Genomic DNA, 57,671 nt, shown 5'->3' on the forward strand with positions numbered 1-57,671 from the left:
AGGACGATTGGCTTGAAGCGGATCGTCCCCGCCTCCAGCAGAACATCGCGCAAGGATTTATCAGGCGAGGCTGTGTGCCGGATAAAGTCGACCAGCAGGATCGAGTTGCGCACAATGATCCCGGCGAGCGCGATAAAGCCGATCATAGACGTCGCGGTGAACGGCGCACGGAAAAGCATGTGGCCGATGACGATACCAACGAGGGTCAGCGGCACCGGCGTCAAAATGACCAGCGGCAGGAGGAAGCTCCTGAACTGCGCGACGACGAGTATGTAGATTCCCAGCAACGCGACTATGAATGCCCCGCCCATGTCCCGGAACGTGACCCAGGTGATCTCCCATTCGCCGTCCCAGAGCATGGATGCCACGCTTTCGTCCTCGGGCTGGCCATTTAGGCGAATTTCCGGCTTCACGAGTCCCTTGGCGGCCCAATCATAGTCTTCCACGGCGCGATTGACGGCCAACATGCCATAGATCGGCGCTTCATAGGCTCCGGCAAGTTCGGCTGTCACCATGTCGGCATAGCGGCCATCGCGGCGGAAAACCGAGGGGCTTCCCGTCTCGGTACGGGCATCAACGACGGCGCCCAGATCAATGAGCTGGCCGTCCGGCGTCTGTGCGACGGGCGTGCTTGACAGGGCCTGCGTCCAGCTGCGGTCCTTCTGCTCAAGCGCGATGGTGATCGGGAGCGGTGTGCGCCCTTGCCCACGCGGCGCATAGCCCACGGTCTGGCTGCCCATGAGCATACCTATACTGTCGGAAATCTGGCGCTGCGAGAGACCATAATAATCAATGCGGTCGCGCTGGATGTCGAGGCGCAGCTTGGGACGCGGCGTGCCGAAACTATTGTCCACGTCAACGATATAGGGAACCGACTTGAAGATCTTCTCAAGCTCGGTTGCCGTTTTCTGACGCGTCGCGGCGTCGGGTCCATAGACCTCGGCGAGTAACGTCGCGAGGACCGGCGGCCCCGGCGGTGTCTCCACCACCTTGATAGACGCGCTATCGGGCAGCTTGAGTGCCTTCAATCTTTCCCGCAGGTCGAGCGCGATCTGGTGGCTCGACCGGCTGCGGTCGCCCTTGGGGAGCAGCGTTACCATGACATCGCCCTGTTCCGGCAGCGAGCGCAGGAAATAGTGGCGGACAAGTCCGTTGAAGTTGAACGGCGCCGATGTGCCGACATAGGCTTCCATCGATGTCGCCTCGGGCAGGTCACGTACGATGCCGGCGACATCTTCCAGCACACGGCCCGTATTTTCGAGCGCGGTGCCTTCGGGCATATCGACCACGACCTGTACCTCTGACTTGTTGTCGAAGGGCAGCAGCTTCACCGTGACGGCCTTGAAATAGAACATCGAGCAGGCAACGAGCGTTGCCACGCCCACCCAGATCAGGAAATTGCGCGCAGACTTGCGCGAATCTATCACGCGATGCGCGACTTTGGCATAGAGCTGCCCCAGCTTTCCGCCGCTTTCATCATGGCCGTGACCTCCGTTCAACGTCTTCCGGGCGAAACGGATCATCAACCACGGCGCGATCACGACAGCGACAAAGAAGGAAAAGATCATCGCGGCTGAAGCGTTGACCGGGATCGGCGCCATATATGGCCCCATCAATCCCGAAACGAACAGCATCGGGAGCAGCGCCGCAACCACGGTCAATGTTGCGACCACAGTCGGGTTGCCGACTTCGGCCACAGCCTCGATCGCGGCCTGAGTGCGGTTTCTATCATCGTCCATCGCCCAATGGCGGGCGATATTCTCGATCATCACAATGGCATCATCCACAAGGATACCGATTGAGAAAATTAGCGCGAACAGGCTGACGCGATTGATCGTGTAGCCCATGAGGTTCGACGCAAACATGGTGAGCAGGATCGTCGTCGGGATGACCACAGCGGTCACACCCGCCTCGCGCCAGCCGATTGCAAAACCAATCAATATCACGATGGAAATGGTCGCCAGCGCCAGGTGGAACAATAGTTCATTGGCCTTCTCGTTCGCCGTCTCGCCATAGTTACGGGTGACGGCGACATCAACTTCATCGGGGATCAGCTTACCCTGGAGGCCTTCGACACGCTCAAGAATGGCGTCGGAAACGACGACAGCGTTGGCCCCCGCACGCTTGGCGAACGCGATACTTACGGCAGGCGCCGAATTCCATTTGCCGTTATCTTCCTTCGCCCAGCGCCATGCCCGTGACTGATCTTCGCGCGGGCCCTGCGTAACACTGGCAACATCGCGCAAATAGACGGGAGAGCCGCTCGCCGAACGCACGGTCAGCATGCCCACTTCCTGCGCCGATGACAGCGTGCGGCCCGCCGTCACGGCGACCGCCTTGCCGTCCTCGCGGATATTACCGAGCGGGAAGCTGCGATTGGCCTGACTCGCCGCTTCGATAACATTGCCCAGAGGCACGCCATATTGGCTTAGCTTGGCGGGATCGGGCGCGATGCGGATTTCTTCAGGTTGTCCGCCGACAAGGAAGGTAAGGCCGACATTGTCGACCTTGGCAATTTCTGTGCGCAGCTTAGAGGCAAGCTCGTAAAGGCTGGCATCATTCCACTGGCCCACCGCTCCGGGTTTGGGAGAGACCGTCAGCACGACAGCGGGCACATCATTGATGCCGCGCACCGTCACCTTGGGATCGGGAATACCGACGGGCTTTTTATCCCAATTGGCGCGCAGCTTTTCCTCGATGCGGATCGCTGCATCCTCGGAATTGGACCCAACGAGGAAGCGCGCCGTCACCATCACGCTGTCGTCCTGCGCCTGGGTATAGACATGCTCTACGCCGTCGACGCTCTTGACGATCGTTTCGAGGGGGATACCAACCAGTTCGGTCGCGTCTGCTGCGGAAAGACCGGGGGCCATGACCTGTATATCCACCATCGGTACACTGATCTGCGGTTCCTCTTCCCTAGGAATTGAAAAAAGGGCCAGTAAACCAACGGCAATCGCTGTCAGGAGAAACAGCGGTGTCAGGGGCGAATTAATGGTGGCCTTGGTCAGGCGGCCAGAGATACCGAGATTCATTAGCCGCGAGCCTTGTCAGGCTTACCGGGGGCGAACAGAGTGTCGCCAGCAGAAACGCCGCTCAATATCTCGACCATGTCGGGATCGGCCGTAGGTGCGATCTGGACCGGAACCATGCTGAGGCGCTTGCTTTCGGTGACGACCTGTACCTGATCTACCCCGTAGCGCGTGGTGACGAACTGACGCGGCACGACCAGCGCCTTGCGCGTGCCGATCTCGACCGATGCGCTGACGCGGCGTCCGATGAATTGCGTAGAGAGACCAGGCAGTGTCGCATCGACGCGAACCTGACCACCGGTAATCGCTGGATAGACCTGCGTTACGCTGCCTTCGTGCGTCACACTTGGCGCCCCTGAATCGCTAATCTCTGCATCACTGACGATCACGCGGGCACCGGGGCGGACCTGTCCCGCGACCGATTCAGGCAGCATCAGGCGCAAGACCGGCGGACCGGCGGTGACGGTTGCAATCGACATGCCCGGCGCGACCGCTGAGCCTGCCGGGATGTCAGCGCGCAAAACGCGGCCGCTTGCCGGCGCAATCACTGCGCCCTGCCCTGCCACGCTGGCGCTCGCACCCTGTTGCGCACGAGCGGCGGCAACCTGTGCATTGGCTGCCCTTGCAGCAGCCACGGCCTGATCCAGTCGTGCCTTGGCATAGACACCGTTGTTATAAAGATCGCGGATGCGGGCGAGGTCGGCATTGGCGCGTGCGGCTTCGGCCTGGGCGGCAGCGGCCTGCGCGCCATAGGCACTGGCCTCGTAGCCAAGCCGCGAGTCGACGATCATGCCGATTCGCTGTCCCTTTTTCACCGTGTCGCCAGCGCGCACGGCAAGCGAAGTAAGAATACCCGGAATACGGGCAAGCACTTCGGCCTGGTCGCGCGTGGCGATCTCCGCGCCCACCGCTTTCATATCGGCGATCTCCTTGGGAACGAGTCGCACCGTATTCCCGGCAGGCAGCGTAGCCGCCGCCTCTTCACGTTCCGGCTGACTGCCGCACGCCGATAGCGCCAGCGAGGCGCTTACTAACCAGAGCCATTTTCCCATGCCCTTCATACCCCTTTTCCGGCCCTTTCCAAGGCGCTTAGCTGCCAACTACCGGCAATCCAGCATTTTTCCATGCGCCGATCCCGCCGGCGAGATGCGTGTCAATATTGCTCTGGGCCTTCGCGCACTGGTCAAGTGCCTGTCCGGAACGCCGTCCGCCCGCGCATTGAAGCACAACCGTCTTACCTTCTGGATCAGGGATATTACGGATAGAAAAGGCCGACAGTGGCATGTTTACTGCCCCCTCAATGTGGCCAGTAGCAAATTCGCTGGCCTCACGCACGTCAATGACCAGCGCTTTGCCGTCCTTCAGCATAGCGTTTAGTTCGATAGGACCGATCTCGCGGTGAGCAGCACGTTTCTTAAATCCGAACATGGGAGCCTCTTTTCAATTTGTGGATTGCATATAACGTGTAATGATTATATTAGTCAATCTTGTTGAAACAGGAAGGATCTTTGATGGGTAAACCGTTGATCGTAATATTAGGCGCTGGCCTGGGAGGCACGATTGCCTCCTACGAGATTAAGGCGGCCGTTAAAGACCGGGCCGATGTGATGACGGTATCCGATTCGGATACCTATAGCTTTATCCCCTCTAACCCTTGGGTTGCCGTGCGCTGGCGCGAACCGGAAGCCATTCAGGTCCATCTGCCTCCGGTCTTCGAGAAGAAGGATATTGGGTTTACGTCAGTCGGCGCGAAGCGACTCCACGCCAGCGAAAAGCGACTCGAGCTGAATGACGGGACATCTATCAATTACGATTATCTTGTAATTTCAACTGGTCCTGAACTGGCTTTTGACGAGATCGAAGGCTTGGGCCCCCAAGGTCATACTGTATCGGTATGCCAAACGGATCATGCCTCGGCGGCAGCCGAGGCGTTCGATGCCTTCGTGGAGAATCCCGGCCCGATTATCGTTGGCGCGGTTCAGGGAGCGTCCTGCTATGGCCCGGCTTACGAATTTGCGATGATCCTCGACACCGAGCTGCGCCGCCGCAAGATCCGCGACAAGGTTCCGATAACTTATGTTACGCCAGAGCCCTATATCGGCCATCTCGGCCTTGATGGCGTCGGCGATACCAAGTCGTTGCTCGAAAGCGAGATGCGCGACCGTCACATCAAATGGATAACCAATGCGCGCGTGACTGGCATCGAGCCGGGCATGATGCACGTCGAGGAAGTTGCCGAAGACGGCGCGGTCAAGAATACGCACGATCTGCCATTCAACTACTCGATGATGCTTCCCGCTTTCCGGGGCGTGTCGGCCATTCGCGATATCGAAGGGCTGACCAATCCGCGCGGGTTCGTCATCGTCGACAAGCACCAGCGCAATCCCGCCTTTCCCGAAATCTTTGCGCTTGGCGTGTGCGTCGCCATTCCACCCACGGGTCCGACCCCGGTACCGGTCGGCGTGCCAAAAACTGGTTTCATGATCGAATCCATGGGGACGGCAATCACGGCAAACCTCGCGTCGATCCTCGATGGCAAGGAGCCGACAGCCGAAGCGACGTGGAACGCCGTCTGCCTTGCCGATTTCGGCGACAACGGCGTGGCTTTTGTCGCTCAGCCGCAGCTACCGCCTCGCAATGTTAATTGGTCCTCCAGCGGGAAATGGGTCCATGTGGCCAAGATCGGCTTCGAGAAATATTTCCTGCACAAGGTCCGCAAGGGCGAGAGCGAGCCATTCTATGAGAAGCTGGCGCTCCACGTCATGGGTATTCACAAGCTGCGTTTCTGATCTTCCCTTAACGAAGGAGTGCTAAAATGACTCTCGATCGTGCCGTAATGGCGTTTGCCGGATTTGTCGTACTGCTGGGCGTTGTCCTGTCTTTAACTGTGCATCCTTGGTGGCTCGCGTTAACGGCTTTCGCCGGCTTTAACATGATCCAGTCGAGCTTCACAGGCTTCTGCCCCGCTGCAAAATTATTCAGTGCGCTCGGCGTCCGTCCGGGGGCTGCCTTCAAATGATACTCAAGCGGTCGGTTCCCCTCCCGCTACTGGCCTGCCTGTTCGCCAGCGTCGCCATGCCCGCACAGGCGACGACGCTGGAAGAGGCTATTTCGGCTGCCATGAATCACGCGCCCGAGATCGACGCGGCGAGTGCCGATGCCGATGCCGCCGATGCCCGGATAAAGGAAGCCAGAGGGCATGGCCTTCCCAGCGTAACGCTGAGCGGGACGATCGGCTATGGCCGCCTCGATCCGCAGGGCTATTTCGGGCTTCCGGCATCCAACGTCACGCCGCGCGCCGCGCAGCTCACCATCGAACAGCCGCTTTTTACAGGTGGCCGGGTCAGCGCCGGGGTCGCACAGGCCAAAGCCGGAAGCGAAGCGGCACGCGCGGGTGAAACCATGACGCGCAGCCAGATCGTCGTTGCGACGGTTCAGGCTTATGGCAACGTGCTGACCACGCGTCGCATGGTTACGCTCTACGAACAGATGACCCGGCAGATGGAGCAAATCCATCGCGCAGCCCGTCTCCGCTTCGAGGCTGGCGAAAGTCCCAGCACTGATGTCTCGCAAGCCGCAGCCCGCTTAGCAGAAGCGCAGGCCGCGCTGGAAGCAGGGCGCGGTCTTGCCGTCTCGGCCGATGCCCGGTTCACCAACCTGACCGGACTCTCGCCGCAGGACCTTCAGCCAGTACCGGAAAATCCCGCGATCCCTCAGTCGCTCGATGAAGCACTCAATATCGCCCGGGCAAACAACCCTGCCCTTGCTCAGGCCGAAGCGGCATTGGATGCCGCGCGCGCTGGTGCAAGAGGCGCACGGGCTGAACGCCTGCCCACGGTCGGGGCGTTTGCAGAAGGCTCTACTATACGCGATCAATTCTTCCCCGATTACCGCGCCGATGGTGCCACGGTCGGCGTGCGGGCGCGGTGGCAGCTATTTTCTGGCGGACGTGTCGCGGCAAAGATCACCGAGTCTGACAGCGCAGTCAGAGCCGCCGATGCCCGCGCCCGCGCCGCACGATCCGCCGTCGATGAACAGACGATCAGCGCCTTTCAAGGCGTGCGATCCGCCGTTCTGGTCGAAGCCGCCGCCGCTAGCCAGGCCGCCGCCGCCGCACAGGCCCGCGACAGCGTTCGCCACGAAGTACGCGTTGGCATGAAACCCCAGCTAGACCTGCTAGACGCAGAACGCGAAGCGACCGCCGCTGCAGTGAACGAAGTCAGCGCGCAAAGCGACCGCATCGTTGCCGCCTATCGGCTGCTCGCGTTGCTGGGGCGCTGAGAGGCATTTTAACGCCTAGAAACAGGTCTCTCTCATCCATTTTCGTTACTTTAACAGTTTCCTCGGAGAGCGCAGAAACGTTCTAGGACATATCGCAAACGTTGAGATGTATTCGATGAGCCGGCCCCGGTGCGAATGAGAATGTGAACTCGTTTGTTATGTCAGACTCAGCCCTTAATTGGAGCCGGAGCCGCGGGACCGAGCTCGCCTATAAAACGACTAGGCAAGAGGTTGGCCATCTGCCCGGACTGCGTTTGGAACGCCACGTTGGCGCCGTATGCGTCGGCAATCGTCATCTGCTTTGCGTAACTGATGAACAGGCTCCCCGGTCGATCATTCGCCGGATCCGCCTTCACCCGCGTAATCCCGACATAGAACAGCCGCCGCGCCTCCTCGAGGGCCGCGTCCTTCACCGCCTTGGGCCAGTCGTTGTCTGGCGCCGGGGGAAGGATGCCCTCCACGCAACCGGCGATAAACACATAGGGCGAGCTGAGGCCCTTGCTCTTGTGAAGACTCATGAGTCGGACCTCCTCGACCGTGGGCGGAATGTCCGGCTGGGTAATCTCCTGCATCATGGCGGAGAGAAGGTCCTCGGGGGTCTCGGCCGCCTCCTTTTGGGCCAGCGCCAGTTCGCGTAATTCAGACACGCTTGGGTCTGCGTCCGGGAACAGGGCGTCAATGAATGTCCCGAGATCGGCCTTCACCGCCTCGAGCGCCTCTAGATCGTCCTTGATAGTGTTGAACTGTGTGACCAGCGGACCGGTGTAGGCAATGGTTAGCGTTCCCTCGGCCAGCTTGTTCATGGCGGCCCAAGGGCTATCGCCGCTGACCTCGCAGTGCTGACGGACCCGCGCGTAGGCATTGGCTCGGAGGTCGTTATGGCCGGAGCCGAGCAGATACCGCAGCGCCACCCGGTCCTCGTTGTCAAAGAAGAGCTTGAAAAGGGCGAATCTCGTCTGTGCCACCTCTGAATCGAGCTGGCTCTCCTCATAGTAGGATTTGGCCGGGATGCCCTTGCCCTTTAGGGCGTTGAGGATTGGCTTCCCTGCCACGGCGCGCTGGACGAGGATGATTATTTCGCTCGGATGGACGCCATTGCCGATGAGCTCTTGAACCTTGGCAGTGATCCACGCCGCTTCGTTGTGAATGTAGGGAACCTGCACGATGACGACCTCGCCCGCGCCCTTATCGGGCAGGGGCGTCAAGGCGCGCGGCGCCCGGTTAGTGTTCACGTTTATGAGTGCATTCGCCATCTCGACCACCGTGGTTGGGCAGCGGTAGCAGTCAGCCATCTCGAGATCGGCACAAGTCGGATGAAGATCCTTCCATTCTCGAATGCCGTCCGGGTGGGCGCATTTGAAGCTGTAGATAGACTGGTCATCGTCTCCCACGATACAGATTTCAGCAGTGTTTCCAAGGTAGGCAATCGCCGTCTGCTCGGCCTTGTTGAGGTCCTGATACTCATCAACGAGGAGGTGCTTGAATTCGGAGCGCTCGGCCGCCGCCGGATTGTTTTTAAGGTAATGAACGAGGTACGGAATCAGCTCACCAATGAGCATCCCATGGTGAAACTCGAGCCATGCCAAGAGGGCCGCCTGAAATGCAATCTCCTCGTTTGTCTTTGCGAACCCCGGCTCGTCTCCTTGGCTCTGTGCCCAAGCGGCCGTGTAACCCTGAATCATCTTCTTCGCCTGGCGCTTCCCGCCACTGGCTCCGGCGATGTCGCAAATGAGAGCCTTGGTCTCGAAGGAGTTTAGCGACCTTGGGGAACGGCCAACAACCTCGAGGACGTGCTTACGCGAGAGGATGCGCATGGCGAGGCTGTGTAATGTCTGGCCGTCGAGCTCCTCGCATCCCGGGACCCCCAACTTTTGTAACTCCCGATGAAGGTCTTCGGCTGCTACGCGCGTGAAGGTAACAGCTAGGAGCTCCTTTGGTGAGATGCCTGTTTCGAGCAGTCGAGCGACCCGACGTTTCATAGCGAATGACTTGCCTGTGCCGGGCCCGGCAATGACCCGAATGCGCGGCTCTGGTGCACCTGCGATCTTATAAGCTACGCTGTCAGTAGAAAGTCCAGTATCCCAAGCCATTTATTCCCCCCGTGTTTCTTTTCGAATTCATAACGGAAAGGGCGTTCAAAATCACCGCCTTTCGTTACCTTGCCGGTTACCTATGGCCCGGTACCTGAAGGTAAAATTCGCAGAAATGTTGAAAAATCTGGAGCGGGCGAAGGGATTCGAACCCTCGACCCCAACCTTGGCAAGGGTGATTTGACGGTTTTCTAGGCTATCCGAATCTACGCTATTGTGCGATAAGTAACTGTTGTTAATGCTATTTATATACGCTATGATATTCTGCGATATCCCGCAATAGGTATCTTCTGTGGACACCATGTGGGAACCAATTATTTGGTGGCAATATGGCGCAAACAGACAATACCCCTCTTACCAAACGAATGATCGACCAGTCAGAAGCTAGCGACAAGCGATATCATCTCTGGGACGGATTGCTTGGTGGATTTGGCGTTCGCATCGAGACTAGCGGACGAAAGAGCTTCATACTTCGCTATCGAGCTGAAGGTGGCGGACGATCAGCTCCACGTCGCTTCATGACTATCGGGCGCTACGGGACGCTGACGCTGGATGAAGCCCGAAAAAAGGCTCGGTTGCTTCTGAGCGCGGTCGCGCTAGGCAACGATCCAGCGGGCGAGCGGCAAACCAAACGGAAGGAATTGCGGATATCCGATTTGATTGATCTTTATGAAAATGAAGGCTGTTTCGTTCAGCGCGGAAAACGTCAAGGCGAGCCAATGAAACCAAGAACTAAGGATTATACCTTAGCGCGACTCCGCAATCATGTTGTGCCTTTGCTTGGCAGCAAACGAATTAGCGAAATTGGCGCCGGAGATATCGAAACGTTTGTCAGAGACGTAACCAACGGAAAAACAGCCAAGGATGAAAAAATTGCTCCACGCAAACGTATCATTGTTCGCGGCGGACCGGGCGCTGCTCGCAAGGTCGTTCGGGATCTTTCAGCCGTCTATAGCTTTGCGATACGCCGCGAGATAGTTGAACGAAACCCGGTTGAGCGTGCCGCCGTTCGCAAAACTGATAATCAAAGAAAGCGTTATTTGAGTTTGGAAGAGGTAAGCCAGTTGGGCAAAGCCTTCGAAAAAGTCCTTGTAGACGGTGCAAATCGCAAAGCTATCGAGATCGCGCGTCTGTGGGCACTTACCGGGTGCAGACGAAACGAGATTGCCGCTCTCGAGTGGGAAGAAGTTGATTTGGATCGAGGACTTCTTGTTTTGGGCGACACCAAAGCAGGTCGGTCTATCCGTCCACTGAGTTTGGCAGCTATGGCTATTTTAAGAGAGATCACACGCAGCGGTTCGTCTAAATATGTATTTCCCGCAACCAGTGGAGACGGCTTTTATCAGGGTACAAAAGGTATCTGGCCGAAAGTAAAAAGGGAGGCCAAACTTATGGATATCACGCCGCACACGTTGCGACATACGATGGGTTCAACATCTGCATCATCCGGAGAAGCCCTTGCACTGACGGGCGCTATCCTCGGCCATGCGAACCCACGTTCGACCGCTATATATGCCCATATCCAGCACCAGCCTATGCAGAATGCGGCTGAAAGGACATCAAAAAAAATCGCAGCTGCACTGGGCATTGCCGCCGAGTAGAGCTGAGATGTTACGGTCAGAAATTAGCGAATGCACTTCCCGGAGAACGAAAAAACTACATACGAGAAATCCATTTTTCGAATTTACAGCGACTTCCTCAAAGTAGTATTTTGATTATATACACTTATCATAATCGAGCTAATTCCTACTCAAGAATGTTGGATCGAGTTAGCGCAAAATTTTGAAGGATATCCAGATCGACGCGCAGAATTTCGGGATGAACCAGGTTGGAACACTTCCCTGTTTCGAGGGGGCAATGAGTCAGGGCTGCCGACGGATCAACCAGCGGGGGCATCACGCCAGCGCAAGCCATTACGGATGACAAAGACAATCCCGCTTAGCACCCGCCGGTCATCAACCTTAGGAACCCCGTGCGATAATGGAAAATAGGGCTCTATCCGGCGCATCTGCGCCTTGCTCAACATAATCAGTTTTATGCAAAGGTACACATAACAGGAAAAACTGGCTCTTTGCTGGATCAAAAGCAGGCGGGACACGCGCGGCTGCCATTTATTCAGTCATCGAGACCTGCAAACTTAACGGCATCGAGCCGCAGGCCTATATCGCCGATGTCATCGAAAAGATCGCCGACGACTGGCCTGCATCCCAGTGGGACGGACTTATACTATGGAACTGGAAGCCGGAGCAGAAAACCACCAGTCAAGTCGCATAATCGGCGACCTCTAGAACACGCTTACGCTCTGGCAACCAGAACTGTCCGGTAAATGCAAACCGGCCCAGATTGGTAGCGGCAGGAATGCCCCATTCGTCATAGCTGTTAATGTTGATGATCGTGCCAGAGCTGTTGGTAATCGCGGTAATCGAACCGCGCTCATCAGCGATCAGATAGCGTTTGTCGGTGAGACCAGCGCCATCATACCAGACAAGCGGATCATCAACTCCGGCTCCGTGGACATAGCGGCGCAGAACGGTGCTGCCATTGCTGGCATATTCCGCGACCAGCTCATCGCCGTCATAAAGGAACTTGGTAATGCCTGCCGCGCCTCCAGAGGTCTGTAGCAAGCGGCCCAAGGGGGTAACAAGGGCCGTGCTGCCATTCTCCCGGATTGCCAGTAACCTGACCGGCAGGCGAATAATCATAGGTCAGATAAAAGGAGCCCGGATGGGTTAACCGCCTCCGGCGCCCCTGTGCTCGGTCAGTGCGTCGATGATCCGTGCGTGGCTCCGCCTGTCGATCCGGTAGAGCAGCATGAGCGCGATACCGACGATCGCAAATAGCCCGGCTCCAGGCCCATGTGCGAGCGCCAGCCACGCCAATGTTCGCTCGGGGATTTCCACCGCTGCGCCTTGCTCGGGCTGCGCGGAAAAGTTGATGATTTGCAGCACCAGACCCGCAAACAATATGCCCGCTCCCGTCGCCGACTGCTTGGCGAACGACCATCCTGCGAAGAAGAGGCCCTGGCGCTGCGAGCCGAACAGATGCTCATGCTCATCCGCCGCGTCGGGGATGATCGACAGAAACGCAATGATCGACAAGGCCATCATCACGCCTCCGACGAACGCCACGACGGCGAGGAAGCCGATCAGCGCGTCCCCGGTCAATTGCAGTAACCCGAGCAGTTTGAACGATGCGGGCAATGCGTTGCAGCCCACCATGGCTAATATGCTGACGACCAGCATCGCGCGCTTTTCCATATGCTTGTAAAGCGGTCCGGCCAGCGGGGCGCCGAGCATCAGCCCGGTCACCGAGGCTATCCCGAGCCACTGTATCTGCGTCGAGCTCAACTGCCAGAAGAAAGTTGCGACGTGCAGCCCGAGCGCCAGGTGCACTCCGGCTCCGATGTTGAACAACAGGGCTGCGGCGAACAGGATGCGGAAGGTCCGGTTGCGGAACATCTCGCCGATTTCGCCAAGCAGCCGGAGATGGATCGCCCGGGTCGGCGCCTCGACCTTGCGCTGCGATTTCGGCGCCGTGAGTCCTTGCCGGATCGCAATAAGCCCGCCGGCAAACAGCAGGGCGCTCAGCGACAGCGTCAACGGCAGGTAAGCGTCGCGTTGCGCCGCGCCGCCAGGCCCGGCGAAGAACACTCCATAGCTCAGCACGATCACCGCCACCGTGCCCAGGATGCCGATGCCCCAGCGCCACGCTGCCACCGACGAACGCTCGTTATAATCGTCGGTGAGTTCGGCGCCGAGCGCCTGATAGGGCACGGTGAACATCGACGACGAGATGCGCAAAGACACCGACAACAGCATCAGCCAAAGGAACAGAGCCGTTTGTTCGAGCCCCGAGGGAAGCGAGAAAATCAGATTGAATGTCAGGATGATCGGCGCCAGCGCCATGGCCATGAAAGGAACTCGGCTGCCGAACCGTGAACGCCATCCGTCCGACAGCGATCCGATCAAGGGGTTCATAATCGCGTCGACCACGATTCCTGCGCCGATCGCAAGCCCGGCCAATCCGCCCGGCAGTCCGCAGACCACGGTGGCATAGAAGAGCATAAAGACGTTCAGCATGCTCTCGACGGTCAACTCGACGAGTTGCCCCGCCCCATAGCCGATCTTGCGGCCAAGCGGCAGCCGGGCGGCGCGCAGGGAGCGCTCGTCAGGGTCGGGGCCTGGTCCAGCCATCGTCGCGGCCGACGCAAGCCCTTCTTCATTTCCACTCAATCGCATGCAGTTGTCTCGCTCTCGCTGTTTGCCTTATGGTCCTAGAGCAAGCCGCGCGATATGTGAATCACTTGGCTTGCTCTAAGCTTTTGTTGTCGCATCGCTTTTTACGGAAAACCGGTTCCCACTTTTCCGCGCGATGCTCTAGAACGAATAGCCGAGCGACACGCCGAAAGTCCTTGGCTTCGCAAACGCAACCATCTCCAGCGAAAATGCGCTTTGAGCAGCGCCGATCTGATGTTTGCTGTCCGTCAAATTGCGCCCGAAGATCGAGACTTCCATCTTCTCGTCCACCGTCAACGTCACCGTTCCGTCGAGCGTGAAATAGGGTTTCTGACTCAGGCTGTTATCGAAGGTGTAATAGACGCGGCTGCTGTAATAGGGCGACAGCACGATCTCCAACTCGCTGTTGCCGCCGATCGGGGTATGGTAAGCGATCGACCCGCTGGCCGTAAATTCCGGCGCCCGCACCATGTGGTTGCCACTCGCGTCCAGACTGATATTTGAAAAGAGAAGCCCCCCCAATGTTGCGGGGTCGGCCGGATCGAGGACATATCCGGGGGCGGAAGGGAAATCGAGATAGCGCGCATGGGTGTAAGCCGCGGCAGCCCGCAAATCGAAATTGTCGTTCAGGCGCAGCGAGACATCCGCTTCCCCGCCATAAATGCGAGACCGAGGCACGTTGAACAACTGGGTAACGATAGCGCCGCCCGGCGTCGTAATAGTCGCGTTTACCTGCGTGTCGTCATAGTCGTAATAATAAGCTGCGGCGTTGAAGGAGATGTCGCCCGACGCATATTTGAAGCCGACCTCGAAGGCGTCCACCTTCTCTGCATCAACGCCCGGTCCGGTCGGAGAACTTCGGTCAAACCGGCCGCTCTTGAAGCCTTTGGTGTAGGTGGCATAGAGATTGGACTGATCGCCAAGCGCATAGCGCAGGCCGAGGCGCGGCGTCCATTGCGAATCGCTGTCCCGCTGAAAGCGCGTCACTGTCCCTGTGGCCTGGGTCGTTCCAAAACCGCTATCCGCCGCTATTTTTTCATATGTGTATCGGATGCCCGCGATCAGCGACAAGTCACCAAATGTGTATGTGCCATCGGCATAGCCCGAAACTGACCAGTCATCATACAGGTTGAAGAACAGGGGCGCGTCGTTCTGGGATATGAACGGCAACCCGCCCTTATTTTTGAAATAATATACACCCGCCACATATGTGAGCGGACGATTTTGCCGCGACGCAAAATTCACTTCCTGGGAAAAGGTGTTCGTATAGGTCGAGAGCGCAACGTTAAAGGGCAGATAGGAGCCGGTCAGGTCACTCACCGCATACAGATCGTTGCGCAGCCATGCGGTAAATGACGATATGGTTCCCGCATCGAGTTCAAGCCGCGCCCGGACACTATAATCGTCCATTTCTGTCTTGAGCAACTGGTCCGTGGCGGATGATGAATCGTACCGATCGGTCGCGATCGGGCCGCCCGACAGCGCTACTAGGAGAAGCGCCGGTTGCAGATTCCGAGTGTCCGTTCCGGTCGGATCGCTCAATTCAGTATGCGCCGCCGTGAGGACGACCGACAAATTATCCGTGGGCTCCATCAGCAACTTTCCGCGTGCGGCAAAGCTTTCTGCCTGGTTGGTTTTTCCGTTCGTCCGCAAGTCGCGCACATAGCCATCCGAATAGCGGTATGCGAGCGAGCCATTGACTGCGATCTTGTCGGTCAGCGGCACGTTGACATAGGCGCTCGACCGTATCTGATTGAAACGCTCGTACGACAGGTTGAAGCGGCCCGAAACATCGAAACCGGGATCAAGGGTGCGAACCAATATGGCGCCGCCCGTCGCGTTGCGACCGAATAACGTCCCCTGCGGACCCTTCAGTATCTGCACGCTCTCGACACTGGCCAGATCAAAGACGTTCCCCGTCGGTGTCGGATAATAGATTTCGTCGACGTAGAGTCCGACGTTCTGCTCGCCGCTCGATGTCGAGAGCGTCGAGCCGATGCCGCGGATCGTCGGCGACAGGCCATATGACGAACGCTGTAGATACACGCCCGGCGTCACCTTGGTAAGATTCTCGAGCGATTCCGGTCCGGCGCGTTCGAGGTCGTCGGCAGATGCTACCGAAACCGAGATGGGCACATCGACCAGTCGCTCGGACCGCCGTTGCGCAGTCACAATGATTTCCTTCGAGCCAACAGTGTCCTGGGCAGCCTCGTCCGCCGCAGATGGGGCGTCTTGCGCGTATGCCGCGCCGGCCCATGTAATCGCCATTACCGACGTAAATGTCTTTAGTACGCTCGCCTTCATCGGAACTCCCCTCCAAGATTTTTTTATGCCTGTTCGTCCTGCAATGGGGGTGTGAAGTCAAATGCCGAATTAGAGCGAGTCATAACCGCCAGGAATGGCCCCAATCGCTTCACCACGCATACCCTCTCGCAGCCGGATTCTCGTCGTACGCGTTGAAACGCCACGCCCGGAAGCGCGGCGGCATGTCCTCGTGGCAACCCCCGGGGTCTGGTCAGGATGGAAGCGGCATCGCGGCGAGCGGGGCGGCGAGACTTGCCAGTCCTGAGCCCGTCTTCCCGAGTTCCTCGCCTTCGCGGACGAGGTCTCAAGGTTGGAAGCATCCGGGTGTTGGTCGCTTGGCGCCACCATCGCGTTTCGGTCACCTTCGACCTCCCCAGAGCGCGACAGCGTCCGCTCCGGCAGGGAAGCGGAGCTGATCCTTGGTATCGTGAACGGCCTGCCAGATTGCTTCTGCGACATCACTTTCGATGGTGGTCCAGGGCGGGCTTCGCGAACGCCTCTAGGAACGGCTGTGCGAAATCTGCATATCCGCCGGGAAGGAGCTTTGCGACAGGAATGATGGCATTCGCCCCGAACCGGTTGGTTGGCGCATAACCCGGCTCGACGAGCTTGACGCGGACCCCGAAGTGGCCGAGCTCATGGGCGAGGGAAGCGGAGAAGCCCTCAACGGCCTGTTTGCTGCCGGTATAGGCTGCCGCGAACGGAAATTCTCCCAAAGTGACGCTTGACGTGACGTTGATGATGGCTCCGGACCGGCGCTCGCGCATCTGCGGGATTATAGCTTGGCACATCGCCATAACGCAGATCGTGTTGGTCTCGAAAAGCTGCCGGATGAACGACATCGGCATCGCCTCGAAGGCCCCGACACCGCCAAGCCCCGCGTTATTGACTAGCACATCAATTGAACCGACTGATTCGATCAGCTGCGCGATGCTCTTGGGGCAAGTGACATCAAGTGGCAGCACGCGCAGCCGGTCGGCTTTGTCAAACAGCGAGAGATCCGGGCGCCGCATCGTTGCCACCACATTCCACCCGCGAGAAAGGAAATGTTCCGCTGTAGCTTTGCCGTAGCCCGATGATGTCCCGGTAATGATGATGGTCTTGGTCATGTTAGTCTCCTTGGTTTCGATAAGAAGCAATAGACAGACAGTGAGATACGATCTATAATTTCATGTCCGCAAAACATTACAGATCGTCCAATATCATGGATCCTCTCAGTGATATCATTGCCCTCTTGCGGCCGAGCACCGCAGTAGCGAAGCCAATCGCCGGGCGTGGCCAATGGGGTGTTCACTACCAAGCGTATGACGCACCCGGTTTCACGGTCGTCTTGACCGGAGAGGCTTGGGTCACTTTCGATGACAGGGAGCCGCTCCAGATCGCTGAAGGTGATTTCCTCCTTTTGCCGACTACGCCGGCCTTTTCGCTGTGCAGCAGGCCCGGCGTCACCTGCGTTCCCGCAGAACCTCTGGCTGAAGCCGTCCGCCACGGCGAGCAAGCGGGCGATCCTGATTTCTTGGCGCTGGGCGGAAGTTTCTCAATCGAGAGTGTCAATGCACCGCTACTACTCGCGCTACTGCCCGCTTTTATCCATATTTCCGCCTCGGCGGGACGCGCAAAGCGATTTGGCCGCCTGATGGAACTGTTATCTGAGGAGTGCGTTGCCAACGATCCGGGCAAAGAACTGATTATCCAGCGACTGCTTGAGACGCTGTTGGTAGAGGCGCTGCGCTGGGACATTCTTGACGACAACGCAGCCTCGGCAGGCTTGTTGAACGGGCTTCGCGATCCCGCACTTGCCCGTGTTCTGCGTGCTATTCACGCCGATGTGCGAGCGAAGTGGACGGTAGCCGGTCTTGCAGAAATAGCCTATATGGCGCGATCGGCCTTTGCTGCGCGGTTCAAGGAGATTCTTGGTTGTGCGCCAATCGAATATCTGACGCGCTGGCGCATCGCTATTGCCAAGGATGCACTCTTGAGCGGCGTCAAGTCGCTCGACCAGATCGCGGAGGATATCGGTTATGAATCCGCAAGCGCCTTCAGCACTGCGTTTCGCAAAAGGATCGGCTGCTCCCCCGGCAGGTTTGCCAGAGGACATGTCACCGGCATCGATCCAGACCTGCTTGTCGTCTCATGACTCTATCTGCCGCTGGCCGGTATGAACGAAAGGCAGATATCAGGCGGCGCACCCGGTTCCGTGAACGACCGGAATTATGACCAGATTTGCCGCTGTCGTGTGGGCGCTTCCATGTAAAACTTGGACCATAATGCATCCTTCCATTCCTGCATGGATAATGCACCATCAAACTCCAGGACCAAACAGCTAAGGCTGGTCTTTTCTCTCAAAGTCCATGCGGCATCGCTGCAAGCAATGCTTTCGTGCGGGCCTCGATCCGACTGAGCACCGCGAGATCTGTGTGTATATAAGTTTGATTTGAGCGGATAGCGTCCCGTACCAGATTGCCCACCAGATCGGGTGCCATGCCATTGGAGAGATACGTTTTCATCGCTTCAGTCTTAGCAATCTGTTCATCGGTCATTGGCACAGAAATCTCTGCCCGCGAAGCGATCGCCCGATCGATAATGTCAGTTGCCACCGCCCCCGGGCATAAAACGGTAACACCGATGCCCTGTGGTTCGAGGTCCACGCCAAGCGCCTCACTCATCCCTACGACAGCGTATTTGGCGGTAGTGTAAAGAGTGCTGCCTTCCCGTACAGGCGGCACCAGTCCCGCGCCGGAGGCGGTGTTGACAATATGACCACCAGCCTTCCGTTCGGAGATGCGCGGTAAGAAAGTCTGGATACCGTTAATGACTCCACCCAGATTAATCCCAATACCCCAGTCCCACAATTCATATGTCAGTTTAGCGGCAAGAGCGCCTCCTGACACTCCAGCATTATTCACCAGAATAGACACCGGACCAACTTGTGCCTCAGCTTCGTCCGCAATGCGCGCGTAAGCTGCCCGGTCTCTTACATCAAGCACGGCAGTAAAAACCTCCGTCACCGCAATGAGCTCTTCCTTAACCCGGCTGAGCGCGTCGGCATCAAGATCAACAAGTGCAAGCCTGGCCCCGGCACCCGCCAAGGATCGCGCGATGCCCAATCCGATCCCGTTAGCTCCGCCTGTGATAAAAGCTGTTCGACCCGCGATTTCAGTCACGATAATCTCCACAACGCAATTCTGGATATCGCAGGCAACAGGCTGCCGTAAAACACAGCAAGTTCATGCGTCTGCCGCCTTACGTGCAGCGATCATCTTGTCGACATTCGCCCGAATGACGGGCGGCAAGCTGTCAATATCGATCGGAAAACCGTTGGTCAGCATCGCCTGCATGTGCCCCATCTGATGGAGGTGGAACGCGAAGTCCATAGACGCTTTGCGGCCCATCTGGTCCTGAGCGAAATTCATGGCCTGCTTTACCAGCTTCATTGTGAACGGGTTTCGAGAAGCAATGGACTCGGCAAGCGCAAGGGTGCGCGCGGACAGTTCAGCGATTGGCACGACAAGATTGACCATGCCACGCTGCTCGGCTTCCTGCGCGGTCATCCAGCCGCCTGTCATCAACCATTGCTTTGCCTGCCGCACGCTCATCTCGTAGGGATGCTGGAAGAACTCTACGCCTGGAATCCCCATCTCCACTGCTGTCGCGTCACGAAATTTGGCATCTTCTGAACATACGATCAGGTCGCACATCCAGGCCAGCATCAAACCTCCTGAAATCACAGAGCCTTGGATCTCTGCGATTACTGGCTTTGGCGCATTGCGCCAACGTTCGGTAATCTCGAGATAGATTTCCCTTTCCCGGCAATAGGGGCCGTCCCAACCCTTGCCTTCAAAGCAGCCGCAAAGCCCGACAATCTGATCTGGCGAGGGGTTGGCGGGACCTTCGCCGCTGACATCATGGCCTGAGTTCCAGTGATCTCCCGCAGCAGCGAGGATGATTACATTGATTTGATCGTCATGACAGGCGCGCTTGAAAGCGTTGTCGAGATCATAAGTCATGGTAATGCCTTGCGCATTGCGCCGATCAGCTCGATTCATCACGATCCGCGCCACCTTGGGTGCCGGCGTTTCGTAAATTACCTGTTCATATTCGATATCTTTGGTGGTCATTTTTACCGCTCCTTCTCACGTTAACCGAGCGCTGGACGAAGATTCGCCTGTACCGATTGATACCAGACCTTTCCGCAGCCGGATCGCAGCGTCAAATTCCAATGCAGAAGCAGGTATGAGCGCAGGGAATAAACAAAACTGCATACAGCACTTATGGCTGTCATTTCTCACGATGGCCTAATTTCAAATTCGCGTCCGGATTCAAGCCAGGCCTGCCGTTCCATCTTAAGCGCTGATCGGCGAACCTTTCCAGCGTCGTCTCGCAGCGGCGCTTTGCTCAACTCATATGACGCCGGCCATTTATATTTTGCGAGCACCTCTGCTACATGCGTAACGATAGCGGCCAAGTCGAGAGCTTCGCCTTCACGCAGATGAACAATTGCATGGACACGCTGGCCCAAATCATCGTCCGGAAGTCCAATTACAGCAGAAGTAGACACCTGCGGATGCTCTTCCAGCACAGCTTCCACTTCGGCGGGATATATGTTGGCGCCCCCCCTTATAATCAGATCGGTTCGTCGATCTGCAAGGAACAGGTAGCCGTCCTCATCAACATGTCCAAGATCGCCAATCCAATATCCCCCGGATGCATCGGTATTTTTCTCTGCTCCGATATATTTGAACTTTGCAGCGCCAGCCGGAGGGAAGTGAACTTCGCCAATCTCTCCGATATCCGCCGGGGTTCCGTCCTCGCGTAATATCCGCAGCGTGCCTGGCGCCACCTTGCCAACCGATCCCGGTTTAGCGAGCCACTCCACGCCAGTAATCGCGGTACCACCTCCTCCTTCGGTTCCACCATAAGCTTCAAATATCTTTTCCGGCCCCAGCCATTCTATCCACGCGCGCTTGACCCATTGCGGACAAGGTGCCGCCATGTGCCAGACGCGTTGCAATGAAGAAATGTCGTAAGATGTACGGATGTCTTCGGGCAGCGCCCAAATCCGCTGCATCATCGTGGGAACGAGCGGAAGAAAGTTGATCTTGTGGCATTCGACTAGCCGAAGGAGCTCCTCTGCATCGAAGCGTTCCATACCAACGACTTGGGATCCACCCATCAACGCCATGCTTGTGAAGAGAAATGGGAAATTATGATAAAGTGGCCCTGGATTGAGCATCGTCACATCGTCTGACAATCCGAGCGCCGTATAGGGCGCGGCATCGGTATTTATAAATGCGGGCATGGTATCGACAATAATTTTTGGGCGCCCGCTGGATCCACCGCTGGCAACTGCCTTCCAACTGACGGCTCCAGCATCCTTGACCGGCTCATCGCTAAATTGGTCCAAAGCAGCGGCGCGCGGGATAGTCGGTCCGTCAAAAGGGAAAGAAGCTTCACCGATCAGTGCGGCAGGCGCTGCCAGCGTGAAGATATCTGTTGCCTCACGGCCTGGTAGTTTTGCAGGAAGAATGCAGGGTGTCGCACCGGCTTTCCAAATCCCCAATACCGCTTCGTGAAATTCGGTACCGTTAGGTAGCATGACGGCGACCAGATCGTCCTGGCCCACCCCCATAGAGGCGAGCATACGTGCACGCTGGTTCGATTTCCGGTCAAGTTCGCCCCAAGTCATGGTTCCATCGGGATAGGTTATTGCAGGCGCGGAGTCGCTCCGTTTTGAGTGACCGGAAATGATCGACGCGATTGATTTTAGCGGCATGACTGTGTTTCCGTTTCGATGCGGGTCGCGCCCATCGCCCGGTGGCGTTTGGAATACGACCCTAGTTTGGCATAGCGTTCAGAAGAGCGACGGTGCGGGCTTTAATCAGCTCCTCGGCCGCACGGTCAGTGTGAATGTAAAGGACGTTATCCTGCACGGCCTTCAGAACCATCTCACCCACATCATCGATGCTGACGCCTTGTTTCAGATATTCGATTGCCTCGGCAATGCGCTGTGCGCTGTGCGTGTTCGATTCCCCTACCAGCGGCGCCAGTGTCTTCGGCGTTGCAACGCCGGACCGTTGGATGATATCGGTCGCCACAGGGCCGGGACAAAGCACGCTAACGCCGATGCCCGCTGGAGCCAATTCTGGCCGGATCGATTCTGTCAGCCCCACTACGCCGAATTTCGCTGTCGTATACAGCACTCCGGAACCTGTTGCGACCAGTCCAGCGCCTGAAGAGGTATTGACAATATGACCACCTTCGCCGCGCTCAATCATCTTAGAGACAAAGGTCTGAATGCCGTTGATTACGCCGCCCAGATTGATGCCAATATTCCAATCCCAAAGGTCGTATGTGAGATCGGCAGCAGAAGCACCGCCGACGATACCTGCATTATTGAATAAGAGCGATACAGGCCCCAAATCCCGTTCAACCGCCGCAGCCGTAGTAGCAAATTCCTCGCGATCCCGAACGTCCAATTGGTAGGTCTCTACCGGCGTAATATTCTGCAATTCCGCTTTGGCACGGGGAAGCGCAGCACCATCCACATCTACAAGCGCCAGCTTGGCACCGGCACGCGCAAAACTGCGCGCAATTCCCAGTCCAATGCCATTAGCCCCTCCGGTAATGAACGCAGTCCGTCCATGCACGTCTGTCATCTCGATCTCCCTGTTTTCAAATGCCTGGACGCGCACTTCGTCCGAAGGTCGCCATTATATAGCTGATTCATGTGTAAGCGCTTTCGGCGCGCCTGCGCTCATTCAGTTCGGCAATGATCTGGTCATGGCTGCGCCGGTTAATGCGATAGAGCAGGATAAGCATTATACCTGTCGCGTAGAATAGCATGAATATGTTGAGCATGTTTTCGACGATTAACTCGACGAGTTGCCCGGCCCCGTAACCAGCCTTCCGGCTGAACGGAAGGCGTGCATGATGCCGGGCATGTTCGTGCGGCACAGCCGCGCATTCTAGCATGTCCGACGCAAGCTCCTCATCGGTCCGCCTCAGGTGCATGTGGATACCTCAATGTTTATGTCGGGAAAGGTCAATACGGGCTCCAGGAACTCACGCAGCAGGCGGCATGGCGTCTAGAAGAGCAGCCATACGATCCTTAATCTGCTCGAGAGCTCTCCGGTCTGTATGTACGTAGAGACGTATTTCGCGGATAGCCTCACAGACCATGTCACCAACCGCATCCGGCGGCGTCCCGTTTTCCAAATATTTCTTTGCTTCCTCGTTTCTCGCAAAAGCATTGCTCCGCTGTTCAGCAGACATTGATCTTGTGACCTTGGGCTGAACAGCGCGGGTCCTTGCGATGATATCCGTCGCGCAGGGTCCGGGACATAGCAGCGTCACGCCGATCCCTTGAGGCTCAAGTTCCAGACTCAACGCCTCGCTCATCCCCACCACGGCAAATTTAGCGGTGCAATATAATGAATTCCCCGCGCCAGCGACCAACCCGGCTGCCGACGCGGTGTTTATCACATGGCCGCCATTGCCACGTTCGATGATTCGCGGCACAAAAGTCTGTATGCCATTGATTACACCGTCGAGATTGATGCCCATGCCCCAATCCCACAATTCATAGGTCAACTTGTTTGCCGGCGCACCGCCGGCGACCCCGGCATTGTTGGCCAGAATTGACACCGGGCCGAGCTTTGCTTCGGCGTCGTCTGCAACTTGAGCATAGGCGATGCGATCTCGCACATCGAGCACGGCTGTATAGACCTCGGTCTTTTCACTAAGTTCGGCCGCCGCTCGCTCAAGCGCATCCGCGTCGAGATCAACAAGGACAAGCCGCGCGCCAGCCCGTGCCAGCGATCGCGCAATACCGAGTCCTATACCGTTAGCGCCGCCAGTAATGAAAGCAGTGCGATTACTGATATCAGTCATATAATTTCCAATCAGAGACATTGTACCGGGTAAGCCATACGCCCGCACCGGCCTGGGAGATGCTACCGAGCAGCTAGTGTGTCGCTCGCTGCGATTGCCTTTTCGATGGTGGCACGCATCGCGGGCGGCATACTCTCAATGTCGATCGGGATGCCCGAGTTCATCATTGCCTGCATGTGCCCGATCTGATGAAGGTGAAATCCGAAATCAACCGATGCCTTGCGACCCATCTGGTCCTGCGCGAAGTTCATCGCTTGTTTGACGAGCTTCATCGTAAAAGGATTACCGCCGGCAATATCCTCTGCCAGTTCGAGTGTCCGGGCGACCAGTTGATCGCGCGGAACAACCTGATTGACCATTCCCCGTCGTTCGGCTTCCTGCGCAGTCATCCAACCACCTGTCATCAGCCATTCTTTTGCCTGACGAACGCTCATCTCATAGGGATGCTGCCAGAACTCGACGCCTGCTATGCCCATTTCTACCGCAGTTGCATCGCGAAAGCGCGCGTCATCAGAGCAGACAATGAGATCACACATCCAAGCCAATATCATACCGCCCGAGATGACGGAGCCCTGAATTTCACCGATCACCGGCTTGGGTGCGTTCCGCCAGCGCTCGGTGATCTCAAGATAGATTTCCCGTTCGCGGCCGTAAGCACCTTCCCATCCCTTCCCGCCATAATCGCTCCAAAGTCCGGTGACATGATCCGGCGGGGGATTGCGTGGGCCCTCCCCGCTGACATCATGGCCCGAGTTCCAATGATCTCCCGATGCAGCGAGAATGATGACATTGATCTTGCTATCGTGACAGGCGCGCTTGAACGCGTCGTCCAATTCATATGTCATCGTAATGCCTTGCGCATTACGCCTGCCAGGGCGATTCATGACGATCCGGGCCACGTTCGAGGCCGGCGTTTCGTAAATCACCTGCTCATATTCATTAACTTTGACGTCCATGCTTGCCTCTCCTGTTTGCACGCACAACAGCGTTGATCGAGGCCAACGGCCCTCTTGCTTGACATCAATCCTTTCAACACCCCCGCCGTGGCGTCAAATTCCATCACTCAACCATGTATGACTTGAAGGAATGCCAGAGATACTGGAGCGCTATGCATCGGACTGCATAGCGCAGAACATCGGGTTAGATTGGGTGAACGCGGCGGTCCGCAATGATTGACCAATGAGCGTCAAGTCTTCCGGCTAGAGCAAGCCGCGTGATATGTGAATCACTTGGCTTACTCTAATCTTTTGTTGTCGCATTGCTTTATGCGGAAAACCGGTTCCCACTTTTCCGCGCGATGCTCTAGAATGAATAGCCGAGCGATACGCCGTAGGTTCTGGGCTCCGCATACCGCCCCGCTTCGAGAGACAATGCATTCTGGCTCTTGTTAATGAAGTATTTGCCGTCGGTCAGGTTGCGGCCAAAAACCGAAATCTTCATATTCTCATCAAGGGTCAGTGTTGCGGCCGCGTCCAGCGTGACATAGGCCTTCTGGCTCAAGCTATTGTCAAATGTGAAATAAACGCGGCTGCTATAGTAAGGCGATACCGTCAGTTCCAGTTCATTGTTCCCGCCGACCGAAGTATGATAGCTCAGCGTCGAGCTTGCAGTAAACTCTGGCGAACGAACCATGTTATTGCCGCTTGCATTCACTACAACATTTGCGAACAGAAGCCCTGGGATGGGGACGAGGCTGCCGCCCGGCCCGATGGGAAGACTGACTATAGAGGTCGGATTCGTCGGATCGTTCACATAGCCCGGCGCGTTCTGGAAATCGACGTAACGCGCATGGGTGTAGGCAGCGGCCATGCGCAAATCGAAATTGTCGTTTATGCGCCAGGAAAGATCTGCGTCAATGCCATAGATACGTGACTTTGGAACATTGAATAGCTGGTTAAAAACCGCGCCGTTTGCGCCGGAGACAGTCGCATTCACCTGCGTATTAAGGTAATCATAATAGAATGCCGCAATGTTGAACGAGATGTCACGCGAGGCGGTTTTGAAGCCCAGTTCAAAGGCATCGACCGTTTCCGGCTTCACTCCCGGGCCATCCGCTGTAGTCGCATCAAACACACCGCTCTTGAAACCCTTGCTGTAAGTCGCGTAAATGTTCGTCTGCGGTGCCAGTTCGTATTTCAGGCCGACACGCGGAGTCCATTGACTGTCGGTTGCCCGTTGGAACCGGGTGAAGGGCGATGGGGCTGATACACCAAATGCGCTATCAGTTGCACGTTTCTCGTGACTATAACGGATACCAGCGATCAAAGAGAGATCCCCGAACTTGTACGTGCCATCAAGATAGCCGGCGATCGCATCCATACGCCCCTCGGAATTGGACAGCGCGGCACCGTTCGACGTGAGAAACGGTACCTTGGCCCGATTGCGGAAGTAATAAGCGCCGGTGACGAAGCTCAGCGGCTTATCCGAATCCGAAGCAAAATTGACTTCTTGCGAGAAGGTTTTGGTTTCAACCCTGAGCGTTAAGGACTGGTTGGCGTATCCGAGGTCAAGTTCGTTCACAGCCTGCAGATCGTTTCTCAACAGGGAAGTGAACGACGAAAAGGTGCCCATATCGGTTTCAAGCCTGGCGCGCGCACTATATTCGTTTGTCGATGTGCGGATGGACTGCATCGTATTATTCGAGCCATGGTAACGATCCGTGGCGAACGGCCCACCAGCCAGCACCGCAGTAAGGATCGGTGCTGGCTGGAAGTTTCGCGTATCAGCCCCGCTAGGGTCGTCGAAATCGGCGTGCGCGGCCGTAAGGATGAGCGAGAAATTGTCAGTCGGTTGCAGCAGGATTTTGCCGCGGGCAGTGAAGTTGTTGCCCTGGTTCAATATTCTGTTCGTCCTGAGGTCGCGAACATAGCCTTGCGAATAGCGATAGGCGACCGAACCGTTAATCGCGATCTTGTCGCTGACTGGCAGGTTAAGATATGCACTCGCGCGCACCTGATTAAAGCGCTCCCACGACACGTTGAACCGCCCTGATGTATCGAAGCTCGGATCGAGCGTACGCACCAGAATCGCACCGCCGGTTGCATTGCGCCCGAACAGCGTTCCCTGCGGTCCTTTCAGGATTTCCACACCAGCGACACTGGCTAGGTCGAACACGTTTCCGGTTGGCGTCGGATAGTAGATTTCGTCGATGTAAAGCGCCACATTCTGTTCGCCGCCCGACGCAGAAAGCGTCGATCCGATGCCGCGAATTGTCGGCGACAGTCCATAGACGGCCCGCTGCAGGTAGACACCTGGCGTCACTTTGGTGAGATTTTCGAGAGAAGTCGGACCCGCTTGCAGAATTTGGTCAGCAGAAATAGCCGTTACGGAAACCGGAACATCGACCAATCTCTCAGAACGGCGTTGCGCGGTGACGATGATTTCGCTGCCGTCGATTTCGTTGTCGTCGCCTGCTGCAGCCTGTTCGGCTGCCGGAGCCGGCGTCGTAATTTGGGCGTACGCCGCGCTTGTCCAAGCGATCACAAACATTGATGTAAGCGCAGTGAGTGTTTTTGGTTTCATGAGATATCCCCTCCTCGATTTTCTTGTTTATTGCGCCTCTGGTCCTCGGAACGGCGTTTTTAATCAAATGCGGAATCGGGCCAAGTGATGCCCGTCAGGAATGTCGAAAGGACGCCTGCTACCTAATAGGCACCAAAAAATACGAACACCGCCGTATTCCTTCAATGATCGTAAGTACATCGAAGGACCATGATGCCCTCACGATGAACATCTGCGACGGTCCCTGACGATGTGACTCAATATCAAACTATCGCGCGCAAGGATTCCTGCATCACGGGCAATTTACGAGCCAGGCTCCTGCTTTGCCGCCTGTCATGTTGCCGATCTACCGCTCATGGCGTCGAAATATGCTCGGTGTTCAGGCGACGCCGCGATGCTCTAACAGAAAGCATGCACCACCCACGCCAGACTTGAATGCCCTGGCCGAATGTGTCGGCCCAACCCTGCTCGGTATGCCTTTTTATCATGACCTCGCTAGACTAGGAATTTGACTTCATCGGGCACTTAAGGCCTCAGTCTCGTAATTATGGGTAGTGATCCGGTGCCGGTGACGTGGAGCATTCAATCGACGCGGCGCCTTCATGTTCATTCGTTAGGAACTGCAATAACGCGTGCAAACTCGGCTGGCTAAGACATGGCTGAGTTATAAGAGAGGATACGGAATTCATGAATTTCAACGACGGCTATGTGATGACCATCGACGGCGCCGCTGTGGCGGGCAAAGCGACGATCGAGGTGGTCAATCCCGCAACTGGCGAGCCCTTCGCATCGGCGCCGGACTGCTCAAAGGCGCAGTTGGATACGGCGGTAGCTGCTGCGGGCAAAGCCTTCAAAAGCTGGCGGAACACGCCAATAGCCGAACGTCAGGCTATGGTTGCAAAAGCGGGCGAAATACTGATCGCTAACGCTGAAGAAATGTCCCGCCTTTTTACCCGCGAGCAGGGTCGTAATGTGGAAATGGCAAAACAGGAAATCATTGGCGCAGGGATGTGGATGAAAGCTGTGGCAGCCATGACGCCTCCTGTACACGTATCCGAGGATAGTGACACACAGTTTATCGAAACCCGCTACGTACCCCTGGGCGTAATCTGCGCGATCGCGCCATGGAATTTTCCGGTCAACCTCGCTATGTGGAAGGTCGCGCCAGCATTGGTGGCCGGCAATACAATGGTGCTCAAGCCTAGCCCCTTCACGCCATTATGTACGCTAAAAATCGGACAGATGTTTGCCGACGTGTTTCCCCCCGGCGTGTTCAACGTAGTGAGCGGCGGCGATGATCTTGGCCCTATGATGACAGGCCATCCCGGCTTTGCCAAAATCAGCTTCACCGGCTCCACCGCTACAGGCAAACGGGTAATGGAAAGCGCCGCCAAGGACCTTAAGCGTGTCACTCTGGAGCTGGGCGGGAACGACGCTGCCATCGTGCTTCCCGATGTGGATATTGATGCTGTTGCACAAAGTATTTTTCTCGGTGCGTTCCTCAATACCGCGCAGATTTGTGTCGCCACGAAACGTCTTTATGTGCATGAAGATGTCTACGACGCGCTGCGTGACCGGCTGGCCGCGATCGCGAGCGCCACAAAGGTTGGCGACGGCGCCGAACAGGGTACAGTCCTTGGACCAATCCAGAACAAGCGGCAATATGAGCGCGTGATGGAGCTTCTGGAAGACGCCAAAACGAACAACCTGACGCTGATCCAGGACGCAGCGATCCCTGAAGGCGGTGGTTATTTCGTACCTGTAACCATAGTCGATAACCCACCCGAGAACTCTCGCGTCGTACAGGAAGAAGCCTTTGGTCCAATATTACCGATGCTGAAATTCTCCGATATCGACGATGTCATCGAACGCGCCAACGCGAGTGACTACGGATTGGGTGGCCAAGTCTGGTCGAAAGACACCAAAAAAGCTGTTGAAATTGCACGGCGCCTGGAAACAGGCACCGTGTGGATCAATCAAATGCTCAACCTGCGGCCAGATACGCCCTTTGGCGGGCACAAGCAAAGCGGCTTTGGTGTCGAGAACGGCATGGAGGGCCTACTCGAATATATGGTGCCGCAGGCAGTCTATCTTGCCCGGTAAATTCTCATCATAACTATCGTCGCAAGGGCGGAGGTAGTTTTATTTCAGGAACGCAGCGTCGTTCCTTGTGGAGCCGATTAATATGAGCGAATATAGTCTGCGTGGAAAAGTCGCGGCGGTCGGAGTGGGAGAAACCACATACTACCGCCACAGTCAGGCGCCCGAGCCGGAGTTTGTCCTGTGCCTGAAAGCAATCCTCGCTGCTTGCACAGATGCAGGAATTGATCCGCGTCATATTGACGGTTTCGCCTCATATAGTGATGATCGCAATACGCCTATGGCCCTCTCCGCAGCGCTCGGCGTAGACGAGTTACGTTTTTCAAACATGCAGTGGGGCGGCGGCGGCGGCGGCGTGGCCGGCGCGCTGGCCAATGCATCCGCAGCGATCGTTGGAGGCCTTGCTGACTGCGTCGTCGTTTATCGTGCGCTCGCACAAGGACAGTTCGGACGTTTTGGTCAAGGGGCACAAATCCCCGCCGTGCCTGGAGAATATTCCCTTGCGCTGCCTTATGGCCAGATGGCGCCTGCCCAGTTTTTTGCTCCCAAAGCAATGCGGTTCATGCACGAACATCAAATCGATCAGGATGCACTACGGGCGATTGCTATGGCTTCTTATCATCATGCCCAGGCCAATCCACGCGCCATCATGCATGGACGGCCGCTCACCGAAGAGAAATATGATGAGTCTCGCTGGATAGCAGAGCCATTTCATCTCTATGACTGTTGTATGGAAAATGACGGAGCCGCTGCGGTTCTGCTCGTATCGGCTGACCGGGCCCGCGACCTCAAGCAAATGCCAGCATTCGTGCTGGGCGCGGCAATGGGGGCGGCCCAGCGCGCACCTGGCACGCCCGCAGCAATCTTTGCAACGCCTGACTATCCCAGCTCCTACTTCAAGCCAGTGGCCAAACGGCTTTATGCGATGGCGCGGATGGGGCCACAGGATGTCGATGTAGTTCAATGCTACGAGAATTTTACAGGCGGCGTGCTGATGTCGCTTGTTGAGCATGGTTTTTTCGAACCGGAAGAAGCGATGGAATTCCTTAAACTTGAAAATCTGATTGCGCCAACAGGGCGGTTGCCACTGAATACCAGCGGCGGCAATCTGGCTGAATGCTACATGCATGGCCTGGGTCTCCAGATTGAAGCAATCCGGCAGATCCGAGGCAAATCGACGAGCCAGGTTCCCGATGTAAATGTTTCACTTGCTGTCGGCGGACCGATGTCCCCGCCGGTCAGCACCATCCTATACGGTTCGGAGGCCACGCTCTGATGTCAAACTATTCTCCAAAAGCAGAAACACCGGCACCAAACGCCGAGCAAACTGGCGGCCGCACTCCGGGCTCTAACTATTATCTTCCCGAAGGATTGCCAGTCCCTGTCATCAATCCAGACGACCTCTACGGGCCCTTTTGGCAAGGCGCCAGGGACGAAAAGCTACAGGTCCAACAAAATCCCGCAACAGGTAGCTATCAATGGCCCCCGCAATGGATTGCTCATGACACCCAGAGCTTTGATCTAGAGTGGGTCGATGTGGAACCTCGGGGAGTGATCTATAGCTGGACGCGCGTCTGGCACCCGGTCCATCCCGTATTGAAGGATGCAGGGCCCTATATCATCGTTATCGTTGAACTACCCCATGCTGGCGGCATTCGCATGCTAGGCAATCTGCTTGGTGACCCTCACCAAGTGGTGCAGATCGGCAGCGCTGTTGAGGCTGTCTTCGAGCATCACAATGATGCAGCGGCACCGTTCACTTTGATCCAGTGGCGTCCGGTCACTGCCTCCGAATTGTAAGCCGCCGAATTGTAACAGGTAAAGGATCCGAAGGCTCCGTTATTGGCGCAGCTTCGGATCCCCGTTTCCACCGGCGGATCGATGCCCCCAACTTATACGATCCACCGGCAGAATCTGTTAGAGCATCGCGCGGGAAAGTGGGAACCGGTTTTCCGCATAAAGCGATGCGACAACAAAAGCTTAGAGCAAGCCAAGTGATTCACATATCGCGCGGCTTGCTCTAGAATTCCAGTTATTCGGCGAGTGTTTCGGCCGTTCGGCCATCGCCAAATGTCGAGTCCCTGCTTGTTAATGCAGCAGTTAGTCCCTTACCCTGTACCTGTGCAATGAAGGCCTTGGTAGTTTCGGTCGCCATTGCCAGTGCTTGCATTTCTGTCCCCGCCCGGATTCCTTGACGCATCCCCATGGCTTCCATCTGCCGGTGCACCGCGCGCTTGTTGATCTGCTGAAGATCTGACGGAATTTTTGCAACGCGGGCTGCGATTTCGAGTACTCCGGCTTCAAGCATATCCAACGGAAAGGATTTGTTCGCGAAGCCGTAGTTTGCAGCTTCCGATCCTGACATCGCATCACCTGTAAGCATAAGTTCCATCGCTCGGCGCATACCCATGACCCAGGGATAGAACTGGTTATCGGGTGGACTAATGGATCGTACCGCAGGATAGCCGATCTTGGCATCATCTGCTACATAGACAAGATCGCAAGAAGCAGCGAGTTCGGAACCGCCCGCCAGGCAATGGCCATGTACCTGGGCGATGACCGGCTTGGCCAGATCCCAAATCAGGAACCCGCCTTCAACAACATGGCGCGGCCAGTTACCAAGGCCGGGAGCTGTATAGAAAGGCTGGTTCTGGCGGGTATCGGAGGCAAGATCATAACCGGCAGAAAAGCAAGGGCCAGCGCCGCGAATAATCGTCACAGAAATCTTATCGTCCCTATCCGCAGATTGCAGGGCAGCAAACAGCTCGCTGCGCAGGGCGTTGCTAAGCGCATTGCGTTTGTCTGGCCGGTTGAGAGTGATGCGCCGGACGTTGTCAATAGGATCATCAACAAAGATAAATTGATAGTCGGTCATGCCGTATTTTCTCCGTGGTTTTTCGCAATCTGGTTAGATATGTTGACAGGGGGAGTGGGCGCTAGGGTAAATGCGTTACCCGTTCTTCGCGCAACTGCGATCTGCGTGCCTTGCCTGCATCGTCCCGCAAATTCTTGCTGGTGAATTCAAATGTCCGGGGTATCTTATACCGCGCGAGCTTGTCCGAGAGAAATTCACGCAAGTCATCCGCACCTTTCTCTGCATTGGCACCGGCGATTTGCACAATGGCATGCGCCCGTTGTCCCAGATCACCGTCAGGAAGGCCGATCACGATCGACGACTGAACATCCGGATGCTCATCAAGAGCGGCCTCAACCTCTGCCGGGAATATATTGGCGCCGCCCGACACGATCATGTCCGTCCGCCGGTCGGCGATATAGAGATAACCTTCCGCGTCAACATGGCCAAGATCGCCATAAGTTTGCCAGCCGTCGACCGCCTTTGCCTGTGCGCCGATATATTCATAGCTCGAATTAGGGCCGGCTGCGGGAAGGAAGTAAATCTCGCCCACTTCACCGGGCGCGCACTCTTTACCCTGCTCATCCAGTATCCGCATCTGGTATCCGGGCGGAGGACGACCCACCGAACCTTTGTGCGTTAGCCATTCGCCTCCGGTAATGAACGTAAAGCCCATGAGCTCCGTTCCGCCATAGACTTCGAATATCCGGTCGGGACCGAACCAATCAATCCACGCTTGCTTGAGCCATACAGGACATACCGAAGCCATGTGCCACACGCTTTCAACGCTCGATACGTCGAACGACTCTCGCTGCTCGGCTGGTAGCCGCCAGATCCGGCTCATCATCGTTGGTACGAGGCTCATCCAATTCACCTTATGCCGCTCAATTAGCTCAAGTGCGCGCAGCGGATCAAATCTCCCCATTTCAACAACATGACCTCCCGCGAAGAGGCAGTGGGTCGATGTCAGGAACGGTGTATTGTGATATAATGGGCCGGGATTGAGCATCGTGTCGCCGGGTTTCTGGTTCATCGGAGGCTTGTGCGGGTCGAAAAAGCAATTGTGACGATCTACAATCAGCTTCGGTCGGCCAGTGGAACCGCCGCTCGTCCCGATCTTCCAATGGGGAGCTGTCTTTGTGGGCAATGCACCGCCCGGCACCTCTGTCAGCGGCGGGGTGCCAGTGGCTAGAAAATTCCAACCTTCTACGCGAGCACTTTCATCGGCGATGACGAGGCAGGGTTTTGCGAGTTTAACAATCGCTTGTAACTCGGATGAAGGCAATTTTGAAGATACGAGATTGGGTACCGCGCCCAATTTCCAGACCGCAAAGACGGTCTCATAGAATTCCAATCCATTGGGTACTGACAGCGTCACCACTTGGCCCTCGCCAACCCCTGCCGCCGCGAGCTGGCGCGCCTTACGGTTGGAGCTGATGTCGAGCTCTGAATAGCTTGTAGTCACGCCTTCAAAGGTAACCGCAGGCAGTGCGGCATCCTTTCCGGCATGATAGGCTAACAATTCCCCGATTGGCATCGCAGTACTTACTGCACTCATGGAATTCAGAATGTCATCCGCCAACTCAACGCTCCTCGCCTAAATGAAGTCAACGATCATACAGCTCCGGCCGTTTCGTCCCGTTACTTCTGTGGCTGCACTCTACACAGGACCAGAAAGGATGGGATTGGATATATAGGTGCCAGCCATTCCTGCCGGTAATGGCTGGCACTATTCGCACGATCTCGCGCGAACTGGAGCAAGCCGCGCGATATGTGAATCACTTGGCTTGCCCTAATCTTTTGTTGTCGCATCGCGCGGAAAACCGGTTCCCACTTTTCCGCGCGATGCTCTGGATGAATCTGGCATTGTCACCGGGTTGGATCAATCAGATATTTCTCCCCTGTCGCCCGACGACAATAGGATTTCAGCGTATCAGGATCGAGCGCCTCGCGCAGGCTGATCGTCGCCGAATAATGGCTGGCAAAAGTGGTGGTAATCTCCTGAAGCGCGCGCTGGCGCATCGCTGCATAAACTTCGCTTCCGGCTTTCTTGATAAACGGGCCTAGCAGGAACCCATTGACACTCCACTCAAAGCCAATGGCCATTCGGTTAGTCACGATCGGCCCCAGATCGAGAGCTCCGTAAATATAAAGCTGTTTGAACAGGCTTGAGCCGTAGCGGCTGAACTCTGTTGTGGTGCGGTTTGCTGCATGCTCCATGGCCTCCAATATTTGACTACCCAATGTCCCGCCGCCGATCGCGTCGAACGCAAGCGTTGCGCCGGTCTGTGCAACCATGTCTTCCAGCTTGCCGGTAAAATCCGGGTCAGTGCTGTCCGCCACATACGCAGCTCCGATATCGCGAAGAATTTGCGCCTGCTCCGCACTGCGTACAATATTCACCAGTGGTATACCGTCGTGCAGGCAAATCTTCTGCAGCATCTGCCCGAGATTGGAAGCGGCAGCCGTGTGGACAATTGCCTTGTGGCCCTCCATCTTCATCGTCTCGACAAAAGCCAGCGCGGTGAGCGGATTGACGAACATCGCCGCACCGGCTACAGAACTCACATTTTCGGGCAGTTCGACAGCATCATTTTGCTTGAGTTTGCGGTACTGGGAATACATCCCTCCGCCCGCCATCGCTACCCTCTTGCCGATCAGTGCCTTTGCATCACGGCCTGCATCAACTACAATGCCCGCTCCTTCATTGCCCACAGCCATTGATACCCCGATCCGGGTCTGTAGCGCCTCCATGCGTCCTTGCGGCACAGAAAAAGTTGCAACCGGACGATCGGCGCTACCGGAAAGTCTGACCGATCTAATGTCAGCTGAGCTCAACAATAGTCCGATGTCCGACGGGTTGATGGGTGCCGCTTCAACACGTACAATAATTTCATCGCTCGCAGGGGAAGAGAGCACCACTTCTTCAAGACTAAGCGTCAAAGTGCAGTCGGCGTTCACAATTGATCGCAGTTCCAAACCTGTTACGTCATTCATTTGGTTTCTCCATGATTTGATAGCGCAGTTCGGCGGTGATGCGGGACTGAATTTGCCGATTGCCAGGTTTGCGTATCGAGCTTGCAGGCACCCCGCAACATAGAGAAGAGTGGCAACATATCCGTTTGGCTCGACATGTCTTTTGCTGGCTATCGGCTCTAAATGATTGAGAATAATCAATAAACATTACTATTTGTGACAGGATATGCCATGTTTTGCCATTCATTGCAGGAATGGCGCCGCATACGAATGCACTCGACCGCTCGTCCGAACTTCCGAACAATTGAGGTGCTCCACGATTCGTGTGCGAGCGGGGGCATAGTTGAGGAGCGGAATGGTGCGAACAGTCGGATATGTAGATGCCGTGCGAACGGCGGTTGCACACCAACTGGACATGCCTGCTACGTCGTTTGAATCGCGAAATCGAAGTTGGGGCGAAATCCTTGATCGCGCCGCGCGCATCGCCGGCGGTCTGAAAGCGCTTGGCGTTTTGCCGGGCGACCGAGTCGTGTTGCTTTCTACCAACAGCGAAGATTATCTAACGCTTTATCTCGCCATTCCTTGGGCGGGTGGAGTGATGGCACCGCTTAACAATCGTTGGACATCAATTGAAAACGCTTTCGCGATTGATGATTGCGAACCGCGCATATTGTTTATCGCCAGCGACATATTGCAGACTAATGCGGCGATGCTGGCCGAGCGATCTGACAAAGTTAAGCTGGTCGCACTGGGTGAGCCCATTGAAGGCGTCATTTCGCTGGGCGAGCTTCTGGTGCATGAGCCGGTGGAGAACGCAGGACGTGGTGGCGATGATCTACTGGCGATATTTTTTACCGGCGGAACGACCGGCCAGTCCAAGGGTGTGATGCTCAGCCATGCCGGTTTTCTTGCCAATTGCATGGCAATGCGTGAGGCTGGACTGTTCCCCGACGCCTGCCGCGGACTGATCGTCGCACCGCTGTTCCATCTGGCGGCCGCTGCTGCGCTGACCATGACCTACTCGCGGGCGGCACGGCAGTGATCGGCAGGGCCTTTGATCCCACAGCTACGCTTGATCTGATTGCTGACGAACATGCCAATACCGCACTGCTCGTGCCGACAATGATTCAAATGATCCTGGATGCACCTGACTTCGATCCTGCCAAGCTCGCGGGGGTCCACTCCATCATGTACGGCGCATCGCCAATGCTCGAAGCGACGCTTGACCGCATCATGGCCGCCGCGCCGCATATCGATTTCTTCCAGGCCTATGGCATGACCGAACTGTCCTGCACAGCAACCTTGCTTGAACCCGACTATCACAGAGGAGCACACCGCGCGGCCGGTCATCATCGCGGTGCTGGCAAGCCGCTGCCTATTGCAGAAATTGCGATTACGGATGAAGCGGGCCAGTTTCTCCCGGTCGGCCAAGTCGGAGAAATTCTGGTGCGCGGTGCTGGCGTGATGCTCGGCTATTGGAACCCACCCGAACTCACTGCCGAGTTGTTACGCGATGGCTGGATGCACACCGGCGATGGCGGGCGACTTGACGATCACGGCGTGCTTTATGTTGTCGACCGGATCAAGGACATGATCGTTACAAGCGGTGAGAATTTCTTTTCGGGCGAGGTAGAAAGCGTCCTCGCATTGCACCCAAGCGTCGCGCAAGTTGCGGTGATCGGCGTACCCGACAGTCGCTGGGGCGAGCGTGTGCATGCGGTCGTCCTGCCACGTCCAGGAGCCGAGGTCAGCGAGTCCGGACTCGTCGCGCACTGCCGCGAACGGATAGCGGGGTATAAATGCCCGCGCTCAATCGAATTCTGGACAACGCCGCTGCCGCTCTCGGCGGCAGGCAAGATCGTCAAAGCCGAACTGCGCGCTAAATATTGGGATGGGCACAGCAAGAATGTCTCCTGAGCGTTCGCCTTGGATTGATGACGAACTGGTGATGTTGCAGCGCCATGTCGCGCGGTTCCTTGCGCGCGAATTCGCGCCGCATGTCGAACACCGGGAACCCTGTGTCGAGATGCGCATGGTGATGGTGGTGCGCAATGGGTGCCTATCTCTTTTGCATCCCGGAAAGCGACTATGTGAGTGGCGAAGTGCTGATCGTCGGTGGCGGCGTCAACTTGTGATTTCTGACGCCGCAATGGGACTGAGGAGCGACCAAGGATGAATTTTGATTATACCGACGATCAGAAATTTCTGAAGCAGGAGGCTCGCAAATTCCTCCAGGCACATTGCCCGATCACGACTACCCGCAAAGTTCTTGACGACAACAGCAAAGCCTTTGATCGCGAGCTGTGGCAGGCGGTGATAGACATGGGATGGACAGGCGCCGCGATACCCGAAAAATGGAGTGGTAGTGGCCTTGGGCACATTGAGCTTTGCGCTATCGCCGAGGAGCTTGGTCGCGTCATTGCACCTATTCCGTTCGCCTCGACAGTCTATGTCTTTGCCGAGGGTATCATGGCGCTTGGAAGCGATGCCCAATGTGAAGCCATTCTACCCGGAGTGGCACGCGGAGACGTGATTGGCTGTCTGGCCACTAGCGAGCGTGAGGGATTGACCGCCTTCACGGCAATAGATGCGCGTGTAGCGGGCGGCAGGCTCAATGGTACCAAACTGCCCGTGACCGACGGTGATATCGCCACACACGCAATCGTCGCAGCGCTTGATGAAGCGGGCCCCGGCCTGTTTGTCGTGCAGTTGACAGGCGACGGGATCATACGTGAAACAGTCCCGACGCTCGATCCCACCCGCAGCGCAGCGCGTGTAGAATTCCGGGGCGCACCATGTGAACGGCTGGGCCCTGTAGGTGATGGTGCGGCGTCGCTGGCCACAATTCTTGACCGCGCGGCGGTATTGCTCGCTTTTGAGCAGGTAGGAGGAGCTGATCGCTGTCTGGAAGTCGCCAGGGACTACGCCATGGAGCGCTATGCTTTTGGGCGCGTGATAGGCAGCTATCAGGCAATAAAGCACAAGCTGGCAGACATTTATGTCAAGAACGAGATCGCCCGATCAAGTGCATATTATGGTGCATGGGCGCTCGACGCGGGCGCGATTGAGCTTCCCGCCGGGGCGGCGGCGGCACGTGTTGCCGGCATTCAGGCCTATGATTTCGCCGCGCGAGAAAGCCTCCATACGCATGGCGGAATGGGCTTTACCTGGGAGGCAGATTGCCACCTTCACCTTCGCCGCTCGCGCCAGTTAGCTCTCGCGCTTGGCGGATTGCCTGTCTGGCGGGAACGGCTCGTTCTTAACCTCGAAGCCCGAAACGCTGTGTGATCCGGAGATAGCCATGGATTTCAACGATAGTCCTGAAGAAGCCGAATATCGCGCAAAAGTACGCCGCTGGCTGGAAAAGAATGCGCCCGTCTCGCGAATCAAGGTGGCGCACGGGCACGAAAACCCCGAGTTTATTGCCGATGAAAAAGCGTGGCAGGCCAAGAAGGCTGACGCCGGTTACGCAGGTATTACCTGGCCAAAGGAATGGGGCGGCGCGGGAGGCACACCCAACGAAAATATCATATTTCATGAGGAAGAAGCAAGGCTGGGGGTCGGCACAATCATCTTCGGGCTAGGCCTTGGAATGTGTGTGCCTACCATCATGACAGCCGGCAGCGACGCGGACAAAGAGCGATTTGTCAAACCTGCCATGCGCGGCGAGGATATCTGGTGCCAGCTCTTTTCCGAGCCTGGGGCGGGGTCAGATGTGGCGGCAAGCCGCACGCGCGCTTTACAGGCTGAGGATGGTTCGGGCGACTGGATCATCAATGGCCAAAAGGTCTGGACGTCAGGCGCCCATATGGCCGATTATGGCCTGCTGCTTGCACGAACCGATCCCGATGTGCCAAAGCATAAAGGTCTCACGATGTTCTGGGCCGACATGAAAAGTCCAGGTATCGACATCAGGCCACTTCACCAGGCTGACGGTGGAAGCGGTTTCAACGAAGTATATTTCACCGATGCGCGCTTAAAAGACAGCCAGCGCGTCGGAGAGATTGGCAGAGGATGGAATGTTGCGCTTGTCACGTTAATGAACGAGCGGCTGTCCGTCGGTGGCGGAACTGGCCCTGGCTGGGCCGCGCTCATGGCGCTGGCCAAAGTTTTACCGGGGGTGGAAGGAAAAGGCACGGTGCTGAGCGATGGCGGGTTTCGCGAAAAACTCGCCGATTGGTATGTGGCAGCCGAAGGTCTCAAGCTGACGCGTCTGCGTAGCCAGACGGCGCTGAGCCGCGGCGAAACACCGGGGCCTGAAGCCTCAATTGGCAAAATAATCGCTGCCCGCCAGATGCAGGATCTGGCCGTGGAGGCGCTCGACAGGCTCGACCAGTTTGGTATTATGTTGACCCCGACCCAATTGCCGTATGTCGAGGGCTTCCAGCGCAATTTCTTTTGGGGATCAGCAATGCGCATAGCGGGTGGAACCGACGAGATCCTGAAAAACATTATTGCTGAACGTGTCCTCGGCTTACCGCTCGACATTCGTGTGGATCGCGATCCGGCTTTCAAGGACATTGCTGGTGGCAGATGAACGGGGGAGCCATTTGGCGGAAAATTCAATTCTTTTGGATCGGAAGGGCGCGGTCGCCTATCTGACGCTCAATCGCCCCGATGCCGGAAATGCGATCAATGCACCGTTTGCGCGCCAATTGCTGAAGGCGGCCAAAACGGTCGAAGCCGATAGCGCAATCTGTTGTCTGGTTGTTCGTGCCGCTATTAATCCGGTTCTGACTGCGAATTCAACCGCCGATAACTATTTCAGATGATGGCATCCGTTCGCGGCAAGCCTTAATGAACGCTCGCACTGCGGGACGCGGATCCCATCTCAGACGCGTGGCGCAGCAAAGCGGGGATGCCGGCAGAATACCAATATCCGGCACACACTCAAAATACCGCGTGAAAATGCTAGTTTGTGTGTAATGGATCGACGCGATACTGATCGCCTCTGTTTTGCGCACGAGTTTTGCCACAATCGGGAAATAATCCACGACATGTGGCCGCTCATACGGTTCTTCGGCTGAATCTTCATAGATCTCACGCCAGACAAGATTATAGGGCGACCACCCGGAAGGTGCGATAAGGTCATATTTGGCAATATCTGCCTTAGTCAGATCGTGAACGTCAAGAATGGGGTGGTCCTTCTTGACGAAAAGTGTGGTTTGCAATGGCCGCATCGGCTCACGCCGAAAGTCAGGCTGCTCCTTGAAAGCATCATCATATCCCAGCGCAACATCTATTGCTCCAGCACGTAATTGCTGCACGATCTTGTCATATGTGCCGCCGACAATATTCAGACGGATTTTGGGATGCCGACTTACCAGTGTCGATAGAGGATCGACCAGCAACCATTCTAGCGAGGATGGGCAAACACCGATCCTTAGCACACTGGCATAAGGATCCGATCCCATCGCTGCACCATGCATCAAGTCTTGCGCGTCGTCCAGCAGGCGCGATGCTCGCTCGACGAACACTCGCCCCTCTTCGGTCAGGAGAACGCCCCGTGCGGTCCGATTGAATATCGAGTAGCCGAGTTCCATTTCAAGAACGGCGACACTTTTTGTGATTGCAGACTGGGTCACGCCAACCCGGTCTGCAGCGGCGGTGAACGAGCCATAGCGTGCTGTAGAAACGACATAAATGAGACGTCGGTCGATCATACGTCCATTCATATCCTGAATGACTGTCGCAGAGCAACATTGAATGTACCCCGATCCTGGTACAATCCTGCGCTGGAAAAAACGCTGAACTGCCTTTGGTTACGTTGCATTTTCAATACGTTCCTCGCGCAATTGTGACCGGCGGGCTTTGCCGGCATCGTCTCTTAGATTTTCGTTTGTGAACTCGAAGCTGCGCGGGATTTTATACCGCACCAACTTGTCGGACAGAAAATCCCGTAGCGCATCCGCATCGCCATGTCCGCCAGCCATCTGGACAATGGCATGCGTCCGTTGTCCCAGGTCAGTATCAGGCAAGCCAATGACAATGGAAGACCGAACATCTGGATGCTCGTCAAGAGCGGCCTCAACCTCTGCCGGGAATATATTGGCGCCACCCGACACGATCATGTCCGTCCGTCTGTCGGCGATATAAAGATAACCTTCCTCGTCGACATGGCCAAGATCGCCGTAAGTTTGCCAGCCGCCCAAGGCCTTGGGCTGCGCTCCGATATATTCATAGGTCGAATTAGGACCTGTATCTGGAAGAAAGTAAATCTCGCCGATTTCGCCTGTCGCGCAAGGATTGCCCGCTTCATCGAAGATGCGCATCCGGGCTCCTTGCCGGACCTTACCGACCGAGCCTTTATGTAAAAGCCACTCCCGCCCGGTAATCGTTGTACCGCCGAAAAGTTCGCTACCGCCATAGACTTCGAATATCCGATCAGGTCCGAGCCAATCAATCCACGCCTGTTTGAGCCATATAGGACATACCGACGCCAGATGGAGTACGAGCCGAAGGCTAGAGAGGTCGAAGGATTGACGCTGATCTTCGGGCAGTCGCCATATCCGGTTCATCATCGTCGGGACAAAACTGACAATGTTGACCTTATAACGCTCAATCAGTTCGAGTGCGCGCAAGGGATCAAACCGCCCCATTTCCACGACATGGTTGCCAGCGAAGAGGCTGTGGAAGGCAGAGACAAAGGGCGCGTTGTGGTACAGCGGACCCGGGTTCAAAATTGTGTCGCCGGGCTGATAATAAGATACCGCCTTTACCGGATCATAGAGACTGGTATTCTTGTCGACGATCAACTTGGGCCGTCCTGTAGATCCACCACTGGTATGGATCTTCCAGCGTGAAGAAATCTTCGATGGAAGTGGTTCTGCCGATTGATGGGGTTCTGGCTCTGTCCCCGTTGCAAGAAACTCCCAGCCATCAATCCGCGCATCTTCTTCGCCGATAACCAGGCAAGGTGCCGCGATTTCAACGATGGCTTGCAACTCGGCCATTGGCAGTTTCGATGATACGATATTGGGTGTTGCGCCCAGTTTCCATATCGCAAACGTGTTCACATAAAATTCCAGGCCGTTGGGTACCGCCAACGTCACTACGCCTTCTTCAACAACACCTGCAGCAGCCAACTGGCGCGCCTTGCGATTGGCAAGTGCGTCAAGCTCTGCAAAACTTGTTGTTACATTATTAAAGGTTACCGCAGGCAACGCCCGGTCTCTGGCAGCATGCGAGGCGAGCAGGTCGCCCATTGGAATGGAATGGGAACTGCCAGCATCCATGCTCGAACCATCACTCGCCACTATTCATTCCTTCTCAGCATATCTGGACCATTTCACGGACTTAAACGCCGCTTTATCCCTTATCTCGGGAAGTCTTAGCAGATCGCGATGGCGCGAGACCGGATAAAATGGTGCACGACATTCCTTTCAGGAATGCCTCGCTAACGCAAAAGACCCTCGGCGGCATGGTTGCGAGATGATTAGAGCATCGCGCGGCTTGCTCTAACGAGGCGGCGTGCCAATCAAGGGGGACACGTCGCCTCGCTATGCCTGTGAGGCATTTCTCTCGCCGCGTTGGAATTTCTGCTGTCGGTCGGGTTCGACTACCACATGCTGTATCTACGTACAGCCATGACGGAAAAGCAAGAAAATGAAGGAATATTCGACGATTACGATTGCTCGCGAGGGGGCAGTCGACTGGCTGACGCTTAACAGGCCTGAACGATTAAATGCCCTTGACGGAACGATGGTCCAGGAGTTGTGGGACTATTTCGAAACCCTTAAGTCCGATTATTCGCGGCGCATTGTTGTCATGCGCGGCGCGGGTAGAGCATTTTGTGCCGGCCTCGACCTTGTCTGGCTGAACACATCAAAGAAAGGCATGCCAAGGGGCGCGAATGACGAAGGGCCTGGCCCTTCGCTGTCCGGCGTCATCATGAACATGCGATCATGTCCGCAAGTCATCATATCACTGATTCACGGAGCGGCGTGTGGTGGTGGGTTCAATTTCGCGCTCGCGTCCGATATTCGGATCGCAGGTGCCAGCGCGAAGATGAACGTGGCGTTCATAAAGCTCGGCTTATCCGGCTGTGAACTTGGAACCAGCTATTTCTTGCCGCGAATGGTAGGCACGTCGGTCGCTGCCGAACTGATGATGACTGGCCGGTTCATTCACGCTGAGCGAGCGCTTGCCACAGGGCTAGTTTCAGAGGTTGTCGACGACGATCAGCTTGGGGACGCCGCCCGCTTGTTGATTGCCGATTTGCTAGCGGCATCACCGATTGGATTACGTAAAACAAAGGAAGTCATGTCGCGTGCCGTCGAGATTGAGGATCTGTCGGCGGTCATTCGCATCGAAGAGCACACACAGCGAGAATGCATGGAGGCTGGTTTCTTTCAGCCAACGCTGGGCGCGCGTGGCACCAAAGCGGAAAAGGCCGCGTCGGAATGACGAAAAAGAACCACGAGCAGTGCCAGTGACTTACGATTATATCGTTATCGGTGGCGGATCAGCAGGATGTGTGGTGGCCGCGCGGCTTAGCGAGCGCGCAGAAAACAGCGTACTCCTTCTCGAATCAGGCAATGCTGATCGCAATCTTATGCTGGCAATGCCCTTGGTATTCACGGCGCTTCGTGAAAGCACCTTTGACTGGGGGTATGACAGTGACCCCGAACCCTTTGCATCAGACCGCGTGATGCCCACGCCCAGAGGCAAGGTACTTGGGGGCTCGTCCTCGGTCAACGGGTTGATGTACTCCCGGGGCCATCCAAAGGATTATGACCAGTGGATGCAAATGGGGGCAAAAGGCTGGTCTTATGACGAAGTCCTGCCGCTCTTCAAGAAGTCGGAACGCAACTGGCGCGGCGAAGGGCCGACACATGGAGGAAGCGGTCCACTAAGCGTCGAGCGCTCTGCGACAGACGAGCCTGTTGCCAAGGCAATTCGAGCAACCGCAGATTCGCTCGGCTATCGCACACTTGATGATTTCGAGGCAGGTGATCCCGAAGGCTTCGCCCTTCCCGATCAGACGACTTTACGCGGACGCCGGGCCAGCGCATCAAAAGCGTTCCTTGATCCAGTGCGAACACGTGGCAATCTCACAATCATCACAGGCGCTCACGCAACCCGCATCGTCATAGACGAGGGATGCGCAACCGGCGTCGACTATCTAAAAGACGGACAGAGTTTCCGGGTGAATGCCACCCGGGAAATAATATTGTCGGGGGGCGCTTACGCTTCGCCGCAACTTATGATGCTTTCAGGTATTGGTCCTGCGGACCATCTCCGGGATATTGGCATACCTGTCATCCATGATCTTCCAGGTGTCGGGACGGGCTTGCAGGAACATCCCCTGGTGCCAATGGGATTTCTCGCAAAAAAGCCGTTTCTGTTCAGCAGACAGCTCCGTGCAGACCGTCTGGCATTTTCGCTGGTGAAGTGGATGCTGACAGGTCGCGGCGTTGTGTCACGCGCGCCTTTGAGCAGCATCGCATATCATAAATCACGGCCCGATCTGGAACGACCGGATTTGGAGAATGTTTTCATGTCGACGAATCTGGCAGCCAACGTCTGGTTCCCCGGTTGGCGCAAGCCGCAGCCCGACATGCTTACTTCGCTTAATGTTGTCCTGCGTCCCGGAAGCAGGGGAACCGTGCGGCTTCGGTCTAACGACCCTGAGGCTCCACCTCGTATCCAATTGAATCTTCTGCAAGACTCCGACGATGTGCGCCTACTACGTTATTCCTTACGCTGGACCCGCGATTTCGTGAAGCAGGCACCTCTTTCCGAATATGTAGGCGCAGAAGCGTTTCCCGGACCGGCTGTCCAGAGCGATGACGCGTTGGATGCCTTCATCCGTCAGAGCGTTACGATTACGCAGCATCCGGCCTGCACCTGCGAAATGGGCATGGGTAATGACGCTGTCGTTGATCCTGAACTCAAGGTGCGCGGTATTGATGGCCTCCGGATTGCCGATGCGTCGGTCATGCCGACACTGATCGGTGGCCATACCAACGCGCCTTCGATGATGATCGGCGAAAAAGCAGCCGCAATGATACTCGCGAGCTAAATAGGAGATTTGGAAAATGTCTGCATTGATTAAACCAACAGCGCAAACGCAAACAGTTCTTGATCGTCCGTTTCAACTGTTGATTGATGGTGCGTGGAGCGACTCCAAAAGCGGGGAAACACTCGACGTCGTCAATCCGGCAGATGGCAGCGTCATTGCCAAAATCCCCGCAGGGACCGAACAGGATGTCGACCGGGCTGTCGTTGCAGCCAGACTTGCGTTTGAGGCTGGCGCATGGGCACGCATGACACCCGGCGACCGCGCAAAATTGCTGTGGCGCATCGCCGACCTCATCGAAGCACGCAAAGAGGAGTTCGCCGAGCTCGAAACACTCGATAACGGCAAACCGATCACGATGTCCACATGGGTCGATGTCCCCGCTGCGGTTGCGGCACTCCGCTATTGGGCAGGCTGGTGTACGAAAATCGCGGGAGAAACGCGGGCAGTTGACATGCCGGGCGAGTTTGTTGCCATGACACTTCGCGAGCCTGTTGGAGTGGTCGGTCTTATTACTCCATGGAACTTTCCGCTAATGTCTGCGGTATCCAAATTAGGCCCGGCCCTTGCAGCGGGGTGTACGGTCATCCTGAAGCCAGCCGAACAAACCTCGCTTACAGCACTTCGGTTAGGCGAAGTGCTTCTTGATGCCGATGTCCCGCCAGGCGTTGTGAACATAATCACAGGGCTCGGATCTGTGGTCGGGGCAGCGATTGCCGAGCATGGCGGCGTTGATAAAATCTCCTTCACGGGTTCTACGGCGGTCGGAAAATCATTAATTGGTGCTGCCCGCGGTAACCTTAAGCGCCTCACGCTGGAACTTGGCGGAAAATCCCCAACGATCATCTTTCCAGACGCCGATCTGGAGAGCGCGATTGCTGGCGCTGGAAATTCTATCTTTCGAAACAGCGGGCAAATCTGCGTCGCCGGATCACGACTCTATGTCGCGCGAAATCAGTTCGACCAAGTCGTCGATGGACTGGTGAAATTTGCATCGGAGTTCAAGCTTGGACCGGGTCTGGATCCGGCTACGACGATGGGCCCGCTTGTTTCTGATGCCCAGCATGGAAGAGTTCTGGACTATATTGCCAGTGCGCGCGCGGAAGGCGCAAGCGTGATATCGGGTGGCAACGCCTTTGGGACCGAAGGATATTTTGTCGAGCCAACGATTATCGGTGACGTAAATCCGCAAATGCGCGTGGTTCAGGAAGAGATATTCGGACCGGTGCTGGTCGCAACAGCCGTCGATGATCTTGACGAACTGGCGGCTCTTGCAAATGATAGCATTTATGGCCTTTCTGCGAGTATATGGACACAGGACATTTCATCTGCATACAAGCTGGCAAAAAAGATCCGCGCAGGGACCATTACGATTAACAGCGGCTCAATCGCAGGACCCAATCTGCCATTTGGCGGCTTCAAACAGTCTGGTTGGGGGCGCGAGAATGGGGCCGACGGCATCGAAAGCTTTACCGAACTCAAGACGGTTATCACAGCACTTTAAGATGAGCGTTCGGCCGCACGTAATTTCTCTTCGGACAATCGGGTAGCGGATTGAACGGCGATAAGCCCAAAAAAACGCCTCAAGGCATGGAGAAGAAAATGGACATTGATGGGGTGGAGACCAGAGCAGAACCAACATTGCTTGGCCGCGGATTATATTGGCAGGATATGAAAGTGGGCGCGAGCTTTCGCACCTACACGCGCACGATTACAGAGACTGATCTTGTAAGCTTTGTGACATTGACCGGCATGACCGACAGCGGCTTTCTTGACGCAACGATTGCAGGTCCGATGGGCGGACGACCTGTTCCAGGCGCGTTGACATATTCGATGATCGAAGGGTTCATCGTGCAATCGCTCATCCGCGGCACTGGCATTGCGATGCTGGCTTGCACACAAGAAGCAATCGCGCCGGTCCATGTTGGCGATACCTTGCACGCGATCATCGTCTTTGACAGCGTGCGCCCGACCTCTAAGGGCAATCGCGCGATCGTCGATTCCTCAATCATCATCCTCAACCAGCATGGTGAACATGTACTGCGTTATACGTCGCGGCGCATGATTGCAGGGCGCCCGGAAGTGGTGGAATAGCCCATGTTGCCACTCAAGGGCATAAGGGTCATTGACCTCACAACCGTCGCAATGGGCCCGCTGGCTAGTCAGTGGCTCGGCGATTTTGGTGCCGACGTAATCAAGATTGAGGCGCCGGGCGGCGACTCGACACGTCAGACAGGTCCATCGACCGAGGCAGGCATGGCAGCCATGTTTCTGAGTTCCAACCGCAACAAGCGAAGTGTGGTACTTGACCTGAAGCAGCCCGATGACGGCGCTGCATTGGCGCGGTTGATCGACGGTGCCGACGTGTTCATGCATAATATCCGGCCCCAGAAGCTGGCTAAGCTTGGGCTTGAGCCTGAAAAGCTGCTCGAGCGCAATCCGCGCTTGGTCTATGCCGGGCTGCACGGGTTCGGCGAGGCCGGTCCCTATGGCGGCCGACCCGCATATGACGACATTATTCAGGGCCTGTCGGGCGGTGCGGATCTCATGCTGCGCCAGACAGGTGTGCCGCAATATTTTCCGACGATTACCGCAGACAAGACAACCGGGTTAATTGCCGCAATGGCGATCCTCGCTGCGATCACCGGACGTGCGACAACTGGCCGCGGCGCGATCGTCGAAATTCCTATGTTCGAGTGCATGGCGGGCTTCAACCTCGTTGAGCATCTTTATGGCCGGCATTTTATACCTCCCCGCGGGGACATGGGCTACCCGCGTGTCTTGTCGCGCCATCGTCGTCCATATCGGACGCGCGATGGTTATATTTGCATGCTGCCTTACACCGATGCGCATTGGCGCTCCTTTTTTGCCGAAGCCGGAGCGACCGAGCACACGGACGACCAACGCTTTGTTACGATTAATGCGCGCACAGCAAATATAGACGCACTATACGAGCTCACCGCCGGTTTAGTAGTTTTAGAAAGTACAGATCATTGGCTCGGCGTGTGTGAACGTGCCGGCATTCCTGCCTCCCCAGTCCTGTCTCTGGATGACCTTGTCGAAGACCCGCATCTGCACGATGTCGGCTTTTTTTCAACTCTGCACGACCCCTTGCTGGGCGATTTATTGATGCCAGGCGTGCCGGTATTGTTTGATCGGCAGCGTCCCCCTGTCCGCATGCCGCCGCGACTGGGCGAGCATAATGATGAAGTTCTGAAACCTGAAAGCGGCAAGCAAGGCTTATAGCGCCGATGATGGATATGGCTAGAGCAAGCCGCGCGACATGTGAATCACTTGGCTTGCTCTAATCTTTTGTTGTCACATCGCTTTATGCGGAAAACCGGTTCCCACTTTTCCACGCGATGCTCTACATGGCGGCGTCTATATCCGATGATGGAATGCGCTCGCGGCACGCCTCAATAAAAGCGCGTACCGCCGGTCGGGGATTGCTGCGAAGACGTATCGCGCAGCAAATCGGTGCAGCGGGCAATGTGTCCACCAGCTCTAAGGTTGCGAAACGCTTCTTGAAAATGCCTGTATGCGTATAGGGGATCGCGACAAGGCTGATCGCATCGGTTTTGGCGACGATCCTTTCCACGATCGGAAAATAATCGATAATATGCATCCTGTCTTGCGCATCGAAGCCCAACTCCGCGTAAAGCTGTCGCCAGACATTGTCATAAGGCAAAGAGGCCGATGGTGACACTATAGCATATTTGGCAATTTGAGCTGGCGTCACCGCACCGCAGCTCAATATGGGATGTCCATGCCGAGCAAAAAACGTGGTTCGCAGCGGCTGCATAGCTTCACGCCGAAGATCTGGCTGACCCTTGAAGGCGTCGTCATATCCCAACGCCACGTCGACACCGCCCGATCTTAATTGCTCCAGAATTTTGTCGAAACTATCGCCAACGATTTCAAGTCGGATCGTTGGATGTTGTTTATTCAATTTCGCCAAAGGTTCCGCCAACAGCCATTCGAGCGATGCTGGACACACACCGATCCTCAATACGCCTGCAAAGGGGTCGGACTTTTGAGAAGCACCGCGCAACATATCCTGCGCCTCGTCCAACAGTCGCGACGCACGTTCGACAAAAATGCGTCCCTCAGCGGTCATCAAGACACCACGCGCGGTCCTGTTGAAAATCGAATATCCAAGCTGACGCTCCAGATCAGCCACGCTTTTGGTGATTGCCGACTGGGTTACCCCGGCTCGCTCGGCGGCGGCGGTAAACGAACCAAAGCGTGCAGTAGTAACCACATGTTGCAGACGCCGGTCAATCATAAGCTTAACTGCTGACTATTACAGTGTCCGAACCAATGGCACAGTCTCCCGTGCAGGTGTTTGTCACTCCAGCAAAGGCTGCGGCTCGTTTGCAGGTCCATTAATACAATATATCGGGTGGTCACCCTCGTTTCCCCTCACATCGCGATTTCTGCTCTATTACGAGACAACAAAAATGTGAAACCATTTCTATCCATTTACCAGTAGACGGTTTCATCGTGGGAGGCGAGCATTTGGTTTATTTGTAAGCCACTGTGCGGCTATCCACATAACCTACAGTGTAGAGTTTTCGTCGATGCAAGTTCATCGACAAACATCATGTGATCTACGCCGAACGGCGTGTTTTGGCAAAACTCCGGTCGCCTCATCGATCGCTTCGGAGCCAAGAACAAGACCGCCTACGCCAGCATTCCGGCGCTCTCGCTGGTATTGGCATTACCCTTCTTTCTTGCCTTCGCCTCAGCAGACCGATGGGAAGTGTCGCTTGCCTTGCTGTGCGTGCAGCTGTTCCTTAACTCCTTTTTCCTCCCAGCGACCGTCACCTTTGTCCAGGGCGAGGTCGCTCCAGGTGAGCGCGTCATTTCGGGCGCCTTGCTCCTCCTTGTGATGGACCTGATCGGCCTTGGTTTGGGGCCCACATTCGTTGGAATGGCGAGTGACTTTTTCCGTCCGCAATATGGAGAGAATGCCTTGCAGATGGCCTTCTATGCACTTGCGCCCATGTATATCATTGCGGCGCTTCTGTTCCTGTGGCTTGCCCGGCTGATTAAACAGACACCTTCCAACCCCGCCCGGAGTTCATCATGAATATGTTCATGAACCCCTTGGGTTTGGATGAAAATAGCGATTTTTAGGAGAGTGTGGATGATGCAGCGAAGGAACAGCGTTGCCGCAGTAGCGGCTCTGATGATGGTTACGATTACGCCGGGCAAAGCGACGACGGCTACCGTCCAGGCGCAGGCTCCGGATACCATGGCCGCGCGTTGCACGGCGCTTGGAAAGTTACGCCTGCCCGACACAAGCATCGTCAGAGCGGCGCTGGTTCCGGCGAAGGCCGCCGAGACGACAATAGCGGGAGAGACACCCGGCCATCGCAGTTTCTGCCGTGTCGTCGCGCGCGTGCGGTCGGCGCCCGACTCCGACATCGGTGTCGAGATATGGTTGCCGACAGAGGGATGGGCCGGCGTTTTTCACGGCAATGGCAGCGGCGGCTTTGCAGGCGCGCTCAATGCCGGTTATTCGGGTATGGGCCGAGGGATTGCGGCGCGGATTTGCCTCCGCTACGACCGATACCGGGACGGCCCCTGCCACCCCGCTGGAAGGCGATGCTCTCATCGGCCAGCCGCGAAAGTGGCGGGACTGGGCACGTTCATCCACGCATGTCATGACCATGACCGGAAAGGCGCTTACCAAGGCATTCTATGGCCGTGATGCCAAACGCTCTTATTTCACCGGCTGTTCGACCGGCGGGCAGCAAGGTCTGATCGAATCGCTCTATTACCCCGAAGATTATGACGGCATCCTTGTGGGCGCTCCGGTCATCAACCGGACCTGGGGCCATGCGGCGGTGCTGTGGGATTATGCAGCGGCGCATCGAACGCCGGGCAGCCTCATTTCGGACGCCAAGCTAAAGCTTCTGAACAAGGCCGCCATTGCGACCTGCTGGCGTCAAGGTCACGGATTGGCCGGGGATCGATTCGTTTCGGATCCCATGAGTTGCAAATTCGACCCCGCGGTGCTGCAATGCAATGGCGCAGTCTCGGACAATTGTCTGACCGGAAGCGAAGTTGCGACCGCCCGCGCCTTTTATTCAGGACCGACTAGCCATGACAGCAAGGCAAGCTATTTCGGCTGGCTGCCAGGCAGCGAGATGCCTGACACATTCGGCTGGTCCTTCCTGCAAACCCCGATTAACAGCGAGCCGCCTTTCGGGGCGCTCTTCAAACGGGTTTTCGGTGCGGATTGGGACTGGAAAAGCTTCGATTTCGATCGCGACATGCCCAAGGTACAGACGCTCCTCGACCCGATCGTGAACGACGCCACGCGCGGTAGTCTTGAAGCATTCGTCGCGCGCGTCGGCAAGTTGATTATCTATCACGGATTGGCTGACACTCTGGTCGCCCCCGAGCAGTCGGTTGCCTTCTACGAGCGGCAGGCAGGACAGATTGCGCGAGGCCGTAAGCTCGAGAACAACGCGCGTCTATTCCTTGCACCCGGCATGATGCACTGTGGCGGTGGCACCGGCCCCGACGCCTTCAACGCCACCCTTGGCATTCCGCCCAGACCCCCGGTGGACGACGCGCAGCACGATATTTTCTCGGCCCTGATCGCCTGGACCGACAGGGGCGAGGCACCCGATCGCATCATCGCGACGAAATTCTCCAGCGAAGATTCGGGCGAAATATCCATGCAGCGGCCAATTTGCCCTTACCCGCAAAAGGCCGTGTATCGCGGCACGGGTTCGACACGATCGGCAAATAGTTTTGTATGTACCCGATCAACGAAGCCCTGACTGGCTCAATCAGTGCTCGTGACATGGGCACTGGGAGATAAGCGGCCATTGCACGTTGCTAGGGCTTGACGGATATATCTGCCTTCCAGTTCCATGGCAGCAGTTGGTCGAGCCGGCTGGCGGGATGGCCATCGCCCGCGATGCCTACACGGGACGGCTCGGGATAATATTGGATATATCGGCTTCAGCCATGCCTGCCGTACATGGCTCGGATTTCAATCTATCCTCCAACCATGCCTTGCAGGAATAAAAATGTTGACGAATGCATTTGACACGCCCCGTCGATCGGTCATCTTTACTGGACGAGAAGGGCATTGTGCGCCTTCGATCAGGCCGCCGCGCCGAAAGGATTGCCCTGAATGACCGACAATAGCCGGATCGGTTCCCGTCATCTCGTCGAACAGGATCTGCTCGACTTCATCGACAAGATGACACCGATAACCCTGAGCGAGGAACTTCTCCCGACGTTGCGGGCAGGCTTCGGCGCGCGTCTGGAACTTGAGGAGGATTCCAAGGCGGTTGAGATGGTCGAGACCTTACGCCGGACCGTTCCGGGCCCGGGCGACGATCCGGATGTGGGGATCGCGCTGCATCTTCCGCGGGAGGCTGGTGTCACCCGCGGTGCCATATTGCACATCCATGGCGGCGGCTACGTCAGCGGCGACGCCTATGCCATGATCCCCGGCCATCGCAGGCTGGCGATGGAACTCGACTGTATCATAGTCTCTGTCGACTATCGCCTGGCCCCGGAGACACGTTTTCCGGGCGCGGTTGAAGATTGCTACGCGGCGCTCGCCTGGCTTGTCGGCGAGGCGGACGCACTCGGCGTCGACCGATCGCGGATCGGCGTCATGGGGGAGAGCGCCGGGGGCGGTCTGGCGGCGTCGCTGGCGCTGCTCGCGCGTGATCGCGGCGAGTATGCACTGGCCTACCAGCATCTCATATATCCGATGATTGATGACCGTACCTGCGTAACCGAGGATTCAAATCCCTGCGCCGGCGAATTTGTCTGGACTGCGGAAAGCAACCGCTTCGGGTGGAAATGTCTGTTGGGGACGGAACCTGGAGGGCCGGACGTCTCTCACTATGCGGCGGCGGCGCGTGCTCCGGATTTGCGCGGGTTGCCCGCGACGTTCATCAATACCGGCGCGCTCGACCTGTTCGTCGATGAAGACATTGCTTACGCACACCGCCTTATCCGCGCTGGCATCCCGACCGAGTTGCATGTATATCCGGGCGCCTACCACGGCTTTCACCTGGTCCCGGACGCCAGAACGACCCAGCGCGCGTACTGCGACAGCCGTGATGCGCTTCTGCGGGCCTTAGGGTCAGAACCTGTTGACGCAACTGGAGCGCGCTCGGCGTGAGCTGGCGCCGACCGCATTCGATGCAACGGAATGGCTCGGGAGCAAAGGGAATTGGTCGGACCGCCGTCACACGGCTAAAGTTCCTCGACCAAAAGCCGCCCGACAATTAGGCATTGGCGGTCTGTATTACACATTAGGGAGAGGCCGTCATGGACCTTATCATCAAGAACGGCGAGATCGTCGACGGCACCGGCGCACCGAAATTCCGGGGCGATGTCGGCGTGAAGGACGGCAAGATTGCCGCCGTCGGCAAGGTTGAAGGCACCGCCAAGCGCACGATTGATGCCGGGGGTGCGATCGTCACCCCCGGCTTTGTCGATATCCACACCCACTATGACGGTCAGGTCTCGTGGGATGCGATGCTCGCGCCCTCCTCGATCAACGGTGTTACCTCGACCGCGATGGGCAATTGCGGCGTCGGCTTCGCGCCCGCTAGGCCCGACAAGCATGATTTCCTCATCGCCCAGATGGAGGGCGTCGAGGACATCCCGGGCACCGCGCTACACGAGGGCATCACTTGGGATTGGGAAAGTTTCCCGGACTATCTCGATGCCCTCTCACGCCGGTCCTACGCCATCGACATCGGCGCGCACCTGCCCCATGCGCCGCTGCGTACCTATGTGATGGGGGATCGTGGTGCAGACCATTTGGCCGTTCCCACCGCCGCAGAAATCGAACGGATGCGGCAACTGACCTATGAAGCGATCCAGGCCGGCGCGCTGGGCTTCTCTACTACTCGCACCGTCAATCATCGCACTCGCGACGGCGACAATATCGGAACATTCACCGCCTCGGAAGAAGAACTGCTCGGAATCACGCGTGCGTTAAAACAGGCGGGCAAAGGGGTCATCCAACTCATATCCGACGCCTATCTTACCGATGACGATGATTTCGCCGCCAGGGAGCTTCTCCTTATCCGCACTATCGCCGAGCAGACGGGCCGCAACCTCTCCTTCACGGTGCAGCAAAATGACGATGCACCCGACCGTTGGCGCAAGATCTTCACGGAGATTGCCTCGATGCGCGAGTCCGGCCTTCCGGTCAGCGCCCAGGTAGCTTCACGCTCGATCGGCGCGATACTCTCCTTCGCGGCAAGCGCGAACCCGTTCATTGCCTGCCCGACATATCAGAAGATCGCCGCCGCGCTACAGGGCGACGCACTCGTCACCGAACTGAGGAAGCCCGAAGTGAGGGCGCAAATCCTTGCCGAGCATGCGGATGTGAATTTCACCGGCAATGCTCACGCCATCACCAAGGGCTATTCACGGATGTTCCGGATGACTGATCCGGTCGACTACGAACCGAGCGCCGAGACCTCTCTCCAAGCCGAAGCTGATCGCCTCGGCTGCAACGTGCATGGTTATGTCTATGATACCCTGCTCGAAGAGAATGGACGGCAGCTTATCTACCTTCCATTCAATAACTACTCCAATGGCAATCTCGACGATGTTTATGGGATGATGACTGAGCCGCACGCACTCTATGGCCTCTCGGATGGTGGTGCCCATTGCGGCTCGATCTGCGACGGCTCCTTCCCCACGACGACCATAGGGTTTTGGTCCAAAGGCTCGAAGTCTGGCCTCTCAATGCCGCTGGAATCGCTGGTGCACGGATATACACAGCGCAATGCGCGCCATGTCGGCTGGCACGACCGCGGCGCGATTATGGTTGGCCAGCTTGCTGACCTCAATGTTATCGATCTCGACAATCTCTCGTTGAGCCCGCCGGAGATCGTGCCAGACTTGCCCGCAGGCGGAACGCGCCTGCTGCAGACCGCGAAGGGATATCGCCAGACAGTCAAGTCGGGCATTGTGACCTTTGAAGACGGAAAATGGTCCGGCGAAACACCGGGCCGACTCGTGCGCGGCGAACAAATGGCGTGAAAGTGACTGGTCTAAGTGTCTGACCCGAAATTAAGTTGAGTGGTATCAGTAGTTTAGCTTGACGCTTCTTCTAGAGTCGAAATCGACCTGATTGAATCGATGGGGTTTTCATGAGGTTGATTTTGTGATTCAAGCTGTTGGTTGGGTATGGAGGCCAGTATGGATGAGGCCCTATTCGACTGATTTACGAGATCGCGTTGTTGCAGCGATGGAAACCGGGAGAAGTTGTCGTGATGTTTCGTCTCATAAATGGAAATCTTTAATTGTTCGCTCATTTCACTCACGGAAGATGAAAGCCATGTCCTTTGTCGATAGAAATTAAGCAATTACGCTATGCCATCGCAGCGGCTGATACCAAAAGCTTTTCCCGGGCCGCAGCCGCATTAAACGTAAAACAATCAACTCTGAGCAAGCGTATCGCATTGCTAGAAGGTCAACTAGGTATCACTTTGTTCGAGCGAACAACACGCGGCGCAATCCCAACCGAAACCGGCAACACTTTCCTCGAAGTCGCTCGCCGGATCATCACCGATGTTGATAATCTCAAAACAACCGCCCGGTCCGTCCAATATGGCGAAGTCGGACGAATGGTTATCGGTTTTTCATCTTCGCTTTCCACTGGTCACTTGCACGTGCTGCTTGGCGATTATCTCAATCGATTCCCAGATTTGCAACTGGATGGGGTGGAAGCAGGAACCGAGCGGCTGCTAAGCGGCATCCAGTCCCGTATCATCGACATTGCTATCCACGCCGGAGAGATTTCCGATATTGGCATTTCCAAACGCTCACTTTGGTCAGAAAAGCTTATGCTTGCATTACCGGAAAACCATCCCTTGCTGGAAACAGAAAATATCCATTGGACAGATTTGCAGCAGGAAATCTTTGTCCTGCCAAGCCGTTACAGTGGGTCGGTTATTGCGGACTTGTTAGATGGGCGCATGGCTGTACACGGCTATAAAGCCAATATCATTACCCAGGAAACGGGACATGATAATATTCTGGGCATGGTTCCCTTCGGAAAATTCATCACCCTTGTCGGTGAAAGCGCTCTGGGCGCGGCGCGCCCAAGACTAGCCTATCGCGAGATCAGCGAACTCGGCGGCCATGCCCATCTTGATATTAGCGCCTATTGGCGTGACGACAATGAAAATCCTGCGCTCAAACGTTTTTTCAAACTTATCAACGAGCGTTATCCCGAGGCTGTCGGCCTCACCTGAACTTTCCTGCGCAGCTTTTTAAACTCTCGGTCCGTTGCCATAAATTTTGAAATCATCGCAACAATGAGCTTTTCTGGTTTAAGTTTTACGTCTTTATGTCCTTCACTGATCACAGCAGCATAGTCCTGCAAATCAGAATAGACTTCGGCCGGAAATTCAATTGTCATCTTGACCGGCTTATCCTCAATCACATCATCCAGTTTGAGCTTGGTCATCGCCGCTCTCCAATGGGAGCTAGTATCAAATCACGTGTGACAATCACCCGCATCGGAAAACCTGGCCTGATAGTGAGCGTCGGTTTTATACTGAGCTCTCTTCCTACAATTTGTTGCCCAGACTGGTTGACGCTATCCTGCGTTCCGCGCCGAAGGGCTCTCGTGAGATTATCATCGTTACCCGAGCCGACCTCAGCCCCAATTCCCAAAAGGCTGGAAACCAGTGCCGCCTTGAGAACACTACCCCAATGATAGTTGGTGCCATCCTGCAATCCGGCAAAGCCGCGCGCATCCGCGCCGGGCTGGCGGTCCAGCAGGATTGAGCGACCACCGGGCAGGATCAACCGGTCCCATGCCAGCAGAACCCGGTTTTGGCCAAAGCTCACATCGGCGTCATATTCGCCAATGAGCCGCGACCCTTGCGGGATCAACAATATCTGTCCCGTAGGACTGTCATAGACATTCTGCGTGACCTGCGCGGTGATCTGACCCGGCAAGTCAGACCGAATGCCGGTAATCAATGCCGCAGAAATGATACTCCCCGCCTGAATGATATTGGGACTTGCAGGCATGGACAATCGTTCACTGGAAATGGTCTGACGACTGGTCGTTCTTTGCAGAAAACCGGAGGCAGGAGTTTTTTCTCCTGTTGCGGGCGGCTGCGTATCATTACCAGTTAATGCGCCGCGCAAATCCCGTGGCGGTGTCTGATTGACAGCAGTTTTGGAACCATTCGCTTCGCCTAAAAATAAGCGGCTAAGGCGCGCCGCTTCGCGTTCTTGTAATGCTAATTGCCGCGCAGTTTCCGCATCGCTAACTTGGGACGAAGGCACAGGTGACTGCGCTCCTATCGGAGGCAATTCAACAATATCACCGCGCTGCTGCGCATCAAGAATCGGCTTGCCCAG

Annotated in this window: 46 protein-coding genes and 3 pseudogenes (1 of these 49 running past the window's edge); 24 read left to right on the plus strand and 25 right to left on the minus strand. The window is 56.4% G+C overall.

Features of this window, described 5'->3' with window-relative positions:
* The 3 genes from VIN76_RS00795 to VIN76_RS00805 form a co-directional block, all read right to left on the minus strand.
* A partial coding sequence (locus VIN76_RS00795; protein WP_332039912.1) for an efflux RND transporter permease subunit occupies positions 1-3,035 on the minus strand: 3,035 nt, incomplete at its 3' end.
* Positions 3,035-4,084 carry an efflux RND transporter periplasmic adaptor subunit gene (locus VIN76_RS00800; protein WP_332039968.1) on the minus strand — a complete coding sequence of 350 codons (1,050 nt, stop codon included), beginning with the start codon at positions 4,082-4,084 and terminating at the stop codon, positions 3,035-3,037. The genes VIN76_RS00800 and VIN76_RS00795, both read right to left, overlap by 1 nt.
* Positions 4,085-4,121: 37 nt before the next feature.
* A complete protein-coding gene (locus VIN76_RS00805) occupies positions 4,122-4,460 on the minus strand; it encodes a rhodanese-like domain-containing protein (protein ID WP_332039913.1) in 339 nt (112 codons plus the stop codon).
* An 83-nt stretch (positions 4,461-4,543) separates the two neighbouring features.
* Here VIN76_RS00805 and VIN76_RS00810 point away from each other — a divergent pair, with 83 nt between their 5' ends.
* Genes VIN76_RS00810 through VIN76_RS00820 form a run of 3 tightly spaced genes read left to right on the plus strand, consistent with a single transcriptional unit; the run spans position 4,544 to position 7,313 of the window.
* Positions 4,544-5,821 carry an FAD/NAD(P)-binding oxidoreductase gene (locus VIN76_RS00810; RefSeq protein ID WP_332039914.1) on the plus strand — a complete coding sequence of 426 codons (1,278 nt, stop codon included), beginning with the start codon at positions 4,544-4,546 and terminating at the stop codon, positions 5,819-5,821.
* 26 nt (positions 5,822-5,847) lie between these two features.
* Positions 5,848-6,051, plus strand: a complete 204-nt coding sequence (locus VIN76_RS00815) for a DUF2892 domain-containing protein (RefSeq protein WP_332039915.1) — start codon at positions 5,848-5,850, stop codon at positions 6,049-6,051.
* The gene (locus tag VIN76_RS00820) at positions 6,048-7,313 is read left to right on the plus strand and encodes a TolC family outer membrane protein (protein ID WP_332039916.1); all 1,266 of its coding nucleotides are present in this window, start codon (positions 6,048-6,050) and stop codon (positions 7,311-7,313) included. The genes VIN76_RS00815 and VIN76_RS00820 overlap by 4 nt, the downstream gene beginning before the upstream one ends.
* A 167-nt stretch (positions 7,314-7,480) precedes the next feature.
* Here VIN76_RS00820 and VIN76_RS00825 read toward each other — a convergent pair whose 3' ends face one another.
* Complete coding sequence (locus VIN76_RS00825) at positions 7,481-9,403, minus strand: ATP-dependent helicase (protein WP_332039917.1); 1,923 nt, start codon at positions 9,401-9,403, stop codon at positions 7,481-7,483.
* 329 nt (positions 9,404-9,732) lie between these two features.
* Between VIN76_RS00825 and VIN76_RS00830 the strand changes: the two genes are divergently transcribed.
* Positions 9,733-11,004, plus strand: a complete 1,272-nt coding sequence (locus tag VIN76_RS00830) for a tyrosine-type recombinase/integrase (protein ID WP_332039918.1) — start codon at positions 9,733-9,735, stop codon at positions 11,002-11,004.
* Between the two features lie 287 nt (positions 11,005-11,291).
* On the opposite strand, the pseudogene VIN76_RS00835 reads toward VIN76_RS00830, so the two are convergent.
* Positions 11,292-11,429 (minus strand): annotated as a pseudogene (locus VIN76_RS00835) (transposase); the annotation flags it as partial.
* A 29-nt stretch (positions 11,430-11,458) separates the two neighbouring features.
* On the opposite strand from VIN76_RS00835, the pseudogene VIN76_RS00840 reads away from it, so the two are divergent.
* Positions 11,459-11,677 (plus strand): annotated as a pseudogene (locus VIN76_RS00840) (transposase domain-containing protein); the annotation flags it as partial.
* Here the strand turns inward: VIN76_RS00840 and VIN76_RS00845 are convergent.
* From VIN76_RS00845 to VIN76_RS00860, 4 genes are all read right to left on the minus strand, one after another.
* Positions 11,665-12,105, minus strand: a complete 441-nt coding sequence (locus tag VIN76_RS00845) for a hypothetical protein (RefSeq protein ID WP_332039919.1) — start codon at positions 12,103-12,105, stop codon at positions 11,665-11,667. The pseudogene VIN76_RS00840 and the gene VIN76_RS00845 sit on opposite strands and share 13 nt — an antisense overlap.
* A gap of 27 nt (positions 12,106-12,132) precedes the next feature.
* Positions 12,133-13,641 carry an MFS transporter gene (locus VIN76_RS00850; RefSeq protein WP_332039920.1) on the minus strand — a complete coding sequence of 503 codons (1,509 nt, stop codon included), beginning with the start codon at positions 13,639-13,641 and terminating at the stop codon, positions 12,133-12,135.
* Positions 13,642-13,779: 138 nt separating this feature from the next.
* On the minus strand, positions 13,780-15,942 hold the full coding sequence (locus VIN76_RS00855) for a TonB-dependent receptor (protein WP_332039921.1): 2,163 nt from the start codon (positions 15,940-15,942) through the stop codon (positions 13,780-13,782).
* Between the two features lie 458 nt (positions 15,943-16,400).
* Positions 16,401-17,051, minus strand: a complete 651-nt coding sequence (locus tag VIN76_RS00860; protein ID WP_332039922.1) for an SDR family oxidoreductase — start codon at positions 17,049-17,051, stop codon at positions 16,401-16,403.
* 95 nt (positions 17,052-17,146) lie between these two features.
* Between VIN76_RS00860 and VIN76_RS00865 the strand changes: the two genes are divergently transcribed.
* Positions 17,147-18,079, plus strand: coding sequence for an AraC family transcriptional regulator (locus VIN76_RS00865; RefSeq protein ID WP_332039923.1), 933 nt, complete (start codon positions 17,147-17,149; stop codon positions 18,077-18,079).
* A 205-nt stretch (positions 18,080-18,284) separates the two neighbouring features.
* On the opposite strand, the gene VIN76_RS00870 is transcribed toward VIN76_RS00865, so the two are convergent.
* The 8 genes from VIN76_RS00870 to VIN76_RS00905 form a co-directional block, all read right to left on the minus strand.
* A complete protein-coding gene (locus tag VIN76_RS00870; RefSeq protein ID WP_332039924.1) occupies positions 18,285-19,106 on the minus strand; it encodes an SDR family oxidoreductase in 822 nt (273 codons plus the stop codon).
* Positions 19,107-19,169: 63 nt separating this feature from the next.
* Positions 19,170-20,060 (minus strand): enoyl-CoA hydratase, encoded by an 891-nt coding sequence (locus tag VIN76_RS00875; protein ID WP_332039925.1) that lies wholly within the window; start codon positions 20,058-20,060, stop codon positions 19,170-19,172.
* 167 nt (positions 20,061-20,227) lie between these two features.
* A complete protein-coding gene (locus VIN76_RS00880) occupies positions 20,228-21,715 on the minus strand; it encodes an AMP-binding protein (protein ID WP_332039926.1) in 1,488 nt (495 codons plus the stop codon).
* A gap of 61 nt (positions 21,716-21,776) precedes the next feature.
* Positions 21,777-22,598, minus strand: a complete 822-nt coding sequence (locus VIN76_RS00885) for an SDR family oxidoreductase (protein ID WP_332039927.1) — start codon at positions 22,596-22,598, stop codon at positions 21,777-21,779.
* A gap of 67 nt (positions 22,599-22,665) precedes the next feature.
* The gene (locus VIN76_RS00890; RefSeq protein WP_332039928.1) at positions 22,666-22,953 is read right to left on the minus strand and encodes a hypothetical protein; all 288 of its coding nucleotides are present in this window, start codon (positions 22,951-22,953) and stop codon (positions 22,666-22,668) included.
* Between the two features lie 51 nt (positions 22,954-23,004).
* Positions 23,005-23,832 (minus strand): SDR family oxidoreductase, encoded by an 828-nt coding sequence (locus tag VIN76_RS00895; protein WP_332039929.1) that lies wholly within the window; start codon positions 23,830-23,832, stop codon positions 23,005-23,007.
* A 62-nt stretch (positions 23,833-23,894) separates the two neighbouring features.
* Entirely contained in the window at positions 23,895-24,788 is an 894-nt protein-coding gene (locus VIN76_RS00900) for an enoyl-CoA hydratase (RefSeq protein ID WP_332039930.1), read from the minus strand.
* Between the two features lie 346 nt (positions 24,789-25,134).
* The gene (locus VIN76_RS00905; RefSeq protein WP_332039931.1) at positions 25,135-27,354 is read right to left on the minus strand and encodes a TonB-dependent receptor; all 2,220 of its coding nucleotides are present in this window, start codon (positions 27,352-27,354) and stop codon (positions 25,135-25,137) included.
* Between the two features lie 666 nt (positions 27,355-28,020).
* Between VIN76_RS00905 and VIN76_RS00910 the strand changes: the two genes are divergently transcribed.
* The 3 genes from VIN76_RS00910 (at position 28,021) to VIN76_RS00920 (ending at position 31,233) form a co-directional block, all read left to right on the plus strand.
* On the plus strand, positions 28,021-29,436 hold the full coding sequence (locus tag VIN76_RS00910; RefSeq protein WP_332039932.1) for an aldehyde dehydrogenase family protein: 1,416 nt from the start codon (positions 28,021-28,023) through the stop codon (positions 29,434-29,436).
* Positions 29,437-29,518: 82 nt separating this feature from the next.
* On the plus strand, positions 29,519-30,709 hold the full coding sequence (locus tag VIN76_RS00915; RefSeq protein WP_332039933.1) for a thiolase C-terminal domain-containing protein: 1,191 nt from the start codon (positions 29,519-29,521) through the stop codon (positions 30,707-30,709).
* Positions 30,709-31,233, plus strand: coding sequence for a Zn-ribbon domain-containing OB-fold protein (locus VIN76_RS00920; protein ID WP_332039934.1), 525 nt, complete (start codon positions 30,709-30,711; stop codon positions 31,231-31,233). Before VIN76_RS00915 ends, VIN76_RS00920 begins: the two co-directional genes overlap by 1 nt.
* A 232-nt stretch (positions 31,234-31,465) precedes the next feature.
* Here VIN76_RS00920 and VIN76_RS00925 read toward each other — a convergent pair whose 3' ends face one another.
* The 3 genes from VIN76_RS00925 to VIN76_RS00935 form a co-directional block, all read right to left on the minus strand.
* Entirely contained in the window at positions 31,466-32,308 is an 843-nt protein-coding gene (locus VIN76_RS00925; protein WP_332039935.1) for an enoyl-CoA hydratase-related protein, read from the minus strand.
* 61 nt (positions 32,309-32,369) lie between these two features.
* Complete coding sequence (locus tag VIN76_RS00930) at positions 32,370-33,869, minus strand: AMP-binding protein (RefSeq protein WP_332039936.1); 1,500 nt, start codon at positions 33,867-33,869, stop codon at positions 32,370-32,372.
* Between the two features lie 287 nt (positions 33,870-34,156).
* A complete protein-coding gene (locus VIN76_RS00935; RefSeq protein ID WP_332039937.1) occupies positions 34,157-35,284 on the minus strand; it encodes a zinc-binding dehydrogenase in 1,128 nt (375 codons plus the stop codon).
* Positions 35,285-35,678: 394 nt separating this feature from the next.
* Between VIN76_RS00935 and VIN76_RS00940 the strand changes: the two are divergent.
* The 5 genes and pseudogenes from VIN76_RS00940 to VIN76_RS00960 all read left to right on the plus strand — a co-directional run.
* A pseudogene (locus VIN76_RS00940) lies at positions 35,679-36,682 on the plus strand (class I adenylate-forming enzyme family protein); the annotation flags it as partial.
* Positions 36,683-36,853: 171 nt separating this feature from the next.
* A complete protein-coding gene (locus VIN76_RS00945) occupies positions 36,854-37,180 on the plus strand; it encodes an AMP-binding enzyme (protein WP_332039969.1) in 327 nt (108 codons plus the stop codon).
* A gap of 255 nt (positions 37,181-37,435) precedes the next feature.
* Positions 37,436-38,551: an acyl-CoA dehydrogenase family protein gene (locus tag VIN76_RS00950; RefSeq protein ID WP_332039938.1), complete on the plus strand. Its 1,116-nt coding sequence runs from the start codon at positions 37,436-37,438 to the stop codon at positions 38,549-38,551.
* A 13-nt stretch (positions 38,552-38,564) separates the two neighbouring features.
* A complete protein-coding gene (locus VIN76_RS00955) occupies positions 38,565-39,800 on the plus strand; it encodes an acyl-CoA dehydrogenase family protein (protein ID WP_332039939.1) in 1,236 nt (411 codons plus the stop codon).
* Positions 39,790-40,035 (plus strand): hypothetical protein, encoded by a 246-nt coding sequence (locus tag VIN76_RS00960; protein ID WP_332039940.1) that lies wholly within the window; start codon positions 39,790-39,792, stop codon positions 40,033-40,035. Before VIN76_RS00955 ends, VIN76_RS00960 begins: the two co-directional genes overlap by 11 nt.
* Here the strand turns inward: VIN76_RS00960 and VIN76_RS00965 are convergent.
* Together VIN76_RS00965 and VIN76_RS00970 are read right to left on the minus strand one after the other, a co-directional pair.
* The gene (locus tag VIN76_RS00965; RefSeq protein ID WP_332039941.1) at positions 40,009-40,926 is read right to left on the minus strand and encodes a LysR family transcriptional regulator; all 918 of its coding nucleotides are present in this window, start codon (positions 40,924-40,926) and stop codon (positions 40,009-40,011) included. The two genes, VIN76_RS00960 and VIN76_RS00965, sit on opposite strands and share 27 nt — an antisense overlap.
* Positions 40,927-41,025: 99 nt before the next feature.
* Positions 41,026-42,519 (minus strand): AMP-binding protein, encoded by a 1,494-nt coding sequence (locus VIN76_RS00970; RefSeq protein WP_332039942.1) that lies wholly within the window; start codon positions 42,517-42,519, stop codon positions 41,026-41,028.
* Positions 42,520-42,868: 349 nt separating this feature from the next.
* Between VIN76_RS00970 and VIN76_RS00975 the strand changes: the two genes are divergently transcribed.
* The 5 genes from VIN76_RS00975 (at position 42,869) to VIN76_RS00995 (ending at position 48,530) form a co-directional block, all read left to right on the plus strand.
* Positions 42,869-43,669, plus strand: coding sequence for an enoyl-CoA hydratase/isomerase family protein (locus VIN76_RS00975; protein ID WP_332039943.1), 801 nt, complete (start codon positions 42,869-42,871; stop codon positions 43,667-43,669).
* Positions 43,670-43,694: 25 nt separating this feature from the next.
* A complete protein-coding gene (locus VIN76_RS00980; protein ID WP_332039944.1) occupies positions 43,695-45,287 on the plus strand; it encodes a GMC family oxidoreductase in 1,593 nt (530 codons plus the stop codon).
* Between the two features lie 16 nt (positions 45,288-45,303).
* Positions 45,304-46,788 carry an aldehyde dehydrogenase family protein gene (locus VIN76_RS00985; RefSeq protein WP_332039945.1) on the plus strand — a complete coding sequence of 495 codons (1,485 nt, stop codon included), beginning with the start codon at positions 45,304-45,306 and terminating at the stop codon, positions 46,786-46,788.
* Positions 46,789-46,886: 98 nt separating this feature from the next.
* A complete protein-coding gene (locus VIN76_RS00990; RefSeq protein ID WP_332039946.1) occupies positions 46,887-47,378 on the plus strand; it encodes an acyl dehydratase in 492 nt (163 codons plus the stop codon).
* A 3-nt stretch (positions 47,379-47,381) separates the two neighbouring features.
* Positions 47,382-48,530, plus strand: coding sequence for a CoA transferase (locus VIN76_RS00995; protein ID WP_332039947.1), 1,149 nt, complete (start codon positions 47,382-47,384; stop codon positions 48,528-48,530).
* Between the two features lie 121 nt (positions 48,531-48,651).
* Here VIN76_RS00995 and VIN76_RS01000 read toward each other — a convergent pair whose 3' ends face one another.
* Positions 48,652-49,569, minus strand: a complete 918-nt coding sequence (locus VIN76_RS01000) for a LysR family transcriptional regulator (RefSeq protein ID WP_332039948.1) — start codon at positions 49,567-49,569, stop codon at positions 48,652-48,654.
* Between the two features lie 339 nt (positions 49,570-49,908).
* Here VIN76_RS01000 and VIN76_RS01005 point away from each other — a divergent pair, with 339 nt between their 5' ends.
* The 5 genes from VIN76_RS01005 (at position 49,909) to VIN76_RS01025 (ending at position 56,548) form a co-directional block, all read left to right on the plus strand.
* Complete coding sequence (locus VIN76_RS01005; RefSeq protein WP_332039949.1) at positions 49,909-50,376, plus strand: MFS transporter; 468 nt, start codon at positions 49,909-49,911, stop codon at positions 50,374-50,376.
* 421 nt (positions 50,377-50,797) lie between these two features.
* Positions 50,798-52,081: a tannase/feruloyl esterase family alpha/beta hydrolase gene (locus VIN76_RS01010; RefSeq protein ID WP_332039950.1), complete on the plus strand. Its 1,284-nt coding sequence runs from the start codon at positions 50,798-50,800 to the stop codon at positions 52,079-52,081.
* Between the two features lie 359 nt (positions 52,082-52,440).
* On the plus strand, positions 52,441-53,448 hold the full coding sequence (locus tag VIN76_RS01015) for an alpha/beta hydrolase (protein ID WP_332039951.1): 1,008 nt from the start codon (positions 52,441-52,443) through the stop codon (positions 53,446-53,448).
* A 149-nt stretch (positions 53,449-53,597) separates the two neighbouring features.
* Positions 53,598-55,331, plus strand: coding sequence for an N-acyl-D-amino-acid deacylase family protein (locus VIN76_RS01020; protein WP_332039952.1), 1,734 nt, complete (start codon positions 53,598-53,600; stop codon positions 55,329-55,331).
* A 305-nt stretch (positions 55,332-55,636) separates the two neighbouring features.
* Positions 55,637-56,548, plus strand: coding sequence for a LysR family transcriptional regulator (locus VIN76_RS01025; RefSeq protein ID WP_332039953.1), 912 nt, complete (start codon positions 55,637-55,639; stop codon positions 56,546-56,548).
* Here VIN76_RS01025 and VIN76_RS01030 read toward each other — a convergent pair.
* Entirely contained in the window at positions 56,521-56,763 is a 243-nt protein-coding gene (locus VIN76_RS01030) for a DUF2274 domain-containing protein (protein ID WP_332039954.1), read from the minus strand. The genes VIN76_RS01025 and VIN76_RS01030 overlap by 28 nt on opposite strands.
* Positions 56,760-57,671: the 3' portion of a TrbI/VirB10 family protein gene (locus VIN76_RS01035; RefSeq protein ID WP_332039955.1), read on the minus strand. The gene runs 318 nt beyond the window's last position; only the last 912 of its 1,230 coding nucleotides appear in the window; the start codon falls outside the window, past its right edge — the gene reads right to left on this strand; its stop codon occupies positions 56,760-56,762. The genes VIN76_RS01030 and VIN76_RS01035 overlap by 4 nt, the downstream gene beginning before the upstream one ends.

The sequence above is a fragment of the Parasphingorhabdus sp. genome, assembly GCF_036568145.1.
Classification (GTDB): Bacteria; Pseudomonadota; Alphaproteobacteria; order Sphingomonadales; family Sphingomonadaceae; genus Parasphingorhabdus.

Coding starts and splice junctions, on each gene's coding strand:
- VIN76_RS00820 (WP_332039916.1), top strand. CDS start 6,048: ATGATACTCAAGCGGTCGGTTCCCCTCCCGCTACTGGCCTGCCTGTTC.
- VIN76_RS00830 (WP_332039918.1), top strand. CDS start 9,733: ATGGCGCAAACAGACAATACCCCTCTTACCAAACGAATGATCGACCAG.
- VIN76_RS01020 (WP_332039952.1), top strand. CDS start 53,598: ATGGACCTTATCATCAAGAACGGCGAGATCGTCGACGGCACCGGCGCA.
- VIN76_RS00845 (WP_332039919.1), bottom strand. CDS start 12,105: ATGATTATTCGCCTGCCGGTCAGGTTACTGGCAATCCGGGAGAATGGC.
- VIN76_RS00890 (WP_332039928.1), bottom strand. CDS start 22,953: ATGCACCTGAGGCGGACCGATGAGGAGCTTGCGTCGGACATGCTAGAA.
- VIN76_RS00985 (WP_332039945.1), top strand. CDS start 45,304: ATGTCTGCATTGATTAAACCAACAGCGCAAACGCAAACAGTTCTTGAT.
- VIN76_RS00865 (WP_332039923.1), top strand. CDS start 17,147: ATGGATCCTCTCAGTGATATCATTGCCCTCTTGCGGCCGAGCACCGCA.
- VIN76_RS01030 (WP_332039954.1), bottom strand. CDS start 56,763: ATGACCAAGCTCAAACTGGATGATGTGATTGAGGATAAGCCGGTCAAG.
- VIN76_RS01010 (WP_332039950.1), top strand. CDS start 50,798: ATGCCGGTTATTCGGGTATGGGCCGAGGGATTGCGGCGCGGATTTGCC.
- VIN76_RS00815 (WP_332039915.1), top strand. CDS start 5,848: ATGACTCTCGATCGTGCCGTAATGGCGTTTGCCGGATTTGTCGTACTG.
- VIN76_RS00875 (WP_332039925.1), bottom strand. CDS start 20,060: ATGACCACCAAAGATATCGAATATGAACAGGTAATTTACGAAACGCCG.
- VIN76_RS00955 (WP_332039939.1), top strand. CDS start 38,565: ATGGATTTCAACGATAGTCCTGAAGAAGCCGAATATCGCGCAAAAGTA.
- VIN76_RS00800 (WP_332039968.1), bottom strand. CDS start 4,084: ATGGGAAAATGGCTCTGGTTAGTAAGCGCCTCGCTGGCGCTATCGGCG.
- VIN76_RS00905 (WP_332039931.1), bottom strand. CDS start 27,354: ATGAAACCAAAAACACTCACTGCGCTTACATCAATGTTTGTGATCGCT.
- VIN76_RS00825 (WP_332039917.1), bottom strand. CDS start 9,403: ATGGCTTGGGATACTGGACTTTCTACTGACAGCGTAGCTTATAAGATC.
- VIN76_RS00900 (WP_332039930.1), bottom strand. CDS start 24,788: ATGGACGTCAAAGTTAATGAATATGAGCAGGTGATTTACGAAACGCCG.
- VIN76_RS00855 (WP_332039921.1), bottom strand. CDS start 15,942: ATGAAGGCGAGCGTACTAAAGACATTTACGTCGGTAATGGCGATTACA.
- VIN76_RS00850 (WP_332039920.1), bottom strand. CDS start 13,641: ATGCGATTGAGTGGAAATGAAGAAGGGCTTGCGTCGGCCGCGACGATG.
- VIN76_RS01015 (WP_332039951.1), top strand. CDS start 52,441: ATGACCGACAATAGCCGGATCGGTTCCCGTCATCTCGTCGAACAGGAT.
- VIN76_RS00950 (WP_332039938.1), top strand. CDS start 37,436: ATGAATTTTGATTATACCGACGATCAGAAATTTCTGAAGCAGGAGGCT.
- VIN76_RS00860 (WP_332039922.1), bottom strand. CDS start 17,051: ATGACCAAGACCATCATCATTACCGGGACATCATCGGGCTACGGCAAA.
- VIN76_RS00990 (WP_332039946.1), top strand. CDS start 46,887: ATGGACATTGATGGGGTGGAGACCAGAGCAGAACCAACATTGCTTGGC.
- VIN76_RS00935 (WP_332039937.1), bottom strand. CDS start 35,284: ATGAATGACGTAACAGGTTTGGAACTGCGATCAATTGTGAACGCCGAC.
- VIN76_RS00885 (WP_332039927.1), bottom strand. CDS start 22,598: ATGACAGACGTGCATGGACGGACTGCGTTCATTACCGGAGGGGCTAAT.
- VIN76_RS00965 (WP_332039941.1), bottom strand. CDS start 40,926: ATGATCGACCGACGTCTCATTTATGTCGTTTCTACAGCACGCTATGGC.
- VIN76_RS00810 (WP_332039914.1), top strand. CDS start 4,544: ATGGGTAAACCGTTGATCGTAATATTAGGCGCTGGCCTGGGAGGCACG.
- VIN76_RS00920 (WP_332039934.1), top strand. CDS start 30,709: ATGTCAAACTATTCTCCAAAAGCAGAAACACCGGCACCAAACGCCGAG.
- VIN76_RS00915 (WP_332039933.1), top strand. CDS start 29,519: ATGAGCGAATATAGTCTGCGTGGAAAAGTCGCGGCGGTCGGAGTGGGA.
- VIN76_RS00975 (WP_332039943.1), top strand. CDS start 42,869: ATGAAGGAATATTCGACGATTACGATTGCTCGCGAGGGGGCAGTCGAC.
- VIN76_RS00880 (WP_332039926.1), bottom strand. CDS start 21,715: ATGCCGCTAAAATCAATCGCGTCGATCATTTCCGGTCACTCAAAACGG.
- VIN76_RS00895 (WP_332039929.1), bottom strand. CDS start 23,832: ATGACTGATATCAGTAATCGCACTGCTTTCATTACTGGCGGCGCTAAC.
- VIN76_RS00910 (WP_332039932.1), top strand. CDS start 28,021: ATGAATTTCAACGACGGCTATGTGATGACCATCGACGGCGCCGCTGTG.
- VIN76_RS00805 (WP_332039913.1), bottom strand. CDS start 4,460: ATGTTCGGATTTAAGAAACGTGCTGCTCACCGCGAGATCGGTCCTATC.
- VIN76_RS00945 (WP_332039969.1), top strand. CDS start 36,854: ATGATCGTTACAAGCGGTGAGAATTTCTTTTCGGGCGAGGTAGAAAGC.
- VIN76_RS00925 (WP_332039935.1), bottom strand. CDS start 32,308: ATGACCGACTATCAATTTATCTTTGTTGATGATCCTATTGACAACGTC.
- VIN76_RS01000 (WP_332039948.1), bottom strand. CDS start 49,569: ATGATTGACCGGCGTCTGCAACATGTGGTTACTACTGCACGCTTTGGT.
- VIN76_RS00995 (WP_332039947.1), top strand. CDS start 47,382: ATGTTGCCACTCAAGGGCATAAGGGTCATTGACCTCACAACCGTCGCA.